58 protein-coding genes and 3 pseudogenes (2 of these 61 only partly in view) are annotated in these 54,596 nt (G+C 55.4%); 24 read left to right on the top strand and 37 right to left on the bottom strand.

Annotated elements, in window-relative coordinates; translation table 11 throughout:
• From AC2FIO_RS17375 to AC2FIO_RS17365, 3 genes are all read right to left on the bottom strand, one after another.
• Positions 1 to 1,026, bottom strand: partial view of an oligosaccharide flippase family protein gene (locus AC2FIO_RS17375; protein WP_496699202.1) — the 5' portion only. The gene continues 288 nt to the left of window position 1, outside the view; only the first 1,026 of its 1,314 coding nucleotides appear in the window; it begins with the start codon at positions 1,024 to 1,026; its stop codon lies off the left edge, out of view.
• A 331-nt stretch (positions 1,027 to 1,357) separates the two neighbouring features.
• Complete coding sequence (locus tag AC2FIO_RS17370) at positions 1,358 to 2,440, bottom strand: glycosyltransferase family 4 protein (RefSeq protein ID WP_432653530.1); 1,083 nt, start codon at positions 2,438 to 2,440, stop codon at positions 1,358 to 1,360.
• A gap of 204 nt (positions 2,441 to 2,644) precedes the next feature.
• Positions 2,645 to 3,739 carry a hypothetical protein gene (locus AC2FIO_RS17365; protein ID WP_282170301.1) on the bottom strand — a complete coding sequence of 365 codons (1,095 nt, stop codon included), beginning with the start codon at positions 3,737 to 3,739 and terminating at the stop codon, positions 2,645 to 2,647.
• A gap of 521 nt (positions 3,740 to 4,260) precedes the next feature.
• Here AC2FIO_RS17365 and AC2FIO_RS17360 point away from each other — a divergent pair.
• Both AC2FIO_RS17360 and AC2FIO_RS17355 read left to right on the top strand, forming a co-directional pair.
• Positions 4,261 to 4,524, top strand: a complete 264-nt coding sequence (locus tag AC2FIO_RS17360) for a spike base protein, RCAP_Rcc01079 family (protein WP_496699200.1) — start codon at positions 4,261 to 4,263, stop codon at positions 4,522 to 4,524.
• 6 nt (positions 4,525 to 4,530) lie between these two features.
• Positions 4,531 to 4,989: a carbohydrate binding domain-containing protein gene (locus AC2FIO_RS17355; RefSeq protein ID WP_496699198.1), complete on the top strand. Its 459-nt coding sequence runs from the start codon at positions 4,531 to 4,533 to the stop codon at positions 4,987 to 4,989.
• A 680-nt stretch (positions 4,990 to 5,669) separates the two neighbouring features.
• Here AC2FIO_RS17355 and AC2FIO_RS17350 read toward each other — a convergent pair.
• The 7 genes and pseudogenes from AC2FIO_RS17350 to AC2FIO_RS17320 all read right to left on the bottom strand — a co-directional run bounded on the left by AC2FIO_RS17350 (position 5,670) and on the right by AC2FIO_RS17320 (position 11,729).
• Positions 5,670 to 6,401, bottom strand: coding sequence for an amino acid ABC transporter ATP-binding protein (locus tag AC2FIO_RS17350; RefSeq protein WP_282121067.1), 732 nt, complete (start codon positions 6,399 to 6,401; stop codon positions 5,670 to 5,672).
• On the bottom strand, positions 6,398 to 7,258 hold the full coding sequence (locus AC2FIO_RS17345) for an amino acid ABC transporter permease (protein ID WP_282121066.1): 861 nt from the start codon (positions 7,256 to 7,258) through the stop codon (positions 6,398 to 6,400). The genes AC2FIO_RS17350 and AC2FIO_RS17345 overlap by 4 nt, the downstream gene beginning before the upstream one ends.
• A complete protein-coding gene (locus AC2FIO_RS17340; protein WP_496699196.1) occupies positions 7,259 to 8,083 on the bottom strand; it encodes an ABC transporter substrate-binding protein in 825 nt (274 codons plus the stop codon).
• 192 nt (positions 8,084 to 8,275) lie between these two features.
• Positions 8,276 to 8,587 (bottom strand): annotated as a pseudogene (locus AC2FIO_RS17335) (DDE-type integrase/transposase/recombinase); the annotation flags it as partial.
• 65 nt (positions 8,588 to 8,652) lie between these two features.
• A complete protein-coding gene (locus AC2FIO_RS17330) occupies positions 8,653 to 10,086 on the bottom strand; it encodes an NCS1 family nucleobase:cation symporter-1 (RefSeq protein ID WP_496699195.1) in 1,434 nt (477 codons plus the stop codon).
• Positions 10,087 to 10,151: 65 nt separating this feature from the next.
• Positions 10,152 to 10,280 carry a hypothetical protein gene (locus AC2FIO_RS17325; protein WP_496699193.1) on the bottom strand — a complete coding sequence of 43 codons (129 nt, stop codon included), beginning with the start codon at positions 10,278 to 10,280 and terminating at the stop codon, positions 10,152 to 10,154.
• 24 nt (positions 10,281 to 10,304) lie between these two features.
• Positions 10,305 to 11,729, bottom strand: coding sequence for an NCS1 family nucleobase:cation symporter-1 (locus AC2FIO_RS17320; RefSeq protein ID WP_282170308.1), 1,425 nt, complete (start codon positions 11,727 to 11,729; stop codon positions 10,305 to 10,307).
• Positions 11,730 to 11,873: 144 nt separating this feature from the next.
• On the opposite strand from AC2FIO_RS17320, the gene AC2FIO_RS17315 reads away from it, so the two are divergent.
• Positions 11,874 to 12,440 carry a recombinase family protein gene (locus AC2FIO_RS17315; RefSeq protein WP_282170309.1) on the top strand — a complete coding sequence of 189 codons (567 nt, stop codon included), beginning with the start codon at positions 11,874 to 11,876 and terminating at the stop codon, positions 12,438 to 12,440.
• A 471-nt stretch (positions 12,441 to 12,911) separates the two neighbouring features.
• Here AC2FIO_RS17315 and AC2FIO_RS17310 read toward each other — a convergent pair whose 3' ends face one another.
• The 3 genes from AC2FIO_RS17310 to AC2FIO_RS17300 form a co-directional block, all read right to left on the bottom strand.
• On the bottom strand, positions 12,912 to 14,138 hold the full coding sequence (locus tag AC2FIO_RS17310; protein WP_282170310.1) for a RidA family protein: 1,227 nt from the start codon (positions 14,136 to 14,138) through the stop codon (positions 12,912 to 12,914).
• Positions 14,139 to 14,315: 177 nt separating this feature from the next.
• A complete protein-coding gene (locus tag AC2FIO_RS17305) occupies positions 14,316 to 14,705 on the bottom strand; it encodes an ectoine synthase (protein ID WP_282170311.1) in 390 nt (129 codons plus the stop codon).
• Positions 14,706 to 14,722: 17 nt separating this feature from the next.
• The gene (locus tag AC2FIO_RS17300; RefSeq protein WP_496699192.1) at positions 14,723 to 15,472 is read right to left on the bottom strand and encodes an SDR family oxidoreductase; all 750 of its coding nucleotides are present in this window, start codon (positions 15,470 to 15,472) and stop codon (positions 14,723 to 14,725) included.
• 121 nt (positions 15,473 to 15,593) lie between these two features.
• Here AC2FIO_RS17300 and AC2FIO_RS17295 point away from each other — a divergent pair, with 121 nt between their 5' ends.
• Positions 15,594 to 16,469: a LysR substrate-binding domain-containing protein gene (locus AC2FIO_RS17295; RefSeq protein WP_282170313.1), complete on the top strand. Its 876-nt coding sequence runs from the start codon at positions 15,594 to 15,596 to the stop codon at positions 16,467 to 16,469.
• Between the two features lie 387 nt (positions 16,470 to 16,856).
• Here the strand turns inward: AC2FIO_RS17295 and AC2FIO_RS17290 are convergent, their stop codons facing one another.
• On the bottom strand, positions 16,857 to 17,006 hold the full coding sequence (locus AC2FIO_RS17290; RefSeq protein ID WP_282170433.1) for a hypothetical protein: 150 nt from the start codon (positions 17,004 to 17,006) through the stop codon (positions 16,857 to 16,859).
• Here AC2FIO_RS17290 and AC2FIO_RS17285 point away from each other — a divergent pair.
• A pseudogene (locus AC2FIO_RS17285) lies at positions 16,999 to 17,197 on the top strand (IS5/IS1182 family transposase); the annotation flags it as partial. The gene AC2FIO_RS17290 and the pseudogene AC2FIO_RS17285 sit on opposite strands and share 8 nt — an antisense overlap.
• Before the next feature lie 120 nt (positions 17,198 to 17,317).
• Here the strand turns inward: AC2FIO_RS17285 and AC2FIO_RS17280 are convergent.
• Positions 17,318 to 17,662 carry a carboxymuconolactone decarboxylase family protein gene (locus AC2FIO_RS17280; protein WP_282121064.1) on the bottom strand — a complete coding sequence of 115 codons (345 nt, stop codon included), beginning with the start codon at positions 17,660 to 17,662 and terminating at the stop codon, positions 17,318 to 17,320.
• A gap of 41 nt (positions 17,663 to 17,703) precedes the next feature.
• On the opposite strand from AC2FIO_RS17280, the gene AC2FIO_RS17275 reads away from it, so the two are divergent.
• The gene (locus tag AC2FIO_RS17275) at positions 17,704 to 18,429 is read left to right on the top strand and encodes a creatininase family protein (protein ID WP_496699190.1); all 726 of its coding nucleotides are present in this window, start codon (positions 17,704 to 17,706) and stop codon (positions 18,427 to 18,429) included.
• Here AC2FIO_RS17275 and AC2FIO_RS17270 read toward each other — a convergent pair whose 3' ends face one another.
• Positions 18,430 to 19,194, bottom strand: coding sequence for an amino acid ABC transporter permease (locus AC2FIO_RS17270; protein WP_496699189.1), 765 nt, complete (start codon positions 19,192 to 19,194; stop codon positions 18,430 to 18,432).
• Positions 19,195 to 19,204: 10 nt separating this feature from the next.
• Entirely contained in the window at positions 19,205 to 19,948 is a 744-nt protein-coding gene (locus AC2FIO_RS17265; protein WP_496699188.1) for an amino acid ABC transporter ATP-binding protein, read from the bottom strand.
• A 123-nt stretch (positions 19,949 to 20,071) separates the two neighbouring features.
• Here AC2FIO_RS17265 and AC2FIO_RS17260 point away from each other — a divergent pair, with 123 nt between their 5' ends.
• Both AC2FIO_RS17260 and AC2FIO_RS17255 read left to right on the top strand, forming a co-directional pair.
• On the top strand, positions 20,072 to 20,848 hold the full coding sequence (locus AC2FIO_RS17260; protein WP_496699187.1) for a transporter substrate-binding domain-containing protein: 777 nt from the start codon (positions 20,072 to 20,074) through the stop codon (positions 20,846 to 20,848).
• Positions 20,849 to 20,947: 99 nt separating this feature from the next.
• Entirely contained in the window at positions 20,948 to 21,961 is a 1,014-nt protein-coding gene (locus AC2FIO_RS17255) for an amidohydrolase family protein (RefSeq protein WP_496699185.1), read from the top strand.
• A gap of 56 nt (positions 21,962 to 22,017) precedes the next feature.
• On the opposite strand, the gene AC2FIO_RS17250 is transcribed toward AC2FIO_RS17255, so the two are convergent.
• Positions 22,018 to 22,566, bottom strand: a complete 549-nt coding sequence (locus tag AC2FIO_RS17250; protein WP_496699183.1) for a HutD/Ves family protein — start codon at positions 22,564 to 22,566, stop codon at positions 22,018 to 22,020.
• 150 nt (positions 22,567 to 22,716) lie between these two features.
• Here AC2FIO_RS17250 and hutC point away from each other — a divergent pair, with 150 nt between their 5' ends.
• On the top strand, positions 22,717 to 23,400 hold the full coding sequence (gene hutC, locus AC2FIO_RS17245) for a histidine utilization transcriptional repressor HutC (protein WP_496699181.1): 684 nt from the start codon (positions 22,717 to 22,719) through the stop codon (positions 23,398 to 23,400).
• Positions 23,401 to 23,703: 303 nt separating this feature from the next.
• On the opposite strand, the gene AC2FIO_RS17240 is transcribed toward hutC, so the two are convergent.
• The 5 genes from AC2FIO_RS17240 to AC2FIO_RS17220 form a co-directional block, all read right to left on the bottom strand.
• The gene (locus tag AC2FIO_RS17240) at positions 23,704 to 23,805 is read right to left on the bottom strand and encodes a DUF2474 family protein (RefSeq protein WP_496699179.1); all 102 of its coding nucleotides are present in this window, start codon (positions 23,803 to 23,805) and stop codon (positions 23,704 to 23,706) included.
• Entirely contained in the window at positions 23,802 to 24,806 is a 1,005-nt protein-coding gene (gene cydB / locus AC2FIO_RS17235; RefSeq protein ID WP_496699177.1) for a cytochrome d ubiquinol oxidase subunit II, read from the bottom strand. Before cydB ends, AC2FIO_RS17240 begins: the two co-directional genes overlap by 4 nt.
• Positions 24,803 to 26,185, bottom strand: coding sequence for a cytochrome ubiquinol oxidase subunit I (locus tag AC2FIO_RS17230; RefSeq protein WP_496699176.1), 1,383 nt, complete (start codon positions 26,183 to 26,185; stop codon positions 24,803 to 24,805). The genes cydB and AC2FIO_RS17230 overlap by 4 nt, the downstream gene beginning before the upstream one ends.
• A 422-nt stretch (positions 26,186 to 26,607) precedes the next feature.
• Positions 26,608 to 26,901 carry a glycine zipper domain-containing protein gene (locus AC2FIO_RS17225; protein ID WP_145975873.1) on the bottom strand — a complete coding sequence of 98 codons (294 nt, stop codon included), beginning with the start codon at positions 26,899 to 26,901 and terminating at the stop codon, positions 26,608 to 26,610.
• A gap of 151 nt (positions 26,902 to 27,052) precedes the next feature.
• Positions 27,053 to 28,060, bottom strand: coding sequence for a helix-turn-helix domain-containing protein (locus AC2FIO_RS17220; RefSeq protein ID WP_496699175.1), 1,008 nt, complete (start codon positions 28,058 to 28,060; stop codon positions 27,053 to 27,055).
• 397 nt (positions 28,061 to 28,457) lie between these two features.
• Here AC2FIO_RS17220 and AC2FIO_RS17215 point away from each other — a divergent pair, with 397 nt between their 5' ends.
• Together AC2FIO_RS17215 and AC2FIO_RS17210 are read left to right on the top strand one after the other, a co-directional pair.
• Complete coding sequence (locus AC2FIO_RS17215; RefSeq protein ID WP_058273728.1) at positions 28,458 to 28,835, top strand: hypothetical protein; 378 nt, start codon at positions 28,458 to 28,460, stop codon at positions 28,833 to 28,835.
• Positions 28,835 to 30,052 (top strand): HlyD family secretion protein, encoded by a 1,218-nt coding sequence (locus tag AC2FIO_RS17210; RefSeq protein ID WP_496699173.1) that lies wholly within the window; start codon positions 28,835 to 28,837, stop codon positions 30,050 to 30,052. The genes AC2FIO_RS17215 and AC2FIO_RS17210 overlap by 1 nt, the downstream gene beginning before the upstream one ends.
• A 334-nt stretch (positions 30,053 to 30,386) precedes the next feature.
• Here AC2FIO_RS17210 and AC2FIO_RS17205 read toward each other — a convergent pair whose 3' ends face one another.
• From AC2FIO_RS17205 to AC2FIO_RS17185, 5 genes and pseudogenes are all read right to left on the bottom strand, one after another.
• On the bottom strand, positions 30,387 to 30,668 hold the full coding sequence (locus AC2FIO_RS17205) for an adenylate/guanylate cyclase domain-containing protein (protein ID WP_496699280.1): 282 nt from the start codon (positions 30,666 to 30,668) through the stop codon (positions 30,387 to 30,389).
• 12 nt (positions 30,669 to 30,680) lie between these two features.
• Positions 30,681 to 31,168: pseudogene (locus tag AC2FIO_RS17200) on the bottom strand (IS6 family transposase); the annotation flags it as partial.
• A 155-nt stretch (positions 31,169 to 31,323) separates the two neighbouring features.
• Positions 31,324 to 32,703 carry an MATE family efflux transporter gene (locus AC2FIO_RS17195; RefSeq protein WP_282121051.1) on the bottom strand — a complete coding sequence of 460 codons (1,380 nt, stop codon included), beginning with the start codon at positions 32,701 to 32,703 and terminating at the stop codon, positions 31,324 to 31,326.
• Between the two features lie 12 nt (positions 32,704 to 32,715).
• Positions 32,716 to 33,303 (bottom strand): helix-turn-helix domain-containing protein, encoded by a 588-nt coding sequence (locus tag AC2FIO_RS17190; RefSeq protein WP_496699170.1) that lies wholly within the window; start codon positions 33,301 to 33,303, stop codon positions 32,716 to 32,718.
• Positions 33,304 to 33,314: 11 nt separating this feature from the next.
• Positions 33,315 to 33,893: a carboxymuconolactone decarboxylase family protein gene (locus AC2FIO_RS17185; RefSeq protein ID WP_282121049.1), complete on the bottom strand. Its 579-nt coding sequence runs from the start codon at positions 33,891 to 33,893 to the stop codon at positions 33,315 to 33,317.
• Positions 33,894 to 34,201: 308 nt separating this feature from the next.
• Between AC2FIO_RS17185 and AC2FIO_RS17180 the strand changes: the two genes are divergently transcribed.
• The 5 genes from AC2FIO_RS17180 to AC2FIO_RS17160 are packed head-to-tail and all read left to right on the top strand — an operon-like array spanning position 34,202 to position 38,224.
• Positions 34,202 to 34,948, top strand: coding sequence for an amino acid ABC transporter ATP-binding protein (locus AC2FIO_RS17180; protein ID WP_282121048.1), 747 nt, complete (start codon positions 34,202 to 34,204; stop codon positions 34,946 to 34,948).
• A 1-nt stretch (position 34,949) separates the two neighbouring features.
• Positions 34,950 to 35,792 (top strand): amino acid ABC transporter permease, encoded by an 843-nt coding sequence (locus AC2FIO_RS17175; RefSeq protein ID WP_282121047.1) that lies wholly within the window; start codon positions 34,950 to 34,952, stop codon positions 35,790 to 35,792.
• Between the two features lie 35 nt (positions 35,793 to 35,827).
• Positions 35,828 to 36,661, top strand: coding sequence for a transporter substrate-binding domain-containing protein (locus tag AC2FIO_RS17170; protein WP_282121046.1), 834 nt, complete (start codon positions 35,828 to 35,830; stop codon positions 36,659 to 36,661).
• A 59-nt stretch (positions 36,662 to 36,720) separates the two neighbouring features.
• Positions 36,721 to 37,602, top strand: coding sequence for an amino acid ABC transporter permease (locus AC2FIO_RS17165; protein WP_496699166.1), 882 nt, complete (start codon positions 36,721 to 36,723; stop codon positions 37,600 to 37,602).
• Positions 37,603 to 37,615: 13 nt separating this feature from the next.
• On the top strand, positions 37,616 to 38,224 hold the full coding sequence (locus tag AC2FIO_RS17160; RefSeq protein ID WP_496699164.1) for a glutathione S-transferase family protein: 609 nt from the start codon (positions 37,616 to 37,618) through the stop codon (positions 38,222 to 38,224).
• 12 nt (positions 38,225 to 38,236) lie between these two features.
• Here AC2FIO_RS17160 and AC2FIO_RS17155 read toward each other — a convergent pair whose 3' ends face one another.
• The 3 genes from AC2FIO_RS17155 to AC2FIO_RS17145 form a co-directional block, all read right to left on the bottom strand.
• A complete protein-coding gene (locus AC2FIO_RS17155; RefSeq protein ID WP_496699162.1) occupies positions 38,237 to 38,554 on the bottom strand; it encodes a non-heme iron oxygenase ferredoxin subunit in 318 nt (105 codons plus the stop codon).
• Positions 38,555 to 38,557: 3 nt separating this feature from the next.
• A complete protein-coding gene (locus AC2FIO_RS17150) occupies positions 38,558 to 39,499 on the bottom strand; it encodes a fatty acid desaturase family protein (RefSeq protein WP_496699160.1) in 942 nt (313 codons plus the stop codon).
• 152 nt (positions 39,500 to 39,651) lie between these two features.
• Positions 39,652 to 40,737 (bottom strand): hypothetical protein, encoded by a 1,086-nt coding sequence (locus AC2FIO_RS17145; RefSeq protein WP_496699158.1) that lies wholly within the window; start codon positions 40,735 to 40,737, stop codon positions 39,652 to 39,654.
• 96 nt (positions 40,738 to 40,833) lie between these two features.
• On the opposite strand from AC2FIO_RS17145, the gene AC2FIO_RS17140 reads away from it, so the two are divergent.
• Both AC2FIO_RS17140 and AC2FIO_RS17135 read left to right on the top strand, forming a co-directional pair.
• The gene (locus AC2FIO_RS17140) at positions 40,834 to 41,763 is read left to right on the top strand and encodes a LysR substrate-binding domain-containing protein (RefSeq protein WP_496699156.1); all 930 of its coding nucleotides are present in this window, start codon (positions 40,834 to 40,836) and stop codon (positions 41,761 to 41,763) included.
• Between the two features lie 96 nt (positions 41,764 to 41,859).
• A complete protein-coding gene (locus tag AC2FIO_RS17135) occupies positions 41,860 to 42,906 on the top strand; it encodes an aromatic ring-hydroxylating dioxygenase subunit alpha (protein WP_496699154.1) in 1,047 nt (348 codons plus the stop codon).
• Positions 42,907 to 43,019: 113 nt separating this feature from the next.
• On the opposite strand, the gene AC2FIO_RS17130 is transcribed toward AC2FIO_RS17135, so the two are convergent.
• Positions 43,020 to 43,808: a phytanoyl-CoA dioxygenase family protein gene (locus AC2FIO_RS17130; RefSeq protein ID WP_496699152.1), complete on the bottom strand. Its 789-nt coding sequence runs from the start codon at positions 43,806 to 43,808 to the stop codon at positions 43,020 to 43,022.
• A 308-nt stretch (positions 43,809 to 44,116) separates the two neighbouring features.
• Here AC2FIO_RS17130 and AC2FIO_RS17125 point away from each other — a divergent pair, with 308 nt between their 5' ends.
• The 6 genes from AC2FIO_RS17125 (at position 44,117) to AC2FIO_RS17100 (ending at position 50,446) form a co-directional block, all read left to right on the top strand.
• Positions 44,117 to 45,367: an FAD-dependent oxidoreductase gene (locus AC2FIO_RS17125; protein ID WP_282154146.1), complete on the top strand. Its 1,251-nt coding sequence runs from the start codon at positions 44,117 to 44,119 to the stop codon at positions 45,365 to 45,367.
• A gap of 14 nt (positions 45,368 to 45,381) precedes the next feature.
• The gene (locus tag AC2FIO_RS17120; protein WP_282121036.1) at positions 45,382 to 45,639 is read left to right on the top strand and encodes a sarcosine oxidase subunit delta; all 258 of its coding nucleotides are present in this window, start codon (positions 45,382 to 45,384) and stop codon (positions 45,637 to 45,639) included.
• Positions 45,626 to 48,496: a 2Fe-2S iron-sulfur cluster-binding protein gene (locus tag AC2FIO_RS17115; RefSeq protein ID WP_496699149.1), complete on the top strand. Its 2,871-nt coding sequence runs from the start codon at positions 45,626 to 45,628 to the stop codon at positions 48,494 to 48,496. The genes AC2FIO_RS17120 and AC2FIO_RS17115 overlap by 14 nt, the downstream gene beginning before the upstream one ends.
• A gap of 1 nt (position 48,497) precedes the next feature.
• Positions 48,498 to 48,995 (top strand): sarcosine oxidase subunit gamma, encoded by a 498-nt coding sequence (locus AC2FIO_RS17110; RefSeq protein WP_282121034.1) that lies wholly within the window; start codon positions 48,498 to 48,500, stop codon positions 48,993 to 48,995.
• 13 nt (positions 48,996 to 49,008) lie between these two features.
• A complete protein-coding gene (locus AC2FIO_RS17105; RefSeq protein ID WP_282121033.1) occupies positions 49,009 to 49,422 on the top strand; it encodes a RidA family protein in 414 nt (137 codons plus the stop codon).
• Positions 49,423 to 49,513: 91 nt separating this feature from the next.
• Positions 49,514 to 50,446, top strand: a complete 933-nt coding sequence (locus tag AC2FIO_RS17100) for an AEC family transporter (RefSeq protein WP_282121032.1) — start codon at positions 49,514 to 49,516, stop codon at positions 50,444 to 50,446.
• A 4-nt stretch (positions 50,447 to 50,450) separates the two neighbouring features.
• On the opposite strand, the gene AC2FIO_RS17095 is transcribed toward AC2FIO_RS17100, so the two are convergent.
• The 5 genes in view from AC2FIO_RS17095 to AC2FIO_RS17075 are tightly spaced (each overlapping or abutting the next) and all read right to left on the bottom strand, a layout consistent with a single transcriptional unit that may run on beyond the window.
• Entirely contained in the window at positions 50,451 to 51,734 is a 1,284-nt protein-coding gene (locus tag AC2FIO_RS17095; protein ID WP_496699146.1) for an amidase, read from the bottom strand.
• The gene (locus AC2FIO_RS17090) at positions 51,731 to 52,921 is read right to left on the bottom strand and encodes a YlbE family protein (RefSeq protein WP_496699144.1); all 1,191 of its coding nucleotides are present in this window, start codon (positions 52,919 to 52,921) and stop codon (positions 51,731 to 51,733) included. Before AC2FIO_RS17090 ends, AC2FIO_RS17095 begins: the two co-directional genes overlap by 4 nt.
• Positions 52,921 to 53,547 (bottom strand): hypothetical protein, encoded by a 627-nt coding sequence (locus AC2FIO_RS17085; RefSeq protein WP_496699142.1) that lies wholly within the window; start codon positions 53,545 to 53,547, stop codon positions 52,921 to 52,923. The genes AC2FIO_RS17090 and AC2FIO_RS17085 overlap by 1 nt, the downstream gene beginning before the upstream one ends.
• The gene (locus tag AC2FIO_RS17080; protein WP_496699140.1) at positions 53,547 to 54,179 is read right to left on the bottom strand and encodes a hypothetical protein; all 633 of its coding nucleotides are present in this window, start codon (positions 54,177 to 54,179) and stop codon (positions 53,547 to 53,549) included. Before AC2FIO_RS17080 ends, AC2FIO_RS17085 begins: the two co-directional genes overlap by 1 nt.
• Positions 54,176 to 54,596, bottom strand: partial view of a Rieske 2Fe-2S domain-containing protein gene (locus AC2FIO_RS17075; protein WP_496699138.1) — the end only. The gene runs 950 nt beyond the window's last position; only the last 421 of its 1,371 coding nucleotides appear in the window; its start codon lies beyond the right edge, outside the window — the gene reads right to left on this strand; the stop codon is at positions 54,176 to 54,178. Before AC2FIO_RS17075 ends, AC2FIO_RS17080 begins: the two co-directional genes overlap by 4 nt.

Here is a 54,596-nt window from a genome sequence, read left to right as displayed (position 1 = left end):
AAGGATCAACAGGGGGATAAGTGCAGCAACGGCATCTGTTCCAAAGAGTAAGGCTAATATCTGTTCGCCAAAGGCCGCATAAATCAGCAGCCCTGGCACCGCCACGCAAAGCGACAATACGATGCTGGTACGCAGTAGGACGACTAACTCGTCCTGGTTTCGACCTTCGCGCAGCTGCGCCATACGCGGGGCCAGCACAACATTCACCGCCTGCGATCCAAAAGCCACCAGCATTGCACCTTGCAGGGCTATTCGATAGATGCCAACCGCCGTTTCCCCGACCAAGAGCCCAAGTAGGATCAGATCTGCCTGCCTTGTCGCTACTTGCACGCCGCCGATAGCAGTAAATGGTAGGGCAGATCGTAGCCACGCACGATGTTCAATCTTCGCGTTCCCAGTAGCAGCAAGCGCGGCAGGAACTTTGTGCCAAAATAGGTAATGATTAAGCGCAGCTGACAAAGACACTGCTGCAACCATTGCTAAGGTAGCATGGGTTGCCGTCATCGCTCCGGGTAGCAATACGTTGAGGATGAGTGAAATTATGATCAGAATGACCGGACGCAGCACCGTATCGGGAAAAAGCGCTGCCACTGGCTTTCCCAAGCCGCGCAAACCGCCGGACCAGTTTCCAATCAAGGAGAACCCGGGCAACAGCAGTGTTGAAATGGCAATTGAAAACGCGAGATCACTGGCCGGGAAGAACGTTATGGCGACGAACGCAACGATTCCACCGACCACGGCGCAATAGAACGCGCTGAAAAGGAGAACCCAACGTAAAACGCCATGCAGTTTTGCTGGATCGTTTGCGGCAGCCGCTCGGGAAACCTCGCGCACGACAAGCTCTGTTACGCCGTTTTTCGTCGGAATCGCAAGCCCGGTAGCCACGGCCAGACCGAAAGAGAAAAGACCAAACTGAGCAAGACCAAGAATCCGGGTCATGACAATAGTTACAAGGACACCCATCAGCGCCTGTGAGACCTTTAAGCCCCCAGTCCCAAGGCTTTTACTCAGAATACCACGGATCATATTTTTGCCTCTTGAGTGACAGTCTCAATACGTTGCCCTCCTGACGTTATTCCGGGCCGGCGATGCCGGTTCTAACGGAGTGTTCCAAAAGCCTCTATTATGAAGCGACAGGTTTGCAGGAATGCTTGCCCGCTGAGGTATTTCCGCCGCTCCGAAAAAAAAATGAACGAAGGGACGGCCACAATTTGATTGCCCACAGCGGGGCCAAGTCTAGTCGTGAATGTTGTGGAGATCCGCGTTTGGAGCCTCGGGGCAATGCTTCAATGATGTATCTCTGGCCGCCATATTCTGCGGAGCTACCTTGTTTTCTGCGCCGCTACGTCGATAGGTGTCATGTCCCACACAACGTTCGGATTTCCTGGACGTATTTGCCGATGACTATGCTCTCGTCGAACTCGTTCTCCATCTTGGAGCGCCCTGCGCGACCCATCGCGCTGCGAGCCTGAGGCGAAAGTTCAATCACGCGCTCCATTTTGTTCTGAAGGTCCGCTGCATCACGCAAACCGCAAATGAAGCCATTGACGCCATCATCCACGGTCTCGCGGCAACCGGGGGCATCGGTAGTGACAATCGGCCGACCGACAGACGCGGCCTCGAGCAGGGTGCGTGGCGTGCCCTCGGGATAAGCCGAGGGCAGCACGATGCAGTCCGAGTCCACGATTTCCTGAACTACGTTGTCCGAATAGCCCAAATATTCGATGTCACCTGCATGTACCCAGTCATCCATCTGCGCGCGCGAAATAGCAGCCGGATTGTCGTTGTCGAGAGAACCCAGCAGGCAAAAGCGCACATCGCCATGGTGGTGGCGGATAGCGCGTGCGGCTTCCACGAACTCGCCCACACCCTTGTCCCACAACATTCGCGCGATAAGCACAAAGCGCAAAGGTGCGCCACGCCCTGCCTCAGGTAGCGGAGTGTAGGCGAATTTCGTTAAATCAACGCCAGAGCCAGGCAATAGGTCGTGCTTATCGTGCCGGACGACGCCGTTGCTGATAAACAGCTCGCGATCGTCTGGGTTTTGGAAAAAAACCATAGCCGCTTGCTTTAAAGCCATTTGATAGAGGCCCTTGGCGACTCGTGTCACTAAATTGTCTGACACAAAGACCGTACCCAGTCCCGCAATGTTGTTGATCGTGGGAATGCCCAGCCGGTGCGCAGCGAGTGAGCCATAGATGTTCGGTTTGATCGTATAGCCAAGGTATACATCTGGGCTAACTTGCTGCAATGCCTCCCTAAATCGACGGTAAAGAATGTAATCCGACACTGGATTCTTGTTCATTTTCATAGGCACGTCTATATGGGAAGCACCCATTTTCATCAGCGACGCGGTGTATTCATCCTTTGGTGCCACGATGACAACGTCATGACCCTCTTTCTGGATTGCCCGAATTAGATTTCTGCGTGCTTGCCACACGTAATGCGATGTATTTGCGCCTATTGCAATTTTCTTATTATTATTCAATGAGTTGAAATCCCAAAGTTTAATCTGACCCGGTCCCTTGTACGGGCAGCTTGGGTGTAGAATCCGTTCCTGTTTTTTCTTGTGAATAGGTTGTGGTCAAGGCCTGTTTGGCGGGATCTTTGCGTACCTCAAGCCAAACAGGTCGTGTGGCGCGGTTTAGATTGGTATCGGATGAAAGTTGCGACTGGGTTTTCTGTCTGACACAGGACGTTCAGTGTAATAGTGAACGGCCAGCAAGAAAACGAACAATGGGACTTTGTGGCGTAAACCGACACCTGGCGTATATGACGAGATGCCAAACACGACGTGGCAAATCAAAATGGCAGAGATCGCCACAAAGAAGGGCGCTAACCTCAACTTCCAACACAAGAAAACGCACAACACTGAAAAGAGTGCGCTGATTGCACCTATTGCTAGCGAAATCGCGCCCGCGTCGGGCGCAAAGAACGGGAATGTGAATTGTAGTACCGCAAGAGCCACGCCATTCGCTTCATATGGAAATCCACTTACAAGCAGCCACCCTGCGTAAGAGGTATCGCCCCTTTCCGTTGCAATTCGGAGCTTTGATTCAACAGCTGACAACGCGGCATCAGGCCCTGAAAAAATGTAGGCTTTGGAGACAGACGCAGCAAATAGGTCCCAATAAACAAAAAACAGCAAGGCGGCAGAAAGCAAAGCAATCAGAATTAATTTGAGATTGCGTAAGAAAACTGATGCTACAAAAAGGTTACCGGGGTGCGCCAACACAAGTGTAAAGAACGCGACCACCGCAAGCAAAGACGATCTAACTGATTTTGCGGGCGACTGAAGGAAAGATGGCGGTTTCATGGAAATGAAAGCGATGTAGATCGCCAAAATGCAGTAGGTCCACTCGCCCATACCGCTTGCTGTTTGGTAAGCGGTATACGTCAATGCGATCATGAAAAAGATATTCGTCCTGAACGCCCCGGCCATATCAAAGCACTTCTTGTGTAACTTAAAAGCAAACCATCCGAGCAAGACTGGCCATAACGGCCCCAGGAACGTGCTCATGAAACCTAAAATGTATGTATGAACTCGATCACCGCACAGCAAAATGTTGAATTGACACGAGTTAACTGTGTCAACGTATGCAATCGTGTCCGCCACGGGGCCAATGAAAATACCGGCTGCCGCAAGCAACTGGACCATAAGTGCGGCGAGGACAATGAGGAGAAGTCTGGCGCTCACGACATAATTTTGGGCCACCAAATACGCGACTAGGGCGGACATGTAGCCAAAGGCCATTAACCCGAAAGACAACTATTATACCTAGCCTAATTGCATATTTTTACTAACCAACAACGCTGGTTCGGCCTCGCACTATCAGCCTGAATGACACTTGGCAAGTTTCGGCAAAGCGCTTCCGGTGTTAGGGCGTACCAAGCGGCGGAATCTAGGTTTCACAGGAAAACGTCTTACTGTGAACATCGCTGTCAAACTTAAAAAGAACACGCCATGTTCCGAAACGTCATCAAACCTGCTTTCGCGGGGGAAGCCCGCAGGTATGACACAAAACAAAACTGGATATCGAGGCCAGGACTATCTTCAAGAGGAAACGCTAGGTCGTACTCTTTGGAGGTTGGTTCACTGGCGGCCACGTTGAAATCTTGTAGGCGCAGGATCGTAAAGAATTTCTGAGCTGCGGGGACGCGGTGGAAACACTTTTTGCAAAGTGCGTGAAGTAACTTACGCATTCGAAATGAAGATTAGCCCATCGGGTCGGGCGCACAAATCATCCAAGGAGAAAACTAATGGCAGACGATTTCGCAGATCTCCGCGCCGGTCTGGATAGCCCTCAGGAACATCACGCCGCAGTCTTCCCAAGCGATACCGTTGATCTCCCCAACGTTACTCGGGCGCTGTGGGTCGGAAATGGCGGCAATATCACAGCAACCACGATTTTTGGTGAGACGGAAGTCTATGAAAACGTCCCAAGTGGTACTCTTCTGCCTGGGCGGTTTACTCGGATTCACGCGACCGGTAACTCAGCAAGCAGCATTTTGGCTCTCTGGTGATCTGATATGATCAGTCTAGGGCTTTCAATCACATCACTGGCCGCGCGGTCGCGGTATGGCACCGCGTCACTGAATCTGGTGGCTAACGGCAGCTTCGAAGCGGAAACAACTGGCTGGGCACCATTCAGTTCAACTACACTTGCAATAGAAGCCGGAAGACTGCGTGTCATTGCTGGGGCGGCGGCAATCAGGGTTTCTCAGGACGTCAGCGCTCTGGTACAGGGTCAGCAATACCGGTTAACCGCTGATATCGACGCATCCGCTAGCAATGGAACCGTCACAGCTCGTATCAACAACACTGTCAGCACAACCGGTTCCCTCGTCGTTCTCAGTGTCGAGGCCGGGCAATCCGGTACTTTTGAGGCAAATTTTACCGCACGCGCGGAAGATGACGTCCTGCTGTTCAACAACACTCGGGGGCTTGGCGACTACTGGCTGGACAACATCAAGATTGAGCCGGTCTAGTCACGTCAGCACTGACAACAAATAGGCGGCTAGCGCCACGACGATGAAAATCACAACCACAGACGGTGGGTTACCGATGTCCAAGGGTTTTTGCTAGATCGCCCCGGCCTGGTACGCAAGATCTAACCCTGCTGCCAGCAGATAAGGCTACAGTGTCGATGCGTATTGTGACCCTAGGCTGGTTCGCCTACGTCCATTGTGAACCAAGTCCTGACAGACCTGCAGTCGCCCGACCCATGTGGTCGGGCCCTTTATTTTTGGAAGTTGTCCACAATTTGTGTTCGTAAATTTCGCGGTGCTGTAAAAGGCCAGTATCGTTTCACCTTTTGAGTGGACAATGCCCTTTGCCTTTATCGGGCCATCAGCAAAACGGTAAGACTGGTGACTTCATGCCGTCAAAGCGCCGGAACAAGGCCATCGCGACGAAGTTCTTCTCCCGCTCCTTAGATATGAACGGCCTACCACGCAAATTTGTTGTCGACAAAAGCAGTACCAACACAGCTGGCACCAATTCCACAAACAAGATGCTGAGGGGCCTTGGATACCCAATCCAGATCGAGATGGTCGACATGATCCGAAACCTGTCCTTTCAAACAGTTCGCGGAGTTGGCCGCTTAACTCGCCGGTACTAAGCTATCGCTGTGGTCAGTTAGTACTTCGCAACAGAACCCGTTTGGGCATCACAGCACGCGTGAAAGGAATGCCTTGGTGCGTGGTTCGTGTGGTTGGGAAAAGAGCACCTCGGGCGGGCCCTGTTCCAGGATGCGTCCGGCATCAAGGAAACACACTTTGTCTGCCAGCTCACGTGCAAAACCCATTTCGTGGGTGGCTAGTACCATGGTCATACCCTGCTTTCGCAGGTCCCTCAGCACGTCCAGAACCTCGCCTACCAGTTCGGGATCCAGTGCGCTTGTAATCTCGTCAAACAGCATGATCTGCGGTTCCATCGCCAGCGCACGGATGATAGCCACTCGCTGCTGCTGGCCGCCCGATAGCTGGTCTGGATAGTGCTCCATCCGGTCGCCCAACCCAAAGCGCGTGAAAAGCTGGGTCACCCGCGGGCGCAGGTCGTCTCTGCTCAGCCCGCGTACACGACGTGGCGCGAGCATTACGTTCTCTGCCGCTGTCATGTGAGGAAAGAGGTTGTAGCTTTGGAAGACTATGCCGATCTGTTGACGCACCGGCTGTGGGTCCAGTCCCGGTTCAGAGATGTCTTTCCCGTCCAGCCAGATCTCGCCGTCATCGATGGGTTCAAGCAGGTTCATGCAGCGCAAGAGTGTGGATTTGCCAGAGCCTGAGGCGCCAATCAGGCACACCATCTCGCCCTCAGCTACATCCAGGTCAATGCCCTTGCACACCTCGTGATCATCGAACCGTTTCCGCACCCCGCGCAAGGATAACTTCGCTGTCATGTACGGGCCCTGTTCTGCTTGTTCATAAGGTAGTCCGCATACCGCGTTGCTGGTATGGTCAGCGCAAGAAAGATAAGCGCTGCGCCCACATAAGGCGTAAAATTGGCATAGAGCGATTTGTAAACACCAGCCTGACGGAAAATCTCAACCGGGCCGATAAAGGACAAAAGCGCCACGTCCTTCTGCAAAGCGATGAACAGGTTCATATTTGCAGGAACGACGTTTCGTATGGCCTGCGGCAGGACCACATAGCGCATGGCGTCCTGATCACTTAGCCCCAGCGAGGCCGCGGCGGATCGCTGCGACTGATGGATAGAGTCAATGCCCGAGCGGATCACTTCGGCCACATAGGCCGAATAGACCAAAACCAGCGCCAGCGTGCCCCAAATGTAGGGGCTGTTCCAGGGCCTCGGCAGGCCCAACCCGGGCACGCCAAAGCCAATAATGTAAATAACAAGAACCACTGGCAGGCCACGGAAGATGTCCGTATATGCAATGCCGAACAGCCGCAGCGGAAAAAGTGCTGGTGCGCGCGTGTCCCGACACAGCGCGATAACCAGACCCGTGATCGCGATAAGCGGTGCAGACCACGCGAATATCATCACGTTCATCAGAAAGGCTTCGAGCAATCCGGGAAACGTCTCGGCGAAGACCCGGCCGTTAAAAAACGAGCGTTGTACGGCCTCCCAACCGGGGGCGAGCGGGACGAGGACGACGATGGCAAGAGCCACGCTGACCACTGAAATCAGCGCGATGCGATTTGAGCGACGCCGTACCTCAGCTTCATAAACCTCGCGACGCGTGGGCGTCGCGGCAGGGCGCTCAACCGAGTCTTTTTGCAATGACGTTTCTTCCATCTATTCGATGACCGGTACACCTGTAGCCTCGGACAGCCATTGGGTTTCAATCGCGGCAAGCTCGCCGCTTTCGGTCAGTTCTGTGATGGCCGTGTTGACGCAGTCCTTCAACGCATTGCCCTCTTCCATCAAAACGCCGAACTGATCAGGACTTTCGGATTGCCCCGCAGGGAACTGACCAAGCAAAGCACCGTTTTCGACCACGACAGCCGACAGATAGAGTGCCGTAGGCAGGTCATAAATTGCGGCATCGATCTGGCCAGCCATGATGGCCGCATTCACATCAGCATTGTCGTTGTAAAGCAGCGGTTCACTAGACGGCTGGATCACGTCGTTAAGCATCGGGATCGCTGTCGTCGTGGCCACAGCGCCCCACTTCAATTCCTTGAGGCCGTCCAACGTCGCTTCTGCGCCGGAATCGACAACGTTCTGGGTGGTCAGAACCGCCATGGCCGAGGTGTAATAGGGCAGGCTGAAATCAACCATTTCTTCCCGTTCGGGAGTGATCGAGTACTGCTGCATGTTGAAGTCAAAGTTCTTAGCGCCGGGCTGAATCGCCTCGTCAAAACTTGTACGAACCCAGGTGACATTGTTCTGGTCGAAGCCCATTTTTTCGGCGATTGCATAAGCAACGGCGGCTTCGAATCCTTCGCCGCTTTCGGGCGCGTCATTCATAACCCAAGGATAGTAGGCCGGATTACCTGTTGCGATTGTCAGGGTGCCTTCTGTCAGGGTCTTGCCTTTGGCGCAGGTCCCATCGCCCGCAGCAAGCACTGAGGTCGTCGAGAAAAGTAAGGCCAGAACTGGGCCAGCAATCAGTTTCATCAATCTTCTCCCTGTTTTTGTTTGGTCACAGGTTCTTATGCGCAGGGGGATTTGTCTAGGTGTTTGATCCCGCAGTGTGATGTCGGGTTTTCTTCGTTCGTCAGGACCTTTGCAATAGAACCAACACAAATATGTCGCAGCGGCTTTGTCAGGTTGTTCGTGGTTTGCAGCACAGGGCTATCTGAGTGGCGTTCAGGGGTTCAGTTCGCGCGTGTAATTTTGCCAAATATCAAAAGCATCAGCTCGGGCGTGACGATAAGAACTGGCAGAAAGGCGGTGGCATTTTGGGCGGAACAATGCGGCGATTTGGTCATGAGGCGCCAGAAATCTCTGCGCCTGTCCGGGTGACTTGAACCGCCCCATGATCTTCTCCTGCTGGCGGGTGTGTTGATGCGAGGCTTCGGCTCGGTTGTTCAAGCCCTTGTTCTGGCGATGCTCGATCCCCGGTGCAATCTCAGCTATTGCGGCGGCGTAAGACCGAAGCTTGTCTGTAACGAGTAAGCGATAAAAAATACTTTCAGGGGATGTTGTGGCGGGCAGCGCACTGCCCACCACCTCTTACCAAATGCTTAAGCATTCTTCTTTGCCATGGCTTTATAGATAACGCCGCCAAGGATTGCACCGATGATCCAGGCGTAGCCTGACAGTATGCCAAGGGCCGGGACCCAGACCGTGGCGACCGAAAACACCGAGGCGACGCCGAAGGCAATCAGAGCCGAGTCGTTCCAGCCATTGCCATAGTGGTACTCGCCCCCTTGCATGTTGTAGAGGTCATCCCTGTTCAGCTCTTCTTTGCGGATCATGTAATAGTCGACAATCATGATTCCGAAGATCGGAGCCAGTGTTGCACCCAGTGTATTCACGAACCCAGCGATGCCGATATTCGAGATTATGGCCGTCCACAGGCCACCGATGACCAGTGCAAAGACTGATGTGGCCAGGCCTGCCTGACGGAAGCTGATTTTCCCAGGTGCAAGGTTGGCGATGCCGTTCACCGCAGGGATGAAGTTCGCGACAAGATTGATACCTACCGTAGCGGCGAAGAAAGTGATGGCGGCGATAATGCCCAGCAGAACGCTATCGGTTTTTTCAACGATCTCGGTCGGGTTGATGATCTCCTCACCGAAGACTACGGCTGCACCACCGGTTGTCAGCAGCGCCAAGGCCGAGAACAGGATCATGTTCAACGGCAAACCAGCTAGATTACCCGCCTTCATAGATGCCTTGTCTCGTGAATAGCGCGAGAAGTCCGAGAAGTTGATCATCACAGCCGAGAAGTAGGCAACCATGGTGCCGAAGATCGCGATAAAGCCTTTGACCTCAGATCCGAACGTGCCTTCGGGATTGGCGAAGATCGTTGCCGTTGCGCTCAGAAGCTGCCCGTCTGAGCGCTGCCAGAGAACAATCACAAGGCCGATCATTACCGCATAAACGAAAGGCCCAGCGAAGTTGAGGAACGTTTCGACCCAGCCCATACCGCGCCAGAAAATGACGATGTGAAACACCCAGACGATGAAGAAGGCGAACCAGTCGATACCAGTCAGGCCTAGCATCTCGGCCCCGCCATCCGCGCCGGTGATCGAACGGATCAGAAGTGACAGGGCGGTTGAGGCGAAATAGACCTGAACGCCGTACCAGAACACCGCGACTGTGGCCCTTAACACCGCCGGGAGCTTGGACCCAGCCGTACCCATACTGGCGCGCGCCAGAACCGGGTAGGGAATGCCGTATTTCTCGCCTGGTGCACCAGACAGATTCACCATCCACATGACGAACAGCCCGGCCACAATAAGCGCCAGAAAGGCGGTCCAACCGCCAACGCCGTATGAAATGAACAGCGACGCGACAAGTGAATACCCAAACAATGATTGAACATCGTTGGCCCAGATGTTGAAGATCGCAAATGCGCCCCATGTTTTTTCATTGGGCGATACCGGATTAAGCGTATCGCCTTCCGGATCTGTTGTACCTGCGCTTTCGACAGAGGTTGCTGTAGTTACCATTATTTCCTCCCGTTTTGATACGGGGGTAAGCCCCCCGGAGTTTGCGACAAAAGTCGCCCTTCGCTTCAGGCATCCCACCCGAACCGTTGCAGTCGCAGGGTTGCGACGTTCAATCCCATTTCAGCTTTTGTCCGGGACAAACCTTCCCTGTCCGACCACGCGTAGCGGTGATCGGCTTCTCTGCCCTCGGGCATCGAATTGGCTAAAGTCTCAGCCAGTCAACGCTTTGCAATTGCCCAGTAGAACACACCTCCGAATCCTGCGCCGATCACCCATGCAAAGCCCGAAAGTGTGCTCAGCATTGGGACCCAGACTGTGAGAACGGAAAATATGGCCGGAAGGATGAATGACACGATTGCCGCCATGTTCCAGCCATTGCTGTAAAAGTAAGGACCATCCCGCGCAGCCGAGAACAGCTGATCAACATCCAGATTGCCAGATTTCACCAGATAAAAATCGGTGATGATGATGCCGTAGACTGGGGCCAGAACGGCCCCAAGCGTATTCACAAAACCCAGAATGCCGATCTGGCTGATGGTCGAAACCCATAAACCGCCTATCACCAGCGCATAGGCCGAAGTGATGATGCCGGCGACCCGGAAGTTAATCCGGCTGGGCATCAGGTTGGCAAGGTCATAAGCAGGTGGGATAAAGTTTGCCACAAGGTTGATCCCAACTGTGGCGGCGAAGAAGGTTGCCGCAGCCAAGAGCGTCAACGGTAAAGAATCGATCCGCGCGATGATTGCCGTGGGATTGGTCAGCGCTTCGCCCCAGATCGCGACGGTTCCTGCTGTGACGATCAGAGCAATCAGAGAAAAGAATGCGATATTGATCGGCAAGCCTAGCAGGTTGCCTTTGCGCATTTCATGTTCCGAGCGCACGAAGCGCGAAAAATCACCGAAATTGATCACCACAGCCGAAAAATAGGCGATCATCGTTCCGACCACCGCCGCAAATGCACCTAACTGACTGCCTTGATAACTGCCGGTTCCACGAAAGATGGTTCCAAGCTCGCGCCACAGGTCGTTACCAGCCTCAATCCAGATCATGACGGCCAGCGCCACCATCACTGCATAAACGAATGGCCCTGCAAAATTGAGGAAACCCACAATCGGATCTATCCCGTTCCAGAACAGGGCAATCTGAAAGGACCAAACCGCCAGAAAGGCAATCCATTCAATAGCACTGAGGCCAAGAAAGACGGGTGGTCCCTGAGTGCCGATCAACGCGACCATGGCAAGTGCAAGTGCGGTTGAAGCGAAATAGGTCTGAACACCATACCAGAAGATTGCCACCACGGCGCGGATTAAAGCTGGGAAGTTTGCCCCTCGCACACCCATACTTGCGCGGGCCATGACCGGGAAAGGAATGCCGTATCTGACACTCGGCTTGCCGATCAGGTTGACCAGTCCCATGACGATGAACCCGGCCAAAACAATGCCCGCAAACACAGTCCATCCGTTCAGCCCATAAGTCAGAAACAGTGAGGCGGCCAATGTGTATCCGAACAGTGATTGCACATCATTGGCCCAGACATTGAACAACTCAAACCAACCCCAATCGCGCTTTCCAACAGGCACCGGTGCCAGATCCTCATTGTAAAGGCTGGCATCTCTGGGCGCTTCTGTAAAAGAATGCTGCATTGAGTCCCGGTCACTCGCTAAGGCGATTGTCATTGCACAGGTTCAGCGCTATATTCGTGCAGAACTGCGTGCAAATAAACGTTCATAATTGCGTGCATAAGTCAAGAACTTACTGTGGAACCAATTCTACGAGATTGATTTAGAATGGTAAAAATCGGATATGCGCGGGTATCATCGAAATGGTATCGAAGTGAAGTTCAACTAAGCGAGCTGAAGCGCCAGGGATGTGATCGTATCTGGAGTGATACCACACAAGACGGCAATGACCGGGGAGAAACACTGGAAACTTTTCTGGCGGATGTGTCCGCTGGTGATGTAATCGTGGTTTCGCGCCTATCTGCGATTGCGGACTCCATCGCTGAACTGGTCAACCTGTTGCGGCAAGTTCATGAAAAGGGAGCTGCTTTCCGATCTATGTCCGAGCCTTGGATCAACACTGAAGGCGGACGGGCGGAAACAGTTCTGGATGTGTTGTCCGGCGTCATCGACTATGAACTCGGGCTGGCCGATCTGGAAAGCCGTACTGTCGAAGACCGACCCAGATCCTTCGGCCTGAGCAAAGGGCGTCCCAAGAAACTGACTGCAACGGAGCGCGAAGAGGCACTTTCCCTGCTGTCTATGGGCAAAACTGCCGCAGAAATCGGAAGGATGCTGGGCGTAAGCAGATCAACAATTTCGCGACTTAAGAACATGCTGCCTGAAACGGGTTAACTTTTATTTCAATTTTTCACTGATAATTTGATGACGAAGTCGAGAGACAGTTGACCACAATCCGTCTCCAAGGGAACAGCCAAATTAGCCAGGAATGATAACGATCATTTTTTCCACAGACAGCCATTAGCACAAGCGCGGCGAATTCTCGTTTGGTTACGTGTCTTACTTTTCTGACCAGGCTGCGTTGAATTTGCCGTTTCGTTTCCGTTCAATTCGACATCTGCGAATGACCAGATCGACGACACGCGCTGCGCCGCAAAAACAAAAATACCGCAACTACGCGCGGATACTGCGTCAGCAAGCACCCGAAATGAATCGGCGGCAAAATCCCGCGATGTCTAAATTTGTTAGTAGGTAAATTATGCGCTTGCAGCGAATGACATTAAAGCGGGCTGCGACCGCAATAACTTGCCTGGGTGTTCAATGTCCGGTAGGGGCCGGCCACTTCTAGGAAAGATTGACGTGTATTCACGCTTCCTTATCGTTCTCAAGCATCGCGATCACCTCTATCTCAATCACCATGTCTTCGTAGACCAGATTGGGTACCGGAATGCCTGTCGTGGCTGGGCCAGGTGCGATGTAGGAATTGGATCGGATCAGAAGGTTTTCGTGTAGCGCTTCGGCCGAAGCGCTGCCTTGATAGAAGGTGGTGACTTTGACCACATCGTCCAGAGTAGCGCCGAATTCATCCAATACTCGAGCCACATTCTCCATTGCGATACGGGTTTGGGCGACCATGTCGCCAGGTTCCAGAACCTTTGCCTGCTTATCCAGTGCCACCTGGCCGCCCACATGGATTAATTGGCCGGAGCCGACTCCGTGTTTGTAAGGCATTGCAGTGGTCCAATTCCAGTGCCCGTCAGGCCAGGCATGACGGATGTGGTGCGCTTCCGGGGCGCAGGCGGTAGCAGCGATGCGTGTCGTCAGCCCGTCATGGGGAAAGGACGGCACAGGAATGCCGGTGGGCGCCGGGCCGGGATTAGGGAAATAATCGGCGCGGATGCAGGCCGAAACTTCCCAATCTTCTGCTGTGCCGTCGCCAAGATAGAACGCGTTGACCTTGACCACATCCTGCATCCCTGCGCCTGCGGCCTGAAGTGCTTGGGAGAGACGCTCCATCATCAATCGGGTTTGCGCCACGATATCGCCGGGATGGGTGACTGATCCGTCGGCGGAGCGGGCGGTCATGTCACCGGTAAAGATCATGTCGTTGCATTTCACCACATGCGAGAAGGCTTTAGGCAGGGGTGATTGGGCATCGAGATGGTAATTCTGACGGGGCAGAGTGCTGCCATCAGGCGCGCGCATGGCGACGCCTTCAATTTCGCACAGCATGTCAGGGTAGCAGAGTTCAGGCAGGTTGATCAGATTAACCACGGGTTTGACTTCATTTCCGATGATGTCTACCAGAAGGTTCAGCATCCGGGCCTCATCACTCGCGTCACCGACGTAATAGACAACCAACCGCACCAGATCGGTGAAACCCACGCCAAGGTCAGTCAGAAGATCCTGCATATAGGCCATCGAATTACGCACCTGCGCATCCAGATCGCCGATGTTGCGTACGGTTCCCAGGGTATCCAAATCCACTTGCCCGCCAGTAAAGATCATGTCACCCGCACGCACTGCGTGGTGGTGAGTCAGCTTTATTGGCCAATTCCAATGTCCCTCGGGAAAGCTGTATTGCCTGGTCATTGGGCGCTCCTGGCTGTTTGATGCCTGTAAGAGCGCAAGTAATCATGAGGCCGAGGGTCTGGCCAGTGGTTTGTGAAACACGCATGTGACGATAGCACAATTGTGCAGTTTGAGCCCATGTCGACCGATGCTGCGCACTGCGTGAACGATCGGATTACGTAAACATCACCACCTTCATCAGGATGCTATTGAGGCATAGCTTCCATCTTCGCGATGTACTTCACGCCCGCTGAGCGGCGGATTGAAGACGCAGACAAGTCGCAGATCAGCCTCTGTTGCACGCACCAAATGTCGGTCATGTTGGTCCAAGGCATAGAGGGTAAATGGTTCAAGGGAATGCCATGTTTCTTCACCTGACGCTCTGATCTGCCCCTTTCCTTCGATACAGTAGCACGCCTCTAAATGATGCGTGTACTCAAGCTCAAGCTCGGCACCGTTTTTGATGACCGTATCCGTGAGCGAAAAACCCATTCCATCAGACGCCAGCAATAACCTTCTGCTGTTCCAGCCCGGACCAGAAACATCGCGATCTGTTCCAAGGGTTTCACTGAGTGCTGTAACAATCATACTTCCCCGCCTCTTTGCTATCGTACCGCCCGGTTCATCCCGCCGTCAGACAGTATGCTCTGGCCATTAATATACCGGGCGCCATCGCTGGCAAGAAACACGCAAGCTTGCCCAATTTCCTCAAATGTTGCCGGCCGCTGAGCAGGGATTTCCCGGCGTGCCCGCTCAGACAGGTTTACGTTTTCGCAGAATCCGGGGAGCAGGTTGTTCATGCGAATGTTATGCCGTGCATAACGATCCCCACAAAGCTTTGAGAAACTATGCAGGGCACCGCGCAACATGCTCATCGGATAAGGGGCTCGCGGCTCGATTGTGTTCATGGACGAGATGTTTACGAAAGCACCGCCGCCCTGTGCGATCAGTAAGGGTGTGACGATACGGGCAATCTTGACGACGTTCAGCACATACATGTCCAGGCTTTCGTGCCACAACTCGTCGCTGAGTTCCAAAAGCGGCCCGTCAAAGTCGGGATCAAACCCTACCGTCTTTATGGCTTCTGGCACCGAGCCACCGTGGCCCATATTGCTGACGATTGCATCAATTCGTCCATATTTGCTCATGGTGTCGTCGATCATCGCTTGCAGATCATCAATATCCAAAACAGAGCCGCGGCGGCCAATGCCTCCAAGCTCTTCCGCCAGTTCGACCGAGCGATTGGACGGAGGCATCAGCGAAACTTTGTAACCTGCCTTCGCCATCTCAACGGCGCAGCCCCGGCCAATGCCTTGTCCCGTTCCTGTCATCAGCGCGACTTTGATTTCAGGCATGGTGTCTCCTTTCTCTAGATGCAGAGTATGTGAGAATTTTTGTGCTGAAAGCAGTGTATTTTCTTGGAATTAGGTAAACCTATCGAGTTTCATGAACATTGATGTTAGATTTTCTCACATCGTGGAAAACCTCAGACACCTTCGTGCCCTTCAGGCCTTTGACGAAACCGCAACCCACTCCAGCCTGACCAAGGCGGCGGATGTGCTCAACGTCACTCATGGCGCGATCAGTCGGCAAATCAAGCTGCTGGAACTGCATCTTGGTGTGACGCTCTTTCACCGCCGCCCCAATGGCGTTGAACTGACGAAAGCCGGAGAACGCCTGCATCAATCAACTCGTGGGGCGTTTTCGGCGTTGCAGCTGGGCGTGATGGAGGTGAAGCGATTGCATCACCGCCAGTCGATTACGGTGTCGCTGTCCACATCGCTGGCGCTCAAATGGCTTGTTCCGTTGCTAAGCTCGTTTCAGCAAGAACATCCGGGTATCGCATTGTTGTTGGACACAAACGATACCTTTGCGGATTTCGAATCCTCCGAGGTCGATGTCGCTTTGCGTTTTGGGCAACCAGGCTGGGACAGGCTATATCATGAACAGATAAGACAAGAGGAATTGATTGTCGTGGCCGCGCCGTCTCTTGTTGAGAAAGCCCGATTGCCAATGCGCGCCCAGGATGTGGCTGACCTCCCGCTATTGCACGACGCCTTCAACGTCGGATGGGAAAGCTGGGCTGCGCAAGTTGGTTTGAATGCCAATCGGATCAACGCGCAGAGCATCAAGTACGTGGACAGCGCTGTTCTTTTGGAGGTCGCGATTGACGGGCAGGGCGTGGCACTAGCAAGGCATCTCTTGGCGGAAAGGGACTTGAAACTTGGACGGTTGATCCGCCTTGATAAAAGCCGTGTTCCATTGGATCGTGGGCTCTACTTCGTCTGCCGCCCCGGCGATCAGGAGCGGGTCACGGTGAGAATTTTCAAGAAGTGGCTCATGTCGATTTGAGCTCTGGGTTTCAATTGAAGCCCGGGAAAGCGGTCATTGGCTCGCGCTCTGCATAGGTCCGGATCGTCCGCGATCCATGTATTCTAAAAGATCGAGTTATTGCGATTGTAGCGAATACCTGGAAAGCGGGCTGCAACTGCAGTATGGACGTATGTCCTTGGAAGTCTACTTAGGGCTGAAACTTACCTAATGCTGCGTGGTGCGCTAGTCGGTGCGGTGGTGCGCTTAGCTGAACTTGGGTGTCTGCGGAGATTCAAAGGGGGAACAACCTTGCTTGGGTGCTGAATTCGACCGGGTGATTTCTTTGGCCAAACTCCCTCAAAAATGATGGAGATTTTATCGTGTCGCTCCGGCACGTAAATGACGGAGCGAGGCGGCAGGCTCAGCTTAGTTGCCGTTGGCTTCGGTCCTAGCATATTCGGTAAGAATCAATTCGAACGGACCTTCGGTGGCAACTGCATCCTCATAAACGAGAAATGGTCCCAACTCATCCTCAGCAATCCAGATCGTGCCGTTAACATGTCCATAGATACCCATGCGGAAAATCCGGAAAATGCGCGTCGGCGTGGACCGCTCACTGTATCGTCTGCGCAACCTGGTCGAACGATGCTTCAACAAGCTTAAGAACGCTGGCGTGTCGCAACCCGCTGCGATAAGACTGCGGAAAGTTTCCTAAGATTCATCGATATCCGACGATCCGCCTCTGGCCTCGCCATTTGTCAACATGACCTAACGCCATGAAGATCAATGATCCAAAGTTTGCAACAAATCCCGTCGCAGGTGCTGTTCTGTGGATCAACAGCTCAGACGGGTGACAGAAAAAGATACACGCTGTCTCAGTGTGGCCCCTAAGCACCGGTGCCAGTGAACTCGTCAAACGCTTCCAGCGCTTTTGCGCCAAAGGCGATCGAAGGACCGCCGCCCATATAGCCGATCATCTCCAATGCTTCGCAAAACTCCTCGCGGGTGGTGCCGAGCCGGACAAGCGATTTGGTGTGAAACCCGATACAGCTATCGCAACGCGTCGAGATTGCGATGCCCAGGGCGATCAGTTCCTTGGTCTTTTCATCCAGCGCGCCATTGCGTTTGGCGGCTTTGGACATCGAGTTGAACCCCTCGAACATACCCGGCGCCTGTTTCTGCAAAACGCCTATACGTCCCATTGTTTCAGTGAGAAATCCGCTCCAGGACATCGTGTCTTTCCTTTTCTTGACTGGTTCTGTTAGCTGGCAATATGCGATTGGAAGAGATGACCTGGACCGAGGTCGAGACATACCTCAAGACCCAAAAGGGAGTTATTCTGCCGACCGGGTCTGTCGAACAGCACGGGCCCATCGGTCTGATCGGTACGGATGCCATTTGCGCGCGCGAGATCGCCTGGGCTGCGGCCGATATTGCCGGCGCGGTAGTGGCACCCGAACTGGCTTACGCCCCTGCGCCGTTCAACATGAGTTTTCCTGGCACCGTCTCGCTGAGCGCCGGTCTCTACTGCGATCTGGCGAGAGAGGTTATGGAAGGGCTGGCCCATCATGGATTCTCGATGATCTATGTTTTGAACGGCCACGGTGCCAACGTTGAGCCCTTGCGGAAGGCGGCACACGACGTAAGTGCGACAATCCGAATTCGGAGCTGGTGGGACTTTGACCGGGTCAACAAGCTCCGACGTGGCTACTACGGCGACTGGGAGGGTATGCACGCCACCCCATCCGAGGTCGCGATTACACAGGCCACCCATCGCGTTGTTCAGGCCGGAGACACGAGTCCTCCGCGCAAGCTTTCTGCCGAGTACATCGCGGCCCACGCGGGTGATCGCCATGGGCCACCCGATGAACATCGGCGCGACTTTCCCGATGGGCGCGTCGGGTCCTACTCTGAACTGGCCCGACCAGAACACGGACGTGAACTTGTCGATGCCGCGGCGCGGGCCGTCGCCGCGGATTTCGCCTACTTTATTCATTGATCAGCGGCTTTCGTCCGATCTCATTTTTCGTTCCAGCCAGCGCACGAAGAAGCTGATGATCAGGACGAGAACAAGATACTCAAAGATCAAAAGCGTATAGATCTCAAGCGGTCGGTATTCCGTTACGACCAACTCGTTGGCACGGCGCGTCAACTCCTGCATCCCGATCACCGAGGCAAAGGCGGACATCTTTACGATATAGATGAACTGGTTCGCCAACGGGGGTAGAATCCGCTTGATCGCCTGCGGCAGGATTACATACAGCATCGTCTGGCGGTAATTCAGGCCAACAGTCTTTGCCGCTTCGGTCTGACCCTTGTCAATCGACTGGATGCCCGAGCGGTAGATCTCGGCGGTGAAGGCACTATCCGAAATGGCCAGAGTAATGATCGCGCCCCAGAACGCGTCTATGCTGATATTGATACCGATTGATTTCAGAACAACCGGGAATCCATAAAATACCCAGAACAACATCGGCAGGAGCGGTATGGCGCGGATGAATTCAATGTAGACCCTGCTTGGTAACCGCAGCCATCGGTTTGAAGACATGCCCGGCAGGGCAACCAGAAGCCCGATGGCCATTGATAGAACGGCGGCAATCAACGACAGGCTGATCGTCGACCAGAAACCCGACAAAAGAAATCGGATGTTGTTCTGACCCGTTTCTGTCGAGGGGTTGACGACGTACCATCCCCAGTTGCCCGAAGAACTACAACCGGCGAGAATAACAAGCGCACAAAGAGCGACAAGCGTTGTACGTTTCATGTGATACCCCTTAGTGCTGAAGGATCTGGCTGAGGAAAAGCTTGCAACGTTCTGATTTAGGTGCCTCAAAGAAATCTTCGGGTGTACCTGTTTCAATCACTTCGCCCTGATCCATAAAGATCATACGGTCCGCTGCCTTGCGCGCGAATCCCATCTCGTGGGTAACGCAGATCATCGTCATTCCCTCTTGGGCAAGATCCACGATCACGTCGAGCACTTCCGAAATCATTTCGGGGTCTAGCGCCGAGGTGGGCTCGTCAAAAAGCATGATCTTGGGCTCCATGCAAAGTGAGCGTGCGATGGCGACCCGTTGTTGTTGACCACCGGAAAGTTCGGTTGGCCGTTTGTGCGCCTGATCAGGAATCCGGACCCGTTCGAGATATGTCATTGCGCGTTCTTCCGCGTCCGATTTCGACAGGCCACGCGCCTTGATTGGTCCTAGCGTCAGATTTTGAAGAATTGTCAGGTGTGGGAACAAGTTGAACTGCTGAAACACCATGCCAACCTCGGATCGGATTTCCTCGGCGGCCTTTTTGTCCGTCATTTTGATCCCGTCGACCGTGATCGAACCGGAATCATGCTCCTCCAGAGAATTCACGCATCGTATGAGGGTTGATTTGCCGGAACCCGAAGGTCCGCATACAACAATTCTTTCCCCTAGCGCGACATCCAGATTGATGTCTCTGAGCGCGTGATAGTCTCCGTACCACTTATTCAAGTCCCGGATTGTGATGACCGGCGATGCATCTGACATAGACCTGCCCCTTTGAGATTGTTAGCGTAAGACTAGCTTTGCCTTCAAATTAAAACTATACAAAATATGATAAATACAGACATAAATCTGGTTGCGAACGCGCGAACAAAAGGGGAGGAAGCGATGAAGCTGCTGAAATCAATGGGCCTGGCCGCGGGTCTTATAGTTGGAATGCTCACAGGGGCGGCCAATGCCCAATCGGCCCTGAATGACATACTGAACAATGGGGTGCTGAAAGTCGGGACAACCGGCGACTGGAACCCGATGTCCGTCCGGGATCCGGCAACCAACGCCTACAAGGGATATGATATCGACGTCATGACCCAACTCGCCGAAGATTTGGGCGTGGAGCTTGAATTCGTGGCAACGGATTGGAAGACCTTGGTAAACGGTGTCGTTGCCGGGAACTATCACATTACAGGTTCTGCCTCGATCAGCCCGCCCCGCCTGAAAGCTGCCGGGTATTCGAATAGCTATATCTCAGTTGAAATCTATCCCTTTACCACTGAAGAACAGGCCGAAAAATTCTCGGATTGGGACTCGATCAACAAAGGGGAAGTCAAGGTTGCGACCACCTTGGGGACGACATTCGAGAAAAGCGTCCGCGAGTGGTTCCCTGACGCTGATATCAAGGTCGTTGAGGCACCGGCACGTGGGTTCCAGGAGGTTCTGGCAGGGCGCGCTGATGTTTTCATCACATCGAATATCGAAGGTTCGACCCTGCTCGAAAAATTCCCGAACCTGCGTCAGATTGAAGTAACCGAGGCGCGTGCGCCAACACCGATCGCGATGCTGATGCCCCAAAGCGATCAGGTATGGATCAACTACGTGAACAGCTGGATCGAACTGCGTCAGGCGCAGGGGTTCTTCGCGGCGACCGCCGCAAAATGGGGCCTGTAACGTTCTGACTTTGACACTGTAAAAGGCCCGCTGCGATAATCAATCGGTGGGCCTTTTCTGTGCGCTACGTCAGTAATCGAGATGTCAGGAGAGACCAATATGCGCATTGATATGCATTCCCATTACTACGGTGGTGGGCTGGTCGAGACTTTGCGCGCCCGAAAGTCGCATCCTCGCCTCCGAACACGCACAGATGGGGTCACTGTGATGTCAGCGATGAATGGAGAATTTCCGTTCACCGATGCCTATCATGACCCGCAAGTGTGTCTGGCCGAAATGCGAAAGCAGGGACTGACGCACCGCTTGCTGACCTTCCCCGGAGCACTTGGCGCTGATCTGTTGCCCGCCACGGAAATTGCACCGGTTATCTCTGCCTTTAACGATCACCTTGCCCAGTTGGGAATTGATAGCGATGGTGCACTGATCGGGTTGGCCGGAGTGCCGTTGGGTGATCTTGATATTGCCTGTGCAGAGCTTCGCCGTGTTCGTCGCGATCTGGGTTTGCCGGGAATTATTTTGCCGTCGAACTATTTCAACTCTTTGGCCGAAGCTGACACATTGCGACCGCTATTGGCAGCGGCAAATGAATACGGCTGTCACATCATGCTGCACCCTGGTCTGAAAGTCGGGCAAAACCCGCCGCCGCGCCCCGCGGACCTGATGCAATACCGACTGTCCGCAGTGGAACTGCAATCCAGCGCTTCTCAGGTCGCCTTGACCATGATCATGTCAGACCTGTTGGATTCTTACCCGGCTGTTTCCTTTCAGATAGTCAATTTGGGCGGCACGCTCCCCTTTATTTTTGAGCGGTTAGAAAGCATTGCGCGGCATCGCAACCCGGATGATCCGTTCCCGACCCAGCGTCTGCGTCGGCTCTGGTACGATTGCGCTTCACTTGGGCCACGTGCGTTGGAGGCAGCTGTTAAGCTTTTGGGCGCAGACAGGATTATGCTGGGATCGGATTATCCGATCTTCACGGACGATCCTTATACGCATGCGGTTGTTCCGGCAGCGCTGACCGCCGAAGAAAAGGAGCAGGTGACGTGGAAAACAGCGAACGCATTGCTGAGCCACCTGTCGGAACTTCGCGCGCAAAAATGCACCCCGGGCTAATTTCAATGCGTGACAGCCAAGTTACCTCCCATAGTAGATTGAGGTTCTCTTGCCCGCTATCGGTTCTTGAGGCGCGCCATTAATGTAATGCTGTCTTCAAAACCGATGGCTGTGAAATTGCCATCCTTGAGGATCGCAGCCTCAGTGGGCTCAACCCTGTGTCCGTCGATAGAGCAGCCCTTGTACACTGAAAACAGACACAGAATTTCGTTCGGACCCGCTTGGAGCTTATGAGTGCCTTCACCAGTCAGGCAATCTACGGATGCAGCGCATTGAACAGGATCATAGATTACATTAAAATTGCGCACTGGGCCCGCTTCCAGCCGGCACCACAATTCCAGATCGCCTGAAAACCTGAGCGGATCGGAAAACCGTGCGTTCAACGGTGTCGCAGGGCCAACCAGATCAAAGCCATCTCCCTCGACAACGGTCAGGATGCGAGACATGTCCGGAAATGTGGAAAATGGCCCGTCAGCCTCCACGTCAGCAAGGCTCACACGCCAGACGACGCCCTGCTCGCCACTTCCCCGTGCAATTTCTCGCGTGGTCCCCAAGCCGTTTTTCCACAAGACGGGCTCCAGGGTTCTGGTTCGGACATGTTTCATTTCTGGTCGCATTTCGGGTTAGTCATAGGAAGGCAGCGTATGCTTGCTGTTGTTCGAATTAGGCGTGCCGACGGTTGCAATCCCTAGCCGCATACGAGTACAAACATTATGCAAATAATTTAGACATATTATAGGCCATTTGTCGTGCGGGTGAGCTATCAGGATATAAAATCAAACATCCTAGGCCGCATTCGCGACAACACCTGGCCTCCCGGCGCGGTAGTGCCTGGTGAGATTCAGCTTGCCAAGGAATTTGGCTGTGCGCGGGCCACGGTAAACCGTGCAATGCGCGAACTGGTTGATGATGGCGTTCTAGAGCGTAAGCGCAAGGCAGGAACACGGGTTAAAACAGCCCCGACGCGCCAGGCCCGGATCACAATTCCGCTTATTCAGGAAGAAATCACCAACCTAGGGGCCACCTATCGATATTCGCTTGTTGAGCGCGAGGTTATCGCCGCCCCCGGCTGGTTGCGTGCTCAGGTCAAGATCCCAAAAGGGGGTGAGGTTCTGCATCTCAGATGTATGCACTTTGCCTCAAACAAAGCCTTTCAGTTCGAAGAGCGCTGGATCAATATTGCGACTATTCCTCAGGCACGCGATCAGTCTTTCGAAGAAATTGGGCCAAACGAGTGGCTTGTCCGTGAGGTTCCGTTTACCGAGGTTGAACTGACGTTTTCAGCGACCAACGCCAATCTGGAGGTTGCGGAGTTCCTGGGGGAAAACGAAGGAACGGCCTTGTTTACCGTCGAAAGAACCACTTGGCTGGAGGAGAACAACGTGACTCATGCCAAACTCTATTTTCCTTCCGGTTACAAAATGACGACCAAGCTGTGATGGCATTCGCATTGGGTAGGTTGGCAACCTCGGAAAGGGATCTGTTGCAAACTTTAGACCCTTGACCTTCATGGCGTTACGTTGATTGAGTGGGCAGGGCCGGATCAATCTGATCTCACCGCACAGCAATGTTCTTTGGACGCGAAAGCATGAAAGCCCCTAGAATTGTTGAAGATGAGACGCCCCCGCGGACCGCTTGTTCTTAGGAATTTGGTGGGAACGAACTGAGTTTCTTTTGGCGCATGGACAAATGTTTACGCGAGCCGGACAAGCTCACACGCGAGCAGTGGTTTCATTGGCATTTCAGGTGATGAACAACCTGATCACGTACGCGACAATGGCCAGGCACAAAACACTGCCGAACCAGATCGCGCCGAACCAGAAAACTCGTTTTAGCGTTTTCAATGGTAGTTCTCCTCTGGATCGATCTTCCCACGGAAAACCCAGTAGGTGTAGGCGGTGTAAGCCAGGATCACTGGCAGCAGAGTGACTGCTCCGACCAGAGCGAAAGCCAAACTGCTGTCTGGCGCGGCGGCTTCAGCAATCGTGAGGCTTGGAGGCAGCATATAGGGATAGAAGCTGATCCCGATACCAATGAAGCACACGACGAACAGGGCAATGGCGCAGACAAAGGGCTGATAGTCGCGCTGTTCCGTTATGCCACGATCGAGCTTCCATGAAATGGCAGTTACAAGAGCCGGCACAAGCACAGTGAAAACGACGCCGGGCCCCGAAAACCATCTGACCATATAGATCGGGTCTTGGAACGGGGTCAAAAGACTGACAAGACCGATCAGCCCGAGTGTCATAAGCATCAACGGACGGACATAGGAGCGCATCTGACGCTGAATCTTTCCAGTGGTTTTCATGTTGAGCCACGTCGCGCCCAGCAAGGCATACCCGATCACAAGGGCCACACCTGTCAGGACAGAGAACGGCGTCAGCCAATCCCACCATCCACCGGCATAATGCCGACCTTCGACCGGGATTCCCTGAACCAGCGCGCCAAGCGCGATGCCCTGGCAAAGTGCGGCCACGGTTGAACCACCGTGAAACGCAACATCCCAAAGCCAGCGCCCGCGTACCGTTCGCCATCGGTATTCGAAGGCAACACCACGAAAAACAAGCGCAAGAAGCATGATGATGACAGGCACATAAAGCGCGGGCATCACTACAGAATAGGCCAACGGGAAAACAGCAAACAAACCTCCGCCGCCCATGACCAGCCACGTCTCGTTTCCATCCCAAACCGGTGTGACCGAGTTCATCATGACATCACGGTCCTTTTCGGTTTTTGCGAATGGAAAGAGGATCCCAATTCCAAGATCGAAACCGTCCAGGATCACATAGGTCAGAACGGCAAAGGCAATGATGCCTGCCCAGATTGTCGAGAGTTCAAGCATCATGCTGCCTCCGCCAAGGTAAAGATTTCAATGGGTTTTTGAGCTTTCTGGAAGTCTTCGACAGGCGGTTTTCCCATGAGACGCAGCATGTAGAACGTGCCTGCTCCGAACACCGCGAAATACACGACGATGAAGGCAATCAGAGACGCCGCAACTGCAGGCGCATCCACTTGGGAAAGGGAGTCCGATGTCCGCATCAGCCCGTACACCGTGTAAGGTTGGCGCCCCACTTCGGTGGTGATCCAACCGGCCAGTACCGCCACAAATCCGCTGGGCGCCAACAGGACGGATGCGCGGTGCAACCAGCGATCTTCGTTGAGGCGGCCCCGAACCCGCTGAACAAGCGACCACAACCCGACGCCCAGCATGGCAAAGCCGATGGCAAGCATGACGCGGAAGCTGTAGAAAACGATCGCGACCGGGGGTTCTTCGTCGTCGGGAATGGTGTCCAGCCCGTCAAGCGGCGCGTTCAGATCATGTTTCAGGATCAGCGACGATAGCTTCGGAATTTCGATGGCGTAGTCCACGCGCTTTTCATCTTCGTTTGGAATGCCGAACAGGATAAGCGGTGCACCTTCGGGGTGGCTGTCAAAGTGACCTTCCATCGCCATCACTTTCTGCGGTTGATGCTCCAGCGTGTTCAAACCATGAAGGTCGCCCGCGACGATCTGCAGAGGAGTAACCAAAACAGCCATCCACATTGCCATCGAGAACATGCGGGTGACCTCGGCCGTTCGATTGCGGCGTAGCAGGTGCCAAGCCGCAACCCCCGCCACCACAAAGGCAGTGGTGAGATATGCCGCCAGCACCATGTGTGTCAGGCGGTAGGGGAAAGACGGGTTAAAGACGATCGACCACCAATCCACTGGGATGAATTGCCCCAGCTCGTTGACGTCAAATCCGGCCGGGGTCTGCATCCAGGAATTGACTGAAAGAATCCACGTGGCCGATATCAGAGTGCCAAGGGCAACCATCGCCGTGGCCATCATGTGCAAGCCGGGACCCACGCGTTCGCGACCGAAAAGCATGATGCCTAGGAAGCCTGCCTCAAGGAAGAAGGCCGTCATCACCTCGTATGCCATCAAGGGCCCGATCACAGGCCCGGCGGTATCCGAGAATGTGCTCCAATTCGTGCCAAATTGGTAAGACATCACAATGCCGGACACGACACCCATCGCGAAGCCGACAGCGAATATCTTTTTCCAGTAGTTGAAGAGATTGAGGTAAGCCTTGTCCTTGCGCCAAAGCCAAAGGCCATTGAGGACGGCCAGGAAGCTTGCCAGGCCGATGGAAAAGGCCGGGAAGATGATGTGGAACGACACAGTAAAGGCAAACTGGATGCGTGCCAGGGTCTCTGCGTCAAAGTTTGCTAGTAGGTTCATTGCCGTTTCCTTTGGCGTCGGATTGGAAAGAGCGGCAGTCACCTGGGTTGCTTCGGTTGCCAGCTCGTCGATGTTATTCAGATGAGCAGGATTTGGGGCAGAGGACGTTTTAGTTCGTTTGGGTTCTGGACGGTTGTTTTTGGATTTTGGACAAAACCCAGGTCGAGAATGGCAAGAAAGGAAGCGGAATTTGAAACGCGAAGTCAGGGCACGGCCGGTATTTAAGTGCCCTAAACAAAGTTGCCACCCGGCTCGTTTGTGAGCCGGATGGCAACCTATCAGAAACTGTGCGAGTTCTGTTCGGGGTGGTCAGTCACGTTGCGTCTGGATGCTAACAGCGCAGGGCCGATGGACCTTATGCTGACCGGTCAGTTTTGTTCGGCTGTGTTTCCTCCTTTTTTCGGCGCGTTTGGGATGGCGTTTCAGTCTTCGTTCCAGTCCTTATGGTCATCTTTGAAGTCGTCGCGGCGTTCTTGTGCCTCGTCCTGCGCGTCTTCGAAATTGTCCTTCTGGATCGCACCGCCCACGGCACCAACCGCAGCGCCGGCGGCTGCGCCGCCTACGATGCTTTCGCCGGCAATGCCCGCGACAGTAGCGCCGACAACTGCGCCTTTGATGGCTTTATCGGTGACATAATCAGCATGAGCTGTGGCTGCCATGGTGATCAGAAGGGCGCCGGAGATCGGGGCGATAAAGAATTTCTTCGAGGTTTTCATAGGTTCATCCTTGTTCTGGGTCAGCAACCACCGCGGCTGCTGTGTGCCATTGAACTAGGTGACCCCATGGCCTGCTTTCTTTTGGGGACAGGACAAGGTTTTGTGGATCTTGGACATCTTACGGCCCTGCGCGCTGCACAGGCCAGGAGACTTAGCGGCCAGCTTTACGAAACCTGGCTGGCGTTTCACCTGTCCATCGCTTGAACGCCACTGAAAAAGCCGCCTGATCCGCAAATCCAAGCATGAAGGCAACGCGGGCAACACCCTCCCCACTGCGAAGCATCCGTTTGGACAGGTCGCACAACACCCCCTCTAAAAGTGCTCTAAAGCTTGTTCCCTCGGCTGACAGGTGCCGGGTCATTGTGCGTCGCGTCAATCCAAGCTCTCCGGCTATTTGATCGCCGTTTGGTATTGGACCGGGAAGACGTTCCCCGAGCATCTCTATAATGCGATCAGACAGACTTCGGACCGCATCAGGTTGAGCCTTTAGCTGCTCTTCCCCATGCCGGCGCAAATGCCCCAACAAAGTAGGGTCTGCAGTCGGGATCCGAAAACTCATACCGTTTGGGGGCAGAGCCAACGCATATCCGGACTTGAACCCTTCTACGGCGCACCCGGCCAACTCGGCCAGCAGCTTACAATGCTCGACGTCGTCCGTTTCCAACTCGATTGAGATAGGGGCAAATCCGCCCGAGGTGATCTGTTGAACGCGCTTATAGAGACCGAAAACCAGCATTTCGCGATGGCGAGGATATTGATGCGCCGGGATCACGCTACTTTCCAGCGTGATCTTGGGTTCATCAGGCGCCCCTACAACATCCAGATGCAGGTCAGGGTCTTGCATTGCATAAAAGCGCTGTGTCAATGCCAGTGCGTCTTCGACCGTTTCTGCTGCCCGCACAATGTAAGCCAAAAGCGTTCCGGGACCTTGCGCAGAAAGCCCCACCCGCGCGGCAAAGGTCTTGTCTTCTAAAACACGACACACAGTTTCAACGGCGCCCGCTTCATGAAGCAGTTCGACAGTGGCGTCTGGGCTGTTGCCGATATCCGAGGGTGCCCCTGCCATTTCCAGAATTTCAGGAAACGGAATGCGCGCACCGGGCTCTTGCGAATAACGCAACCCGACACTTTGCAGTCTGTATGCACTGATCCGTGGCACTTTCGCTTCCTCCCCTGATGGGCACACACCGCCCTGTAATTCCTGCAATTGTCCAAAAGCCAACAACAAATGTCCAGAACCCTAAGGATCGCGGGGGCGATGACGGTTAGGTCCCGATCATCAGAAAGGACAAGGCAATGATCTACTTCGCAAGGTACTACCGCGTTTTTAAGGCAATCAACGTCTCTGCCAGACAGGAATTGTCAGGAGGCAACATTTACGGCCTACACGCTTCGTCGCTTGGCGAGAAAACACCGAACGGGCGTCGCTGGGATCCCCCCTACGCCCCGCCGGAACAACCCTCAGAACCATCACAACAACCGACCGAGAACTGACGTTCTCAAGACACCGAAAATCTTCACGCACCGCGTGACTGCGTAAATCAAGGACCTGAAACATGAAACCACCCGCGTTCCTGATGGCGCCTGTACTTGGCATCATCTCAACTCCCGCCTTCGCCGCTGGCGGCGACCCCAGATGGTGGGTCGCGCCCAATCAAACTGACACCTATGCTTGGGTCGGCCTGATTGTCCTCTTCCTTGCGATCCTACTGGTCGTACACCTCTATGCCCGCTTTGAACGCTATACGGAGCGCAAATCAATCGGCACTCCGCTGCGCACAACTATTCCGGTGATGCTGACCATAGCCTTGGCATACGAATTGATGCCCGCGCTCAGCCACTTCAGCATTCTGCTGCCAGGCGCGTTGATCCTGACCGCGATCGCCCGCGACTTCATGTTGTGGTGGCGTCCTTCGAAAGAGGAGTTGGTATAATGATCGAATTGCTCGTCACTTCTTTTCCGTTTGTCCTGCGCGTGATCTACCTTAAATGGCGCGGGCTGCCTGTCACCTTGTACAACGTTCACCGGGCTCTTTTCATGTGGTTCGTCCTGGCCCTGATCGTGTTCTTTGCTGTATTTTACTACTACCCCAAGTCCTACACTGGCCTTGTGCCCTTCAGAACCGTTCCTGTCGTCGCCGAGAACGGCGGAACAGTGACCGATATCTATGTAAAAGGTGGAGATCGTGTCGAACCGGGCGACCCGCTTTTTGCAGTTGAGAACTCCTCCGAAGAGGCTGCCGTAAAATTCGCGATGCGAAAAGTTGAGGAAATAGAAAGCGCGAAACTGGCAGCTGAACTGCAAGTCGAAACCGCCCAAGCCGTTCTTGATGCTGCGATTACTTCAAGGGAGCAAGCCGAACTGTCCCTGATGGATCATCGCGCACTTCAAGCCAAAAACTCTGCTGCATTCCAAGTGAGCCAGCTGGAACGCGCACAAGCCACCTTGGATACCCGATCAGCAGAAGTTGAGGCCGCGGAAACTCAATTGGGTGTGGCCCAAGTTCAAGCGACTGCCGTATTGCCTGCACAGCTTGCATCGGCACGAGCTTCGCTGGAACAAGCACAAGTGGAGTTGTCCAAAACTCTGACGCTCAGCTCCGTTGACGGAGTGGTAGAACAGGTCACTCTCAACGTCGGATCACGCGCCGCACAAGCCGCAATGAGCCCCGCAATGCTCATCGTGCCAGACAGGAAAGATGTTGAACGTGGACGTATCGTTGCCGGTTTCTCGCAGGTTTCACGCACGGAATTGTACGAGGGAATGGCGGCAGAAGTGGCATGCGAAAGCAACTTCAACATCTCGATGCGCAATACCGTTCTTCCCGCAAGGATCGTACGCATTCAAGAGTCGATTTCTTCCGGTCAGCTTGCGCCCAGCGGTCGCCTGATCGAGCCGAGTGAAAAGGCAAAACGGGGTCAGATCGTTGTGCATCTTGACCTGGTACACCCAGAGCACCGCGATCTTTTGGTGCCAGGCAGTGGTTGCATCGTTCAATCCTACACCACCAATTTTGAAGGTGACATGGAAGGCACAATTGTCGCTCACGGGATCCAGGCCATGGGTATCATCAAGGCTGTCGGTTTGCGGGTCAAAGCTTGGTTCGGTCTGACTTCGGGTATCGGCTTGATAGGTGGTGGGCACGCCTGATATTCCAAATACCCTCATTTTCAACAACACGGCTTCCGACAAAAGTTGGGAGCCGTTTCGACTTTTTGCGGACAGAGAACACACCAAGTAAATTATTGTTCCATTGCGATTTTGCGGTTTCAGCTAAAGTCGGGAATGCGGGCTGTGACCGCACCATTTGAAGACCGTTCTAAAGGTCGGCTTTGGGCTGCCCACGCTTGGGCAGCATGAAACAAAGTGTGAACATGGAGCATCAGATATGCCAGCCGGTGAGAGCTCGATGCGGTAGGGCCTTAAATGTCCCGCTCAGGTTCACGCAAAATAGTCGAATTCGCAATTGGCAGCTCGTCGGAAACTACTCTGACACAACAGCGAAGACCTCAACTTGCTCCCTGATGCCATTCATCTCCACCTCTCCCTGGCTTACTGCCTCTACTACGCTTTCAATGACTGCCCAAGCTTGGGCGGAAATCAGTATCTCATTGTGGGTGGCCACGTCGCAAAGCCGCGCGGCCATGTTGATCGAAGTTCCTGAGGCAGTGTACTCAAATCGTCCTGCTGAACCGACGATACCGACGGTGGCATAGCCAAACGAGATGCTAACTCCATAACAAACTCGATGACCCAGTTTTCCCATTTGGCGCAGAGCGATTGCAGTGTATCGCGCATGGTCGGCGCCCGGCGCGATGGCCTTGGTCGGCTTGATATAGTTGCGCAGCTTGCCCGTGATCACGACACGTGGTTCGCCATAGGTTGCAACCAGTCGGCCGACGGAACGCTTTGCAGCCTCGGCACTGCGGCGAGATTGAATCACAATGTCGGGTACATCTCAAATGCCATCGATCGCACACCATAGCCAATGTTTCACGCCGTTGATCGGGACGACCACTTCGTCCATATGCCATTTGTCGTGCGGCCGGGGCCGGTCGTGCCGGATACAGGCCGCGAACTGAGACCCGAAGCGGTTCACCCAGAGACGAACCGCTTCATGACTGGCAATGACGCCACGCACCGCCAGCAGGTCCTCGATATCTGCCGTGCGAGAGCAAACCAGTGATATGCCCTCACCGTATAGGCGATGATTTCGCGAGGAAAACGGAAGCCCTTCAGCCGCCGCAAAGAGGACGGTATAGCCATGGGACCGCGCTATCCGAGAAGGGCAACGCGAACAGATTAGCAACGCTTTTCAAAGAGAACATGCCGAAAACTGTTAAAGAACTAAACGCCGAGAACAAACGTCGGAACCTGCGCACTTGTCAATTCAGATAAAAAGTTTGCTGCACATCCTTTTTTCACCCCGTGGCAGGCACCCACAAACCGCCGATTTCTGTCTTCGCAATACGTATGGTCAACGCCATAGCGACTATCCAGCCGGTCACTACGGCCGCGGCCGTTCCGAACCACACCCCGGTTTCGTTGAATCCCAATATGCCAATAAACACCCAAACAAAGAACGCGACCCCAAAGGCCTGGCGATAAAGGCTGATCCAAACGGTCCAAATAGGTTTTTTGAAGGCCTGCAAAAGTGAGTTGATTGAAAACAGCATCATGTAAAAAGGCAGGATCAGACTGTCGACTCGTAGATATCCCACACCAACGCGTACAACCTCTGGGTCCGCTGTAAAAAGGCGCATCACTAAGGGACCACCAAGCCAGAGGATCGGGATCGCAACCAGCGACATATAAAACCCGACTCGCCAGCAATAGAACAACGCGGCGCGCACCCGCTGGCTGTCCCGAGCACCGAAATTCTGTGAGGCGATTGGCAGTAGGGCACCCGTGACACCCAGAATGGGCAGCAACAAAACCTGTTCAAGCCGTATAGCGATTGCATAACCAGCAATTGCATGTTCACCAAACAGCTTCAGCGCAAACTGCAGCACAAAGGCCGACAACAACATGATCGTAAACGAAAAGGCAGTGGGCAGAACCTGCAGCGAAATTTCTGCAAACCGTTTTAGGCGTGGTCTGAAATAGGCCGCGCGCATACGTTTCATTCGCCTTCGCCGAAGAACCTGCCGGATCAAAAAGATCATCACGCCTGTCTGGCTGATCACCGTGGATAAAGCCAAACCGTTGAAGCCGATGCCCGGAATCACGCCCGGAATTCCGTAGATCAGAAGGGGATTCAGGATGATGTTCGCCAGAAACGCGACGATAAGTGCCCGTTGCATAGACACTGCGTCGCCATGGGCCTGCAAGATGCCATTACATCCATGAGCCAGAAGAAATCCCGGCATTGCCAAAAGCAACCAATAGAAATAGCGAAGCCCGGCTTCACGATAAACGCCTGGTTCCGAGACAAGCTTGATTAACAATGGGCCGAACCAAAGCCCTGCCAGGGCAAGCAGGCAAGACGCAACGATTCCGTAAGTTATCCCTTGGGCCGCTAGGCGTCGTGCCGCTCGGTTGTCGCCTGCACCCAGAGCGTTTCCAACCAGTGCACTCATAGCTGCACCCAGCCCGACGCCCACGGAAATAGAGATGAAGAAAGCTTGAAAGCCAAGGGCCAGCCCAGCTTGGGCGCTAGTCGACAACAGCCCGGCAAAGAAGATGTCGACGATGTTGTAAAGTGTACTGAAAAGCATTCCGACCGCGCCGGGTATCGCCAATGTTCGGAAATGGCCTGCAATGGACCCTTGGGTCAGATTAAGGTCGATTGCCTGAGCCATGTTAACTGGGTGTCATGGGCGCTCGGCCTGAACTGTTAGAAAGACAAACTCAGGGGTCAGAACATCTTCGAACCCGTGGTTGAGTTCAGCGTCCACACTGATCGTGTCGCCAGCTGACAGCGTAAAGCGGGCCTCGCCATATCGGTAAACGGCTTGGCCCTCGAGTGCCTGTACAAACACTACGCCGTGGCCGACATAAGTGGGCGGCGGCCCGCCTTCGCGCAATAAAGTCACGCGACGCGCCTGAAATCGCAGGTCTTTACGAGAATGCAGTGAAAGATTGACGTACTCGTGGCTGTGCCCCGCCGAGATACGGTTTGATTTCAGTCCCTCACCATGGCGCACGAGAGTGTAGTCAGTGTGATCTGTACGCGCTTCGCGGAACAAAGAAACAATCGGAACTTCGAGCGCTTCGGCCAGTGCCGCCAGAGTGTCGATTGAGGGAGAAACCAACCCATTTTCGATCCGGCTGATCATAGCGGCTGAGATGCCGGACTGTTCTGCCAAGCTACGAGCGGATTGCTTCCGACTTTGCCGTAGTTCCTTCAGCGAGGCCCCGATGGCACGGTCGATCTGTCTGCCTGGAGTGTCTCCTTGCATGATCCGTCCTTTCAGTCGCTGCTATAATACCCCACCACATCGCCATCGGTGGTGACACCAAGGCCATTCAGCAACCGGTTGGCGTAGTTGAAGTAACCTACGATCTGGTTGATTTCGAGAATCTCGCCGTCCTCCCAACCGGTGTGTTTCAGGGCTGCCACATCAGAATCGACCATCGTACCCGGCGAAAGTGTAAGCTTTTCCGCATAGGTCAGTGCCGCCAAATGTGCGCCGTCGAACGCATCCTGCGGGCGATGTGCCTCGAGTGCGGCTTCGATCTTGTCGGCGCGTGTGGCGTCGTCGATCAGGTGACGGGCGTTGGACCAGTGGTTAGCATAGGAATAGGGGCAGGTGTTGAGAGTGGATACGTAGGAACTGATCACTTCCTGAAACCACATGGGAACTTTGTTCGCCTCATCGTGCAGACAGGCTCGATACAGAATCACATGCCCCTTCATGGTGTTAGGCCGCAGGGAATGCACCCGCATGACATTGTCGATAGTGCCGTGCGGTGTACGCGCCAGATCCAAAGTGGCCTTCAGATGCGAGTCAGCATCTTCGTCAGATATCATGCTGATCCAGGCAGACATTTGCGGTTCCTCCCTTGGTCGTCAGTATTATCTGAGGGCAGATCATAAATTGTCCTCTGAGTTTTTTATTGACGAGTATTGCATATTAAGCAACCATATTAATTAGTGTGCAACGTATTTGAGGAGGCTCAGGCCTTGCCCGACTGCCCCAAACAATCGCAGCGCCAGCCCGGCCTCGGCTGTTTTGTCAGGCCTGGCACCACGACATGCCGGCCTGCCTTTGCAGGAACGGTGGAGAAAACTCCTTTGCACGCCCGGTCCATCAAAAGACAAATTCGCATGGTGTCCCGAACCCAAGCAGGTACGACATGAACCAAGCCACTCCGATGATTGAAGTGACCAATCTGGATAAATATTACGGTGCGTTTCACGCGCTGAAAAACATCGATCTGACGGTCCATCAGGGTGAAAAAGTCGTGATCTGCGGTCCCTCGGGATCGGGGAAATCGACGCTGATCCGGTGCTTTAACGGGCTGGAGTGGCACAACTCCGGCCGCCTCGTGATCGATGGGATCGAGGTTTATGACGGGGCCAAAGAAATTCGCGAGCTGCGGCAGGAAGTCGGTATGGTCTTTCAGCAGTTCAACCTGTTTCCACACCTGACAGTGCTAGAGAATCTGACGATCGGTCCGATGAAAGTGCGCGGGATATCCAAGGCGCAGGCCGAAGAAACTGCACGCAACTATCTTGAACGCGTTCATATCCCGGAACAGGCTGACAAGTACCCGGCGCAGCTGTCGGGCGGGCAACAGCAGCGCGTGGCAATTGCGCGGTCTCTGTGCATGGAAACTCGGATCATGCTGTTTGACGAACCGACATCCGCGCTGGACCCCGAGATGATCAATGAGGTGTTGGATGTGATGGTCGAGCTGGCCGATACCGGCATGACTATGGTTGTCGTCACTCACGAGATGGGCTTTGCCCGTAAGGTCGCTGATACGATGGTCTTTATGGAGGCGGGCCAGATCGTCGAGGTTTCGCCACCCGAACAGTTTTTCACCAACCCCTCGAGCGAACGCTGCCGTTTGTTCCTAGATCAGATCTTGGCGCATTGACATGAGCGATCTGGGCATTTCCCGGCCAAAAGGTCAGCCGCTGCCAAAGCCGCCTTTTTTGAAGCGGTTTTTTGACTCGACCCTGATTTCGGTCGGGATCTATGCCGTTATCGTCGGGCTGATCGCCTATGGTGCATATATCGGCGCGCAGGGCATGGGGTATAACTGGCAATGGTACCGGGTGCCGCAGTTTCTGTATCGCAATACCGAGGTCGGGTTTGAATGGGGTGAAATTCCCATCGGGCTGGTCGCGACGATCAAATTGTCGGTCACGGCTTTCATTCTGGCTATGGTTATAGGCCTGCTTGTGGCGTTGCTGCGTCTGTCGGATCTTGTCATCGGGTCCGCAGTTGCGGTTGGCTTTCTGGAGCTGATCCGAAATATCCCGCTGTTGGTTCTGCTCTACCTCTTCTATTATGTTCTGGGGCCGATTTTTGGGTTTGACCGATACACGGCCAGTATCCTTACCCTGGCCGTTTTCCATTCTGCCTTGATTTCGGAAATCTTCCGGGCCGGGATCAACGCCGTCCCCACAGGCCAGTGGGAGGCCGCTAAATCCATCGGGATGAGCCCGTCCCAGACTTATCGCTATATCATCCTGCCACAATCCGTCCGCTTCATGCTGCCGCCGATGACCGGTGAAGTCGTTCACCTCATCAAATCTTCGGCCATTGTTAGCGTGATTGCGGTGGCCGAGCTGACGACCTTCGGACGCAACATCATTTCAGACACATACATGAGTTTCGAAATCTGGTTCACCATCGCACTGGTTTATCTGGTGGTGACCCTGATCCTGTCGATTGGCGTAAGCCATCTGGAGAAGAAATATGCCGTCGACCAATAACCCAGAAAATATGTCGGACAACAAGGAGAACCAAGATGAAGCTTTCTCGCAGAATGCTCGGGGCTGCCCTCGGCGCGGTCGTGGCTACCGGTGTGGCGACCTCAGGCTGGGCGCAGAGCGCTACGCAGGAACTATCCAGCGAAAGTGTGATTGAAACTATCAAGCAGGATGGCGTGATCCGGATCGGTCTGTCGCTGTTCGTACCATGGTCGATGCGCGACAAGAATGGCGATCTGATCGGATTCGAACTGGATGTTGGCCGTCAGCTGGCCGAGGATATGGGGGTTGAGGTCGAATTCGTGCCCACCGCTTGGGATGGTATCATCCCGGCGCTGGTCTCAGGCAATTTCGACGTGATCATCTCGGGCATGTCGGTGACAGCGCAGCGGAACCTGACCATTAACTTTACCGATCCATACGCCTATTCGGGTCTGGCCATTCTGGCCAATAAGTCGATGACTGAAGGCATGACGCTTGAGGATTTCAACAATCCCGAAGTGACCTTTGCCGCCCGGCGTGGTGCAACACCTGCGGCGGTGATTGCACAGAACTTCCCAGACGCGACCTTGCTGTTGTTCGATGAAGACGGCGCCTCAACTCAGGAGGTTCTGAATGGGAACGCTCATGCTTCCATGGCAGCGCAGCCAACTCCGAACCGCGAGGCTGGGTTGCACCCTGAAACGCTGAGTGTGCCGTTCGAAAATCTCTATGATCCGCGCGGTGAAGCCTTTGGTGTGCGAAAGGGCGACCCGGACGCCATGAACTATTTCAACAACTGGATCGCGCAGCAGTGGCGTTCCGGTTGGCTGAAAGAACGTCATGACTATTGGTTTGCTGGAAATGAATGGGCTGACCAGGTCGCCCAGTAACCCTGACCCACCCGGGGGGCAGCGATGCAGCCCCCCGGATCTGATACGGAGCGTCTCGCGTGCAGGATTTTCTCAAAAAACTCAGATGGCCGGACTACCTGATCGCCGCGGTTCTGTTCGTGTTTTTCGGGTATATCTGGCTGTCGATTGAAGGCACGCTCAATTATAGGTGGCGCTGGGACGTCATCCCCAGTTACATTGTCGGCTGGCATTCAGGTCGTGAGGAATACTTTGCCAATTTGCTGCTGCAAGGGTTGGCCGCAACGGTTCGCATCAGCCTCTATGCCGGAATTCTGGCGTTGATCCTGGGCACCATTCTGGGTGTAGCCCGCTGTTCATCAAATCTGACCATCCGCATGCTGGCGCGCACCTACTTGGAATTCTTGCGCAATGTGCCGCCGGTTGTTGTCGTTTTCATTTTCTTCTTCTTCCTGTCCCAACAACTGATTGATGCGTTGAATCTGGAACGATGGGCGCGCGGTATCGCGCGGCAGGAAAACAATCAGATCTGGGAGTTCTTCTTCGGTGAAATGCGCCGCTTCCCATCGCTTGTTTCGGGCGTCATTGTCCTGGCCCTTTTTGAGAGCGCATTCGTTGGTGAAATTGTGCGTGCCGGCATCCAGTCGATCCCAAAAGGTCAGCGGGAAGCCGCGCGCTCTATCGGTATGAGCCGCCTTCAGGAACTGCGCTATGTGGTACTGCCGCAAGCGATGAAGAAAGTGGTGCCACCGCTCGCCAATCAGTTCATATCGCTGATCAAGGACAGTTCAATCCTGTCGCTGATTTCTGTGCAGGAACTGACTTACAAAACGGTTGAGCTTGTGGCCTCATCCCGCATGATTTTTGAGGCGTGGATCACCACGGCCGCTTTTTACTTTGTGGTTTGCTTCGGCCTTAGCCGATTGTTTGCGCGGCTTGAAAAACGGTCAGATAAGCGCTGACATATAGGCCAGTATGATACGGCTCTATGATTTCCCGCTTTCGGGCAGTTGTCACAAAGTACGACTGCTGCTGTCCATGCTGGCGCGGGATCATGAGGTCGTCGACGTAGACCTGCTGAACGGTGACCAAAACCAGAGCGCTTTTTTGCAGGTCAATCCGCTGAACAAGGTACCGGTTCTGGACGATGATGGGTTCGTCCTGCGCGACAGTACTGCCATCATGGTCTATCTGGCACAGAAATATGGCGCAGCCGAATGGGCCCCGACCACACCGAAAGAACACGGCGACATACAGCAATGGCTGTCGTTTTCTGTGAATGAAATCTTCCACGGCCTTGCAATGGCCCGGGCGATTGTTCTGTTTGAACGCGACACCGATCTGGCTGAGCCGCTGGCGCTTGGGCGGAAATCCCTGAAGATCATGGAGCAACACTTGTCAGACCATCGCTGGCTGGCCTGCGACCGTCCCACCCTCGCAGATCTGGCCTGCTATCCTTACATAGTTCTGGCGTATCAGGGTGGAATATCGATGTCTCCATACCCGGCGGTGCGGGCATGGATCGCGCGTGTTGAGGCTTTGCCCGGATATGTCCCGATGCCGGGGTTGCCGGCACCGGGTTAAGGGCAAGCGGGGCTATGCTCTGATCTGAACCATGCCTTTTTCGACCCGGGATTCAAACACTTTCATCGGCCGCGTAGCAGGCGCTGAAACCGGGTGCCCATTTCGCACATCAAACGCGCCCTGATGCAGGGGGCACTCGATGACATAGCCATCGAAATACCCGTCACACAGATCCGCACCGCTATGATTGCACAGCGCCAGTGAGGCATAGATACCACCGGGTGTGTCGTAGATTGCGATGATACGTGAGCCGAGTTCGACCCGTGTGACCCAATTTTTTTCCAACCGAGCAGCCTCGATCACGTCCCTCCACGGTTTTACATCTGTCATGGATCACGCCTCCTCCTTGTGCCGGATCTGACGCAGGATTTCGCGGTGGGCAGTCAGATAGCCGCCGGGCTCAATATGGATGTGGTCTTTTAGCTTCTCATGCAAGCGCGGGAGCGCGTGAAACGGGACCGAAGCGACATAGTGATGTTCCGCGTGGTAATTCATGTTCCAGCACAGAAAGGACCACGGTGCCGAAACCAGATTGGTGCGCGTATTTTCCGACATCTGCGCGACGGTCGGGCGTCCGACATGTTCGGTCATCCGGATGAAGCGCATCACCGGCTCGCCCAGAAACAGGGGGATGACCCAATACCAGATCAACCCCCACCAACCCGTGATGGCCATGCCCAGAAAGATTGCCGTATAAATAGCCAGCATTCTGCGGGCATCGCGATATACGGCCTGATGTTCGACTTTCGGAATGAACCGCAACTCGGTCTCGCTGAGATTGCCGCTGGCGTGGCGAAACAGTTCCGTGAATTTGCCGCGCCAATAGGGCAAGGCGGACAGATAAAGCAGATATTTTCCCATTGTTTCGGGCAAAGGGATCAATTCGGGGTCTTCCCCGGTCAGTTGCGTATAGGTGTGATGATCGCAATGCTCGTAGCGAAAGAACCGATGTGGCAGAATGATGATCAGGCCGCAGATCTGACCTACCAAGTCATTCAGCCACCGGGTTCGGAACACCGTATAGTGCACGCATTCATGCTGTAGTGAGAAATGGTGCACCAGAACGATGCCTTGCAGGAACATTGCGGGCCAGATTAGCCAGCTGTTCCAGGCTAGGGTGACAAGGGTAGTTGTGCCAGCTAGTACCAGTACCCAAAGCGCCAGATGGCGCAGGCCGGGGCCGTCGGACCGTTGCATGAGTCCTTTCAGTTCTTCACGCGTGAGCTTGCCTTCGGCCAGTGCCTGAGACAGGGGCGTTACGATTGCTTGTGACATGTGAATTCCACATTTTTGCCGGTGCGGGGGCCGTGCCCTCATCGCATGTACCGGCACCGGAGACGGGAGTGCTCCGCACCATAGGACCTTGTCAGGTGGACCTATTGCAATCAGTTTAGCGCGATGGCACGCGTTCGATCAAGCGGGAAGGCTCAGCCAGTGCGGCGTAGACCGATATCCAGATCGGGGTCGGCGAACAGGGCAGCCGCGCAGGGGTGCTTGTCCAGAATGGTGGCTCCGCCAGGCAGACGGTCGGCGTGGAAAGCCCCGTTTTCCCAGTAGGTCACACCGTCGATTACGATCGTCGGATCAAACACGTTCCAGCTGATTTCGCCTGGGGCATAAGCACCGCAGGTGTGGAAGTGCAGAATACGCGGATTGCCGAAAGCGGACCCGCCCCAACGCTCGAAATTCTCGCGCATGTCCCAAGGGTAGCCGCAGCCCGGGTGGATGCCCGCATGCCAGGAATGCACGAAGTTGCGGTCGATGCCAAACTGACCCGCGACCCGGTCATAATGAGCCTCGGCCTGTGCGGCGTCGGCAGGATCGCCGTCAAACCCTGTCAGGCGCCCGCTTTCCAGCATCGCAAACACCGGTCTTTCGAACTCTACCGTATAATCATCATAGTATTTTGATCCGGTGCCCGTCAGAAATTTCAACGCCACCTTGCCCGAAAAGCTGTGTGCCGGGACTGGCGTGAAGACCGACATGGGGAAGCGCAGGATCGACGTATCGCCTGTCGTATCCGGTTTCATCTCAGGCCGCCCCTGAAAGTCCGTGCCCAGAGGGCAGGTGACCCGCACGTCGGTGGCCCTGTTCAGAACGCCATTGATTCCAGCCTTGATGTCGAGGAAGGCATCGTGATGCCCGTTGGAAAAACCAGAGCCAAAAAGCTCGCGGCTCAGGGCGAAACTGACGATGATCTTCTTGCCCTGTGGCATTTCCGAGAACCGGAGCTGATCCCCGAGACGGGCCAGAAACAGGATGATATCGGCGGTTTCGAACCGCGCCAGGAGGTCAGCGGAAAGGTGTGGATTGTCCGGATTAAAACCTACGTTCACTGCATCAACCGACAGCCCCATGGATCGCGCGGCATGCGTGACGATTTGGACACTATCCGCATCGAAATAGCCGTGTTCGGGAGGTTCATAAGCGATCAACAACCGGTCGCCTGCCGTTGCGTGGGCGCAATTAGTCAATAGATTTCGCGCGCCGCGCTCGGGTGTGATGTCCGACATTCGCGTCTCCTACGGGTTCCGGTCAGTATAGATTAGGCTCGGGTTGTGCGCCTAATCTATTTGAAAGTGATTATGCCTGACATTAGGGTGACTAATATGATCGTAAACCTGCCCTATTCCGCCATGCGCGCCTTCGAGGCAGTTGTCCGACATTCCGGCTTTTCCCCAGCAGCAGCTGAGCTGGGTGTCAGCCAAAGTGCGGTCAGTCAGCATGTGCGGGCGCTTGAGGAATGGCTTGGTCTCGAATTGCTGGTACGTGGTGCACGGTCATCGCGTCCGACCCGCGAAGGGGAACTGCTGGCGCTGGCCATTTCTGAAGGGTTGGGGCGTATTTCGGACGTTTGTACCCAGCTGAGGGACAAGACCCGCACCGACAGGACCATCGTGATTTCATGTCTGCCGGGTTTTGCGTTCAACTGGTTGTTTCCACGCCTTTTAAACTTTGATCTTGCTCATCCGGACCTGTCGATTTCCATTGCCACGGATACCGGGCAATATCCGTTTTCAGGGGCGGATGCGGATATCGGTATTCGCTATGGCCTGGGTGATTACCCTGGCTATCAGGTCGATTTGCTGATGACCGAGCAGCTGTTTCCGGTCTGCGCTCCCTCTTTGATACCAAGCTTGCGTGGGGTCGAAGATCTGGCGCAGCACACGATGCTGGTGGATGAGAACCTGCATCATGGGCCCGCAAGTCCAACGTGGGATTTCTGGGCGCGGCAATGCGGGTTGACGCTACCGTGGCCCTTGCGAACACGGAGGTTTGGGCAATCCAATCTGGTCGTTCAGGCGGCCATCGAGGGGCTTGGTGTCGCTTTAGGGCGGGAGCCTCTGGTCATTGACACATTGTGCGACGGACGTTTGGTGCGACCAGTTCCGGAGCTGACGCAGTCTCCGCTGTCTTATTGGCTGGTTCGACCCCATGAAACTAAGGATAGCCCGAAAGTCGGTGAGTTTCTGAACTGGATCCGCGCCGAGGTTGAGGCGCAGCCAGACATTCCGCCAGCCGCGGGCGCCGGGAATTAGCCTGACTTATACGAGTCATTACCATTCCAGCATGGTGCAAGATCGGCTTGCCGCCCATACTTGCACAAGCCATCTGACAATCTGGAGAGCATTCCAATGTATCTGAGAAACTGCTGGTATGTCGCCGCCTGGAGCAAAGATATCGGTCGCGAGCTGAAGGCCGAGACGTTTCTGGGCGAGAATATAGTGCTTTACCGGCAGAAGGATGGCAGGCCAGTCGCATTGGAGGATGCTTGCCCGCACCGCAAGCTGCCTTTGTCCAAGGGCAACCTGATCGGGGATGTCGTGGAATGTGGCTATCACGGGCTTAAATTTGACTGCACGGGCAAGTGCACGGACAGCCCGACGCAGCGCGGCATGACCCCGCGGCGGGCGGTGGTTAGATCATATCCGGTTGTGGATCGGTATCGGTTCCTTTGGATATGGATGGGCGATCCGGAACTGGCAGATCCCGATAAGATTTTCCCGATCGACAATTTTGACGATGACAGCTGGGGCAAGACCGACGGTGGGGTAATGGATATCGACTGCCATTACCTGTGGGTCTGCGACAACCTGCTTGATCCCAGCCATGTCGCCTGGGTGCATGTATCTTCTTTTGCGGGCGCTGGAACGGATGAAGAGCCGCTGAACGTCGAGCGGACCGACCGTGGCGTCGTCGTCTCGCGCTGGATCGCGAACAAACCGCCATCGCCCTATTACGCCAAACTGGTGGCATTTGACGGCGATTGCGACCGGCTGCAGCACTATGAGATGTGCATGCCCGCGATCGGGCTGAACAAATCCATCTATACGCCGGTCGGGACCGGTGGGTATGATAAGCAACCCATTGCTGAAACGTTCATCAATATCTCCTATAATTTCATGACCCCAATCGATGAAGACCGCACCAGATACTTCTGGTTTCAGCACCGAAATTCCGATCCCGAAAATGCGGAAGTGTCCAAATTCATGAATGACGGTGCGCGCATGGCGTTTCTTGAGGACAAGGACGTTCTGGAAGAAGTCCACAAGGGTATGAAGTACGCCAAGACGCCCAACATCGATCTCGGGTTGGACGCGGGTGCCAAACTGTTTCGCAAAACGCTTGATCGCGCGATCGAAGCCGAAACCACCCCTGTGAGTACAACAGTTCCGGCTTGAGGCGTCGTCTGCGAAAGTTACTTATGTAGTTTCACTTGATCGGGCTATTTGAAGTTGACCCCGCCCTGCCGACCGAATTCTTGGCTAGAAGGGCGGAGTTTGCCACTTGCTTGTTATGTCGCACTGTAGATCACTGGAAACCGGCCCCCAGCGAAGGGCGCACCGGGGCGTAAGCTGTCGTCGTGCAGCCATTCGGTGACAGTATCGCGGGGCTCATAGGTTGCGCCGTCCACAGCGAACCGGATCGCATAGCCGCGTCTGCGCCGGGTTGAGGTGCGGTTGCCCATCGCTGAATGCACAATCATACCGTCAAATGCCAGCGCATCGCCGGGTTTCATCTTCGGGTAGTGAAAGATGTCGTAGTCGGCGCGGTTCATCTCGAAATCGGGCATGTCGATATAGTCTGGGTTGTTCACTTCCAGATAATGCAAAAAGCCCCCAAGCTGGTCCGTTCTGAAGGGCCGGTATTTGGCGCCCCAGGCATGCGAGCCCCTTACGAACTCCAACGCACCGTTGTCGGGGTCCACGGGGTCCAGCGCAATCCACATGGTCATGATCGGGCCTGAGACCGGCCAATAGGGTTGATCCGTATGCCAGCCCGTTTGTGTTTTTGTGCCCGGTTCTTTGGCAAATATCTGGTCGTAGATCAGCGAGGTCCAGGGGCTGTTTGCTACCTCTGCCACACGCTGCCCAATATCAGAATTCAGGCAATAGTCTTGAAACACACCAGGATTTTCACGCATGTTTTTGTAAGCAAAGTAACGGTCGCCTTTGGCAACTTCGTCATCGACAGCCTGGCGCAGCTTACTCAGCCAATCCTGCGACAGCACTTGTTTCAGCAGCACGACTCCGTCGCGCGCATAGGTATTCTGAACGGTTTTCAGGTCAGGTGTTTGTGTCATGTAACGTCCATTTCTGTCACCTCATTCACAGAGGCGGTTGCAGAGGGAAGGCGCGTTGCGCCCGGTTTTTCTGGCGTTACGAGGCGGGTGAACTGCGGCAGTTTATGATGAAGCAGGGCCAAAGCGACCGGGCCGACCATTTGCCGGCGAGACGTCGATGGAACTGTTCCACGCGAAAGCTCATTGCGTCACCTTTCTCCGTTATCTTAGCCGCAATTTCGGCATTGGAATAGAACCCGTGGCGAGTTGTTTTGCATGTCGATTAATTTATTGACTAAATGTGCATACTGATAAATATTATTACCATCATGCAAAATTACTCTGTTTTCTCGCTCGCCCGTAATGCGCTAACCGGGCACCGGAATTGGCCGCAGGTCTGGCGCAGCCCGCCGTTGAAAGACCGCTATGATGTCGTGGTGATCGGGGCAGGAGGTCACGGGCTGGCAACTGCCTATTATCTGGCCAAGGAATTCGGCATCACCAATGTTGCCGTGTTGGAACGCGGCTGGTTGGGCGGCGGCAACATCGCGCGAAATACGGTGACCATTCGATCGAATTACATGAGGGATGAGTCAATCCCATTCTATGTCAAATCCGTCGCCATGTACGAAGGGCTCACGGACGAGTTGAATTTCAACATGATGCATTCCAAACGAACCATGGTGGATGTGGTTCAGACCTGGCCCAAGCTGCGCGAGCTGCGGCGGCGGCAGTTGGTGATGGACATCTACGGCTCGACCTACGAACAGATCACAACCGAGGAATTGCGCCGCCGCATTCCTGCGTTGACTGGCGGCGGCCAAGATGCACGGCTGCCTGTGATTTGCGGCATGGTTCATACGGATGCAGGTGTGAACCGGCATGATGCGGTGGCCTGGGGCTATGCCCGCGCGGCTGACGCGCGCGGGGTTGAGATTCATCAGCAAACAGCGGTGCAATCCCTGCTACGCGGGGCGGATGGGGCCATCGAAGGGGTCGAGACCAACCGGGGCACAGTTCGCGCAAAGAAAGTGGTCGTGGCAGTCTCAGGCCATACAACGACGCTGACCGAAACTGCGGACCTCAGACTTCCGCTGCGGACGATGAACCTGACGGCCTTTGTGTCCGAGCCGGTCAAGCCGCTGGTTGATGTGATCGTGAACTGTCCGGACAGCGGGTTCTATTTCAGCCAGTCCGACAAAGGTGAGATGGTCATCGGCGGCGCGCCCGATATGGGGCAGAGCTTCCGTCGAGACATAAAGCAACATGTATTCGAGGATACCGTGACTGCGATGCTGTCGCTTTTCCCCAGTTTTAAGAAGCTCAAACTGATGCGGCAATGGGGCGGGCATCTGGATATTGCCCATGATGCCTCACCCATCATGGATCAGACGGATGTGCCGGGCCTGTTTGTCACCGCCGGATGGTGGGGAGGGTACAAAGCAATCCCTGCGGGCGGGCTGACGCTGGCGCATCTGGTGGCCAAAGGTGAACCGCACCCGCTGATGGCACCCTTCACACTGGGCAGGTTCCGGCATCTGGATTTCGTAATGGAAGCCGGAACCACCACTGCGCGATAGGAAAGGACAGGATCATGATGCTTATAACCTGCCCGTTCTGTGGCAAGCGCAATGAAAGCGAATTTATCCATGGTGGCCCGGTAGGGGCGGTCCGCCCAGATCCCAATGCCGTCAGCGATGAGGAATGGGTCGAGTATCTGACAGTGACGCCGAATCCATTGGGTCCGGTTCAGGAGAAATGGTGGCACGCACGGGGATGCGGTGAATGGTTCACCATCTGGCGTGATACACGGACCCATGACATTGTGGAGGCACCCGATGGCACAACGTAACCGCCGCGCCTCAGGCGGGCGCATTGACCGAAACCGCCCATTGCATTTCACCTTCAATGGCAAGCCATACGAAGGGTTCAAGGGCGATACGTTGGCCTCGGCCCTGCTGGCCAACGGTATTCGTGTCACCGCCCGCAGTTTTAAATATCACCGCCCGCGCGGTATTATGGGCCACGGGGTCGAAGAACCTGCGACGCTGGTGGAACTGGACGGCGAGGATGCCTCGGGCAACCGTCCCGCGACCACGGTGCCGCTTCGGGACGGGCTCAGCGCACGCTCGGTCAATTGCTGGCCATCGCCCGAGTTCGATCTGGGCGGGATCAATCAGTTACTCTCGCGGTTTATCCCCGCAGGGTTTTACTACAAGACGTTCAAATGGCCGAACTGGCATCTGTTCGAACCTTCAATCCGTCGGGCTGCAGGGTTGGCGGCAGCACCTGAAAGCCCCCCGGCTTCAGGCCATTTTGAAGCCCGAAACGCCCATGCCGATGTGCTGATCGCGGGGGCGGGCCCAGCCGGGCTGCAAGCGGCGCTTGAGGCTGGTCGCGCCGGAAAACGCGTGTTTCTGGCCGATGAGGGCACCGAGGCGGGCGGTAGTTTGTTGAACCGCAACCTGTCTATCGGTGGACGTTCGGCCTTGGACTGGGTCGCGGATGCGGTGGCTGAGCTGCGTGGGATGGAGAAAGTCACCCATCTGCAGAATGCAACCGTCTGGGCCTACCGCGAGCATAATCTGATGATCGTGAACGAACGCGAACCCGAACTGGACGGAGTTTTGGAACGCAGCTGGCGCGTGCGAGCGGGGGAAGTTGTAATCGCAACCGGGGCCACCGAACGTGCCATGGTCTTTGGTGACAATGATCGACCCGGTGTCATGTTGGCCTCTTCGGTACAGGCCTATGTCAACCGCTGGGGCGTTAAGCCCGGGCAGCGTGTGGTGCTGTTTACAAACAACAACAGTGTTTATGCCGTGGCGGCCGATCTGGCAGCAGCCGGTATGCAAGTTGAGGCCATCCTCGACTGTCGCAAAACCGTTCCACCTGAAGCTTTGGAGCTGGTGCCGGATATTCCGGTTCATGCCGCAACCGTTGCTGGTGACGTGCGCGGGCGCAAAAGTGTGCGCGCAGTCAAAGCCGTTCCCGTGACCGGAGGGGCGGGTCGCTGGATCGACTGTGATGTGCTGGGTTGTTCCGGCGGTTGGAACCCGACCGTTCATCTTTGGTCGCAATCCCGCAGCACGTTGCGATTTGATGAGGATCTAGCAGCCTTCGTTCCTGACGAGGCGGTTCAGACTTGTCGCGCTGTGGGCGCAGCGGCTGGTGATCTGACGCTGGATAGGATTGTTGGTGGTGGCGAAGACCTGGCCTACGCGATCGAGCCTCTCTGGCGCGTCAACGTGCCGGGACAGCGCGGGAAGGCGTTTTTGGACGTGCAGAACGATGTCTCGGTCAGCGATGTGCATCTGGCCCTGCGCGAAGGCTATGACAATGTGGAACATGTCAAGCGCTACACGACCGGCGGCATGGGGATCGATCAGGGTAAAACCGGCAATATCAACATCATCGGCACTGTTGCGATGCAAAAGAGCGTGCCGCTGCAAGAGGTTGGAGCAACCACATTTAGATCCCCCTACACGCCTGTTTCGTTCGGTGCGATTGGCGGGTTACGGGAAGGCTGGCGGCTATTTCCCTATCGCCATACCCCTGTAACCCAATGGAATAAGGACAACGGCGCTGTGATGTATGAAGCCGGCGCGCGCTGGCGGCGTCCGGGCTATTTTCCGAAGCCGGGTGAAGGCCTGCAAGAGGCGGTAAACCGCGAATGCCGCGCTGTTCGTGAAGGCGTCGGCGTCTATGACGGCTCACCTCTTGGCACGTTTGAACTGAAGGGAAGGGACGTTCCGAAATTCCTAGATTTCATCTACTCCAACATTATGTCCACGCTGAAACCGGGTGACGGGCGCTATGGGTTGATGTTGTCTGAAGATGGTTTGATCCTGGACGATGGCGTGGCCTTCCGACTGGATGACCACCGCTGGATGATTTCAACCTCGACCGGTCACGCGGATGCGGTGAACCAGCATATGGAAAAGCTGCTGCAAACCGAATTCCCCGACTGGCAGGTGCTGATTACCACTGTCACCAGCCAGTGGAATAATGCCACTATCTGTGGTCCCAAGGCGCGTGAAGTATTGCAGGCGTTGGGCTCGGATATCGACCTCTCGCCCGAGGCGTTCCCTTTCATGTCCTTCCGCGAAGGGACCGTCGCTGGTTTCCCTGCGCGGGTGGTGCGGGTGAGTTTCACCGGTGAACTATCCTATGAGGTCAACGTGGCCCCGCGCCACATGGCGGCCCTGTGGGACAAGGTGATGGAGGTTGGTGCGCCCTTTGGTATCCTGCCTGTGGGTTCGGAATCTAGCCATGTGCTGCGGGTCGAAAAAGGGTTCCTGTCGTTGGGGCATGAGGTCGACGGCACGGTCGATGCCTATGATCTGGGAATGGGATGGGCGATGTCCAAGAAGAAGCCTGACTATCTGGGCAAACGCTCGGTCCATCTGCGCAGGTCAGGCGGCGGTACCCGGCGCGAGCTGGTCGGAATTCTGGCGGATGATACCAACCGGCAAATCCCCGAAGGTGCACCACTGACGCCCGGAGGTCGGAAAGAAGCCACCGACGGGTTGGTCACTGCCTGTGTATGGAGCGTGGTAAACAACCGCTGGGTTGGGCTGGCGTTGCTGGAAGATGGCCACGCGCGGCTGGGTGAAACCGCCCATGTCCGGCTAAAGGATGACGTGATCCCGGTCACGGTTACGAAACCGGTCTTTCACGACCCCGAAGGTAAATTGCTGAGGTCCTGAGATGAGCTATGACGTCACAATTGAACGGTTTGGGTTGATGGCTCTGTTCGACCTCAAAGGCACGCCTGAAGCGGTATCGCAATGGGCTGGGGACGCTTTGCCGAGTTTGCCGCTCCGCCCCAACTGCCGAACAGAAAAGGACGGCATCGAATTGTTTCACATCGGTCGTGACCACTGGATCACCCGCGCCTCACTGGCACAGGAAGACGCGATGGAAGCCCGGCTGAAGCCCACGGACTGCCCGCCAGATATCAGTATTGTTAGGGTCTCGGACACGATGACCTTCTTTCGCATAGTCGGCCCAGATGCAGGTCAGGTGATGTCAATTGCTTGCCCGATGGACCTGCATGACAGCGTGTTCCGGACGGATGCGGTTTCCTATACCGAAGTGTTTGGCCTCAAGGCTTTGGTGATGCGGTGTCAGGATGGTATTGAGTTCGCAGTCGAACAGAGTTTTGCGGATATGGTCGAAGACTATCTGATCCGCGCCACGGCTTGAGGGGAAGATCGGCATGGCTCGAACGCACATCCACAAGTACCAGACGCGCTATCACGCGAAAGCAACCTATTCCAAGGCGATCCGCGCCCGGGGTGACTTTGTCTTCATGCAGGGTCAGGTCGGCACGCTGATGGATGGCACACTGGTTGGCGAAAGCGACCCGGGCGCGCAGGCAGATCAGGCCTGCCGCAACATCCAGCGCTGGATGGAAGAGGCCGGGGGTAGCTTGACCGATGTCTGCAAGTTGACAGTCTACGTCACCGATATTTCGTACCGTCCGGCCGTTTACGAGGCGATCAATCGCTGGTTCGAAGGTGTTCATCACTGTTCGACAGGCGTGGTTGTGCAGGGGTTGGCCGATCCGTCGCTTTTGGTCGAGATCGACGCGATGGCTGTCATCGATGATGATGCTGATACCCTCGGCTGAAGCAGTCGGGTCTATCTGACATCGCATTGCGTAGAAACGCCAGTCATGACAGTGTCCGGTCGAGCCGGCCCGGTTTTGTCTGCGAATTGTAATGCTTTCGACACTCACTTCGATACTGCCCATCTTTTTGATCATTGCGCTAGGCTTGGCCCTGCGCAAAGGCGGCATTCCCAGTACGGATTTCTGGAACCTGAATGACAAGCTTGTCTATTGGGTTCTGATGCCATGCCTTCTGTTCAGCAAAATTTCCCTGTCGCCGTTGGACAAGTCGGCGCTGGGTCTTTATTCGGTTGCTATTCTGGGCGGGTTCGTTGTGGCGCTTCTGTTTGCGCTTCTTAGTGCCCGTTTGATGGGTTTTGCGCCGCCGCAGGCCACCTCGATCCTGCAAGGCAGCGCGCGACATAACTCATTCATCGGACTTGCGCTGGCTGCGAACTTGTTTGGGCCAGCGGGGTTGGATATCGCGATTCTGGCGACCGCAATTCTCGTGCCCACTACTAATATCGTCATGGTGGTTCTGATGGTTGGTGCGCTCAAAGGCGACCGGACCAACAGCCTGGCCGTTGCAATCCTGCGGGAACTCGCGCGCAATCCGTACGTGATTTCGATCTTTCTGGCGGTCTGTGCCAACCAGTTGATCGGTGACAGGATAGCGGTCGTGCATGATGTGACGGATGTTCTGGGTGCAGGCGCTTTGCCGATCACATTGCTGGCTGTCGGTGCCAATCTGAGAGTCCGGGCCATGGCCGCCAGTGCGCTGCCCTTGATTCTGGCCTTCACGGGCAAGATGATTGTTTTCCCTCTGGCAGTATTGGTGATCGGATTGCTGGTAGGACTGCCGCGGGAGGTTCTGCAGATCGCCGTCGTCTATTCGGTGGTGCCCACTGGTGCGTCTTCGTACACGCTGGCCAAGCACTTGGGTGGAGACGCGCCGCTGATGGCGGCCATTGTCACGTTGCAGACGTTGATAGCAGCCGTCAGCATTCCCGTATCACTTGCTTTGCTGCTGCCCCTAATTCCTTAAGCGGTCATTGCGACAAGTGTTCATGGGCCCAGACCGCGATGTCCAACAGGCGGGCGTCATCACCCTTTCGTCCGATCAATTGAATGCCAAGCGGCAGGCCATTCTGGTCGGTCCCGAATGGCAAAGCGACCGAAGGCACCTGCAACAGGTTCCACATCCGGGAAAAAAGCGGATCTCCAGTAGCGTCCAAACCGGCAGGGGCTGGTCCGGGGGCCGACGGGACCAACAGAGCGTCCACATCCCGGAACATCTGATCCAGCATCGCGCCCGCCCGGTCGCGTAGGTCCAGCGCGGCTTGGTATTCTGCGTCGGTAACGGCCAGCCCCGCTGTGACAAGGTCGTGAAATTGCGGGCTGATGGCGGGCATGCCTACAGCGTATTCTGCAGCGCGCTGCAGCGCGACCTCGTAGCCCATGACGGTAATCTGAGCCTGCGTAAGTTCGGCAAAAACGGGTGGAAGAGCAATTTCGCCGGTCTCGGCTCTCGTTGCGGCAAGGGCGGCTAACGCACGCGTGCACGTGTCCCGCATCTCGACCGAACCGTCCTGCCAGTGCGGGCCGCGCATTAGGCTGATCCGAGGCAAAGCCTCGTCGAACTCAACTGGCGGTGCCGGGTCAGTTTGGCACATTACCGCATCGGTCAGCACAAAGTCGCGGGGATCACGAGCCAGAAGGCCGAGTGTATCCAGGCTTTGGGACAAGCCCATGACACCCGTCAGAACATACCGTCCGGTGGTTGGCTTGAACCCGCAGACCCCGCAATACGCTGCTGGTCGGATCAGCGAGGCTGCGGTTTGCGAACCAAATGCGAGCGGAGCCATGAAATCGGCCACAGCTGCGGCAGAGCCGGATGACGAGCCACCCGGCGTATGCACGGGATTCGCCGGATTGGCAGTTTTACCGGGTTTGAAGTAGGCGAATTCGGTGGAGATGGTTTTTCCGATTGGGATCGCGCCCGCGTCCAAAAAAGCCTGAACGCAGACTGCATTGCGGTCGGGGCGGCGCCCGGCATACAGGTCGCTACCCCATCCTGTCGGCATGTCTTCGGTGTCGATGATATCCTTGATCACAAACGGCACGCCATGGAGCGGCCTACTAACGGGGAGAGTATCGGCGGCCTTTGCACGCTCCATGGCGCGGTCCGCTTCGAGGGTTTGAAAAGCCCCGATGACGGGTTCACGGTTTGTGATCCGGTCCAGATGGGCCGCCATCACCTCGGAAGGCTTCACCTCACCTGCCCGGATCAATGTGGCAAGTTCATGGGCAGAATGATGGTTCAGCTCGGTCATGCCTCCAGCGCTTTCAACGCGTTGGCAAAGGGGGCGACTGGCATGTCGTAGATGCCACCGCCTAAGCGCCCGGCCTCGCCCAATCGGTCAAGAATGCCCAGCCCGATCACAGGCCCCGAACCCTGTTCCACGGCACCCCGCGCCGTGCCACCCAGCCGAACATCCAGGGCTCGGAAATACGGATGCGCCCCGACTGACAGACCAGACATACGCGCTTGTGCGTCGTCGGGCAGATAGGCACCCAGACCCTTCTTTTGTTCAGGGCTCAGATCGATGGCCATTGCCCCCAGCCCGAATGCCTCGACCACGGCACTGTCCCCGATTGCGCCAAGGGCGCGGTCCTGCGGCAGATCCAGGTCAAACGCTCCTTTGGGAGGGCTGGCCGGGATTGTGAACCAACGGCCCGGCAGGCCCGAGATCTGGATGCCAACTTCACGCCCATTACCGCCTGCAGCGGTGACGAAGCTTGATCCTTCAATGCCCTCCGCCAGTTTCATCATGCATTTGGTCGCCGCCATCCAGAGGTTGAGAAACAGTGAGGGCGAGCTGTCCATAAAGGCCAACACGTCGTCATCCGTGATCCCGCCGGTGGTGCGATCCTTGAGTTCAGCAATCAACGCCTGTGCGGCCACGGGTGTACGGCCATGGCAATCATCCCCGCCCATCAGGCCGATCACGGCCAGCGGGACCAGCGCGATCCCTTCGGCAATCCCTTTCTCCAGAACATCAAGAAACCGGGTGTTGAGCCAGCGAATGTGGTTGAGCACCGCCTCGGACCTCAGCCCTAAACGCATCGCTGGGCGGCTGCCTGCATTGATCGGCGCGTAAACACGTTGTTGGCCACGCCACGCGTCATAGACTGTTTGCAGGGGCATATCCGCCGAGACCACGGCGGCCAGAGGTGTCACGACATCGTGGTCTTGCGCGGGTTTCAGCACGATCTCGCCTGCGTTAATCATCGCCTCGGCCTGATCGAAATTCTGTGCTAGCCCTTGCCAGACTGCAGCGACACAGGCCGAGTTCAGGATCGGCGCGGTGATCTGATCCGGGCTGGCGAAGGCGGGACCGGCATGTAGCAGTACATTTTCGTCCAACGTCAGCGCCTCGGATGCTGTATTGAACCGGTTCCAGACCGGTTGTGTCACCATGGCCTTGTCAAACGCCAGCTGATCAGCCGGATGCAGCATCAAGTATCCTCCGGTGGGATGATCCATGTTTCCGAGAAGTAGAGGAAGGCAGTCGTTGTATCATACCCAGCCTGCACCCGTGTGCCCAACTTGCCCGGCAATGCGTGACCATTAACGATGATCTGCGCCGAATGTGCAGGCACCAGTAGCGAGAACATGTTCTGCTCGCCCGAAGCGACCTCATGCGGAGACAGCTCCAGCGCGCGAGGCGGCTCGAGCCCTTCCCAGACCAGTTCAACTGTCAGGTTTTCTCCGGCGATGGTTTCGGTATAGCGGTGGCTCATCGGATCGCCCGAGGATCGGACGACCTGCGCGCCTATCTCGGGGAGAGAAGCAAAAGCGGGAGCATTTGCGAAAGCGGCCAGTTTGCTGATGAAGTTGGCCTTCAGAAAGGCGGTCAGATCGGGATTATCGCTCAGGATCACGTTCGGTGCCTCGGGCGGTCCGTCCATCTGATCTGGCGTTCCGTACAGCAGCAGCACCTGACCTTGCCCAACCGGAGACCATGCCACGCGAAAGAACAGCGCCATAGCGGTGAAATTGTTGTTGTCGTCTTTCAGCAGGATGCCCGGGTTCTCGCCTGTCCAGTCGACTGTCCCGGGGGTGATCGGTTCGTTCAACGGCATTACAGATCCTCCTGCGGGGTCACCCAGGTTTCGGAAAAGGCCAGAAAGGCGGTAGACATGGTGCGGCCAAAGAACTGGCGGCTTGCGACCTGACCGGGGAGCGGGGTGCCGTTGATGACGACCTGCGCCGCCTTGGCCTCGAGGAACACTGAATACATCTCATGCTCTTTGGTTGCCGAGTTTTCCTTAGTGACCTCAACCGGAAAGGGTGGACCCATTTCCTGCCAGATCATCTCGACCGTGACGCCCGAGCCGCGCAGGGTCTCGGAATAGCGCGATCTCAAATCGCCAGGGCGTTTTTCGACGCTGTCACAGTCCAGCCAGCTCATCGCGTCGAGGCCTGCCTTTCCGATAAAGGTGGGCATCTTGGTGACCCAGCCATCCACGATCCAGCGCATCATGCGTTGGTTGTCCGTCATGATCAGATTGGGTGCGTGCGGCCAACCCTGCGCTTGATCCGGCGCGCCCAGGATCAATGCGGCGTGGCCCCGACCATAGGGCGACAGTACCACCCGGAAGAACAGCGCCAGAGTGCCATAGTGGTCCTGCGTCGAGTTCTGTTTCAGATAAATGCCGGGGTTTTCGCCGGACCAGTCGACCCGACCCGGATTATGTGGAACACGATTGGTCATGACCAGCTTGCCTCGTACTTTTTCAGCGCATCGACGATGAACGTCTTGCGGGTCTCGCCCTGCAATTGGTCGCCAGATTTGTAGATCTCAGCTACCTGATGCGAGATTTCCTTGAGCACTGCACCATCGTCGCGGCCGTCCTGAAGCGGGATGCGCAGCATTGTGTCCCCGGCATAGGTCGGTATCACCTGACCGGCAAAGCTATCGGTCGGTTGCGGAGGGGACTGACCGTCTTTCAACGCACGAATGGCGTTGCGCAGCAGGCGGCGTGCCTTGGCCACACCCCGATCCGTAAAGCTGAGGTTTTCGCGGGCATGGATGTTCCGCGGCCCCTGACTGACCCAGGCGTCATAGTCGCCGGGGTCCCGCTGGCGCATCTCATAGGGTCGATCGGGATCCTGGCCATAGAAATCCGTC

Source organism: Ruegeria sp. CDSB086 (assembly GCF_059611065.1).
Note: the sequence above shows the minus strand (reverse complement) of the source record. Positions and strands in the feature narration are given on the sequence as shown.

Excerpts from the sequence above, each read along its gene's own strand:
- AC2FIO_RS17365 (WP_282170301.1), bottom strand. The coding sequence starts at position 3,739 with ATGTCCGCCCTAGTCGCGTATTTGGTGGCCCAAAATTATGTCGTGAGC.
- AC2FIO_RS17360 (WP_496699200.1), top strand. The coding sequence starts at position 4,261 with ATGGCAGACGATTTCGCAGATCTCCGCGCCGGTCTGGATAGCCCTCAG.
- AC2FIO_RS17355 (WP_496699198.1), top strand. The coding sequence starts at position 4,531 with ATGATCAGTCTAGGGCTTTCAATCACATCACTGGCCGCGCGGTCGCGG.
- AC2FIO_RS17350 (WP_282121067.1), bottom strand. The coding sequence starts at position 6,401 with ATGACAGCGAAGTTATCCTTGCGCGGGGTGCGGAAACGGTTCGATGAT.
- AC2FIO_RS17345 (WP_282121066.1), bottom strand. The coding sequence starts at position 7,258 with ATGGAAGAAACGTCATTGCAAAAAGACTCGGTTGAGCGCCCTGCCGCG.
- AC2FIO_RS17340 (WP_496699196.1), bottom strand. The coding sequence starts at position 8,083 with ATGAAACTGATTGCTGGCCCAGTTCTGGCCTTACTTTTCTCGACGACC.
- AC2FIO_RS17330 (WP_496699195.1), bottom strand. The coding sequence starts at position 10,086 with ATGGTAACTACAGCAACCTCTGTCGAAAGCGCAGGTACAACAGATCCG.
- AC2FIO_RS17325 (WP_496699193.1), bottom strand. The coding sequence starts at position 10,280 with ATGCCCGAGGGCAGAGAAGCCGATCACCGCTACGCGTGGTCGGACAGG.
- AC2FIO_RS17320 (WP_282170308.1), bottom strand. The coding sequence starts at position 11,729 with ATGCAGCATTCTTTTACAGAAGCGCCCAGAGATGCCAGCCTTTACAAT.
- AC2FIO_RS17315 (WP_282170309.1), top strand. The coding sequence starts at position 11,874 with ATGGTAAAAATCGGATATGCGCGGGTATCATCGAAATGGTATCGAAGT.
- AC2FIO_RS17310 (WP_282170310.1), bottom strand. The coding sequence starts at position 14,138 with ATGACCAGGCAATACAGCTTTCCCGAGGGACATTGGAATTGGCCAATA.
- AC2FIO_RS17305 (WP_282170311.1), bottom strand. The coding sequence starts at position 14,705 with ATGATTGTTACAGCACTCAGTGAAACCCTTGGAACAGATCGCGATGTT.
- AC2FIO_RS17300 (WP_496699192.1), bottom strand. The coding sequence starts at position 15,472 with ATGCCTGAAATCAAAGTCGCGCTGATGACAGGAACGGGACAAGGCATT.
- AC2FIO_RS17290 (WP_282170433.1), bottom strand. The coding sequence starts at position 17,006 with ATGGGTATCTATGGACATGTTAACGGCACGATCTGGATTGCTGAGGAT.
- AC2FIO_RS17280 (WP_282121064.1), bottom strand. The coding sequence starts at position 17,662 with ATGTCCTGGAGCGGATTTCTCACTGAAACAATGGGACGTATAGGCGTT.
- AC2FIO_RS17275 (WP_496699190.1), top strand. The coding sequence starts at position 17,704 with ATGCGATTGGAAGAGATGACCTGGACCGAGGTCGAGACATACCTCAAG.
- AC2FIO_RS17270 (WP_496699189.1), bottom strand. The coding sequence starts at position 19,194 with ATGAAACGTACAACGCTTGTCGCTCTTTGTGCGCTTGTTATTCTCGCC.
- AC2FIO_RS17265 (WP_496699188.1), bottom strand. The coding sequence starts at position 19,948 with ATGTCAGATGCATCGCCGGTCATCACAATCCGGGACTTGAATAAGTGG.
- AC2FIO_RS17260 (WP_496699187.1), top strand. The coding sequence starts at position 20,072 with ATGAAGCTGCTGAAATCAATGGGCCTGGCCGCGGGTCTTATAGTTGGA.
- AC2FIO_RS17255 (WP_496699185.1), top strand. The coding sequence starts at position 20,948 with ATGCGCATTGATATGCATTCCCATTACTACGGTGGTGGGCTGGTCGAG.
- AC2FIO_RS17250 (WP_496699183.1), bottom strand. The coding sequence starts at position 22,566 with ATGAAACATGTCCGAACCAGAACCCTGGAGCCCGTCTTGTGGAAAAAC.
- cydB (WP_496699177.1), bottom strand. The coding sequence starts at position 24,806 with ATGATGCTTGAACTCTCGACAATCTGGGCAGGCATCATTGCCTTTGCC.
- AC2FIO_RS17230 (WP_496699176.1), bottom strand. The coding sequence starts at position 26,185 with ATGAACCTACTAGCAAACTTTGACGCAGAGACCCTGGCACGCATCCAG.
- AC2FIO_RS17225 (WP_145975873.1), bottom strand. The coding sequence starts at position 26,901 with ATGAAAACCTCGAAGAAATTCTTTATCGCCCCGATCTCCGGCGCCCTT.
- AC2FIO_RS17215 (WP_058273728.1), top strand. The coding sequence starts at position 28,458 with ATGAAACCACCCGCGTTCCTGATGGCGCCTGTACTTGGCATCATCTCA.
- AC2FIO_RS17210 (WP_496699173.1), top strand. The coding sequence starts at position 28,835 with ATGATCGAATTGCTCGTCACTTCTTTTCCGTTTGTCCTGCGCGTGATC.
- AC2FIO_RS17205 (WP_496699280.1), bottom strand. The coding sequence starts at position 30,668 with ATGGGAAAACTGGGTCATCGAGTTTGTTATGGAGTTAGCATCTCGTTT.
- AC2FIO_RS17195 (WP_282121051.1), bottom strand. The coding sequence starts at position 32,703 with ATGGCTCAGGCAATCGACCTTAATCTGACCCAAGGGTCCATTGCAGGC.
- AC2FIO_RS17190 (WP_496699170.1), bottom strand. The coding sequence starts at position 33,303 with ATGCAAGGAGACACTCCAGGCAGACAGATCGACCGTGCCATCGGGGCC.
- AC2FIO_RS17185 (WP_282121049.1), bottom strand. The coding sequence starts at position 33,893 with ATGTCTGCCTGGATCAGCATGATATCTGACGAAGATGCTGACTCGCAT.
- AC2FIO_RS17180 (WP_282121048.1), top strand. The coding sequence starts at position 34,202 with ATGAACCAAGCCACTCCGATGATTGAAGTGACCAATCTGGATAAATAT.
- AC2FIO_RS17175 (WP_282121047.1), top strand. The coding sequence starts at position 34,950 with ATGAGCGATCTGGGCATTTCCCGGCCAAAAGGTCAGCCGCTGCCAAAG.
- AC2FIO_RS17170 (WP_282121046.1), top strand. The coding sequence starts at position 35,828 with ATGAAGCTTTCTCGCAGAATGCTCGGGGCTGCCCTCGGCGCGGTCGTG.
- AC2FIO_RS17160 (WP_496699164.1), top strand. The coding sequence starts at position 37,616 with ATGATACGGCTCTATGATTTCCCGCTTTCGGGCAGTTGTCACAAAGTA.
- AC2FIO_RS17155 (WP_496699162.1), bottom strand. The coding sequence starts at position 38,554 with ATGACAGATGTAAAACCGTGGAGGGACGTGATCGAGGCTGCTCGGTTG.
- AC2FIO_RS17150 (WP_496699160.1), bottom strand. The coding sequence starts at position 39,499 with ATGTCACAAGCAATCGTAACGCCCCTGTCTCAGGCACTGGCCGAAGGC.
- AC2FIO_RS17145 (WP_496699158.1), bottom strand. The coding sequence starts at position 40,737 with ATGTCGGACATCACACCCGAGCGCGGCGCGCGAAATCTATTGACTAAT.
- AC2FIO_RS17140 (WP_496699156.1), top strand. The coding sequence starts at position 40,834 with ATGATCGTAAACCTGCCCTATTCCGCCATGCGCGCCTTCGAGGCAGTT.
- AC2FIO_RS17135 (WP_496699154.1), top strand. The coding sequence starts at position 41,860 with ATGTATCTGAGAAACTGCTGGTATGTCGCCGCCTGGAGCAAAGATATC.
- AC2FIO_RS17130 (WP_496699152.1), bottom strand. The coding sequence starts at position 43,808 with ATGACACAAACACCTGACCTGAAAACCGTTCAGAATACCTATGCGCGC.
- AC2FIO_RS17125 (WP_282154146.1), top strand. The coding sequence starts at position 44,117 with ATGCAAAATTACTCTGTTTTCTCGCTCGCCCGTAATGCGCTAACCGGG.
- AC2FIO_RS17120 (WP_282121036.1), top strand. The coding sequence starts at position 45,382 with ATGATGCTTATAACCTGCCCGTTCTGTGGCAAGCGCAATGAAAGCGAA.
- AC2FIO_RS17115 (WP_496699149.1), top strand. The coding sequence starts at position 45,626 with ATGGCACAACGTAACCGCCGCGCCTCAGGCGGGCGCATTGACCGAAAC.
- AC2FIO_RS17110 (WP_282121034.1), top strand. The coding sequence starts at position 48,498 with ATGAGCTATGACGTCACAATTGAACGGTTTGGGTTGATGGCTCTGTTC.
- AC2FIO_RS17105 (WP_282121033.1), top strand. The coding sequence starts at position 49,009 with ATGGCTCGAACGCACATCCACAAGTACCAGACGCGCTATCACGCGAAA.
- AC2FIO_RS17100 (WP_282121032.1), top strand. The coding sequence starts at position 49,514 with ATGCTTTCGACACTCACTTCGATACTGCCCATCTTTTTGATCATTGCG.
- AC2FIO_RS17095 (WP_496699146.1), bottom strand. The coding sequence starts at position 51,734 with ATGACCGAGCTGAACCATCATTCTGCCCATGAACTTGCCACATTGATC.
- AC2FIO_RS17090 (WP_496699144.1), bottom strand. The coding sequence starts at position 52,921 with ATGCTGCATCCGGCTGATCAGCTGGCGTTTGACAAGGCCATGGTGACA.
- AC2FIO_RS17085 (WP_496699142.1), bottom strand. The coding sequence starts at position 53,547 with ATGCCGTTGAACGAACCGATCACCCCCGGGACAGTCGACTGGACAGGC.
- AC2FIO_RS17080 (WP_496699140.1), bottom strand. The coding sequence starts at position 54,179 with ATGACCAATCGTGTTCCACATAATCCGGGTCGGGTCGACTGGTCCGGC.